Annotated in this window: 44 protein-coding genes (2 of these 44 only partly in view); 25 read left to right on the top strand and 19 right to left on the bottom strand. The window is 72.1% G+C overall.

Features of this window, described 5'->3' with window-relative positions; translation table 11 throughout:
* The 9 genes in view from ACFVFQ_RS13745 to ACFVFQ_RS13705 are tightly spaced (at most 3 nt apart) and all read left to right on the top strand, a layout consistent with a single transcriptional unit that may run on beyond the window.
* Window positions 1–808, top strand: the 3' portion of a protein-coding gene (locus ACFVFQ_RS13745) for a hypothetical protein (protein WP_383413968.1). 203 nt of this gene lie to the left of the window's left edge; 808 of the gene's 1,011 nt are visible here — the last part of the coding sequence; the start codon falls outside the window, past its left edge; the stop codon is at window positions 806–808.
* Entirely contained in the window at window positions 805–1,734 is a 930-nt protein-coding gene (locus ACFVFQ_RS13740) for an isocitrate lyase/phosphoenolpyruvate mutase family protein (RefSeq protein WP_383413966.1), read from the top strand. The genes ACFVFQ_RS13745 and ACFVFQ_RS13740 overlap by 4 nt, the downstream gene beginning before the upstream one ends.
* Window positions 1,731–2,843, top strand: a complete 1,113-nt coding sequence (locus tag ACFVFQ_RS13735) for a hypothetical protein (protein WP_383413963.1) — start codon at window positions 1,731–1,733, stop codon at window positions 2,841–2,843. The genes ACFVFQ_RS13740 and ACFVFQ_RS13735 overlap by 4 nt, the downstream gene beginning before the upstream one ends.
* Entirely contained in the window at window positions 2,840–3,268 is a 429-nt protein-coding gene (locus ACFVFQ_RS13730; protein WP_383413960.1) for a YjbQ family protein, read from the top strand. The genes ACFVFQ_RS13735 and ACFVFQ_RS13730 overlap by 4 nt, the downstream gene beginning before the upstream one ends.
* Window positions 3,265–4,416, top strand: coding sequence for a pyridoxal-phosphate-dependent aminotransferase family protein (locus tag ACFVFQ_RS13725; protein WP_383413957.1), 1,152 nt, complete (start codon window positions 3,265–3,267; stop codon window positions 4,414–4,416). Before ACFVFQ_RS13730 ends, ACFVFQ_RS13725 begins: the two co-directional genes overlap by 4 nt.
* The gene (locus tag ACFVFQ_RS13720) at window positions 4,416–4,706 is read left to right on the top strand and encodes a glutaredoxin domain-containing protein (RefSeq protein WP_383413954.1); all 291 of its coding nucleotides are present in this window, start codon (window positions 4,416–4,418) and stop codon (window positions 4,704–4,706) included. The genes ACFVFQ_RS13725 and ACFVFQ_RS13720 overlap by 1 nt, the downstream gene beginning before the upstream one ends.
* Before the next feature lie 3 nt (window positions 4,707–4,709).
* Window positions 4,710–5,360 carry a metallophosphoesterase family protein gene (locus ACFVFQ_RS13715; RefSeq protein ID WP_383413951.1) on the top strand — a complete coding sequence of 217 codons (651 nt, stop codon included), beginning with the start codon at window positions 4,710–4,712 and terminating at the stop codon, window positions 5,358–5,360.
* Window positions 5,357–6,514: an acetyl-CoA carboxylase biotin carboxylase subunit family protein gene (locus tag ACFVFQ_RS13710; protein WP_383413944.1), complete on the top strand. Its 1,158-nt coding sequence runs from the start codon at window positions 5,357–5,359 to the stop codon at window positions 6,512–6,514. The genes ACFVFQ_RS13715 and ACFVFQ_RS13710 overlap by 4 nt, the downstream gene beginning before the upstream one ends.
* The gene (locus tag ACFVFQ_RS13705; protein ID WP_383413941.1) at window positions 6,511–7,779 is read left to right on the top strand and encodes an MFS transporter; all 1,269 of its coding nucleotides are present in this window, start codon (window positions 6,511–6,513) and stop codon (window positions 7,777–7,779) included. The genes ACFVFQ_RS13710 and ACFVFQ_RS13705 overlap by 4 nt, the downstream gene beginning before the upstream one ends.
* Here ACFVFQ_RS13705 and ACFVFQ_RS13700 read toward each other — a convergent pair.
* Both ACFVFQ_RS13700 and ligD read right to left on the bottom strand, forming a co-directional pair.
* Window positions 7,757–8,395, bottom strand: a complete 639-nt coding sequence (locus ACFVFQ_RS13700; RefSeq protein ID WP_383413938.1) for an endonuclease — start codon at window positions 8,393–8,395, stop codon at window positions 7,757–7,759. The two genes, ACFVFQ_RS13705 and ACFVFQ_RS13700, sit on opposite strands and share 23 nt — an antisense overlap.
* A 72-nt stretch (window positions 8,396–8,467) precedes the next feature.
* Window positions 8,468–9,376 (bottom strand): non-homologous end-joining DNA ligase, encoded by a 909-nt coding sequence (gene ligD, locus ACFVFQ_RS13695; RefSeq protein WP_383413935.1) that lies wholly within the window; start codon window positions 9,374–9,376, stop codon window positions 8,468–8,470.
* A 398-nt stretch (window positions 9,377–9,774) separates the two neighbouring features.
* On the opposite strand from ligD, the gene ctaD reads away from it, so the two are divergent.
* The 4 genes from ctaD (at window position 9,775) to ACFVFQ_RS13675 (ending at window position 13,178) form a co-directional block, all read left to right on the top strand.
* Window positions 9,775–11,502, top strand: a complete 1,728-nt coding sequence (gene ctaD / locus ACFVFQ_RS13690) for a cytochrome c oxidase subunit I (protein WP_383413932.1) — start codon at window positions 9,775–9,777, stop codon at window positions 11,500–11,502.
* A complete protein-coding gene (locus tag ACFVFQ_RS13685) occupies window positions 11,499–11,888 on the top strand; it encodes a cytochrome c oxidase subunit 4 (RefSeq protein WP_383413929.1) in 390 nt (129 codons plus the stop codon). The genes ctaD and ACFVFQ_RS13685 overlap by 4 nt, the downstream gene beginning before the upstream one ends.
* Window positions 11,889–11,968: 80 nt before the next feature.
* Window positions 11,969–12,610 (top strand): TIGR03085 family metal-binding protein, encoded by a 642-nt coding sequence (locus ACFVFQ_RS13680; protein WP_383413926.1) that lies wholly within the window; start codon window positions 11,969–11,971, stop codon window positions 12,608–12,610.
* Between the two features lie 43 nt (window positions 12,611–12,653).
* Entirely contained in the window at window positions 12,654–13,178 is a 525-nt protein-coding gene (locus ACFVFQ_RS13675) for a MepB family protein (RefSeq protein ID WP_383413923.1), read from the top strand.
* A gap of 215 nt (window positions 13,179–13,393) precedes the next feature.
* Here ACFVFQ_RS13675 and ACFVFQ_RS13670 read toward each other — a convergent pair whose 3' ends face one another.
* The 7 genes from ACFVFQ_RS13670 to ACFVFQ_RS13640 all read right to left on the bottom strand — a co-directional run bounded on the left by ACFVFQ_RS13670 (window position 13,394) and on the right by ACFVFQ_RS13640 (window position 24,207).
* A complete protein-coding gene (locus tag ACFVFQ_RS13670) occupies window positions 13,394–15,037 on the bottom strand; it encodes a cytochrome bc complex cytochrome b subunit (RefSeq protein ID WP_383413920.1) in 1,644 nt (547 codons plus the stop codon).
* A gap of 126 nt (window positions 15,038–15,163) precedes the next feature.
* Window positions 15,164–15,940: a GNAT family N-acetyltransferase gene (locus tag ACFVFQ_RS13665; protein ID WP_383413917.1), complete on the bottom strand. Its 777-nt coding sequence runs from the start codon at window positions 15,938–15,940 to the stop codon at window positions 15,164–15,166.
* A gap of 384 nt (window positions 15,941–16,324) precedes the next feature.
* Window positions 16,325–17,701, bottom strand: coding sequence for an MFS transporter (locus ACFVFQ_RS13660; protein ID WP_383413914.1), 1,377 nt, complete (start codon window positions 17,699–17,701; stop codon window positions 16,325–16,327).
* Between the two features lie 122 nt (window positions 17,702–17,823).
* Window positions 17,824–18,222: a nitrite reductase small subunit NirD gene (gene nirD, locus ACFVFQ_RS13655; RefSeq protein WP_383413912.1), complete on the bottom strand. Its 399-nt coding sequence runs from the start codon at window positions 18,220–18,222 to the stop codon at window positions 17,824–17,826.
* On the bottom strand, window positions 18,219–20,837 hold the full coding sequence (gene nirB, locus ACFVFQ_RS13650; RefSeq protein ID WP_383413910.1) for a nitrite reductase large subunit NirB: 2,619 nt from the start codon (window positions 20,835–20,837) through the stop codon (window positions 18,219–18,221). Before nirB ends, nirD begins: the two co-directional genes overlap by 4 nt.
* Window positions 20,834–22,057: an NAD(P)/FAD-dependent oxidoreductase gene (locus ACFVFQ_RS13645; RefSeq protein ID WP_383413907.1), complete on the bottom strand. Its 1,224-nt coding sequence runs from the start codon at window positions 22,055–22,057 to the stop codon at window positions 20,834–20,836. Before ACFVFQ_RS13645 ends, nirB begins: the two co-directional genes overlap by 4 nt.
* Window positions 22,054–24,207, bottom strand: coding sequence for a molybdopterin oxidoreductase family protein (locus ACFVFQ_RS13640; protein WP_383413904.1), 2,154 nt, complete (start codon window positions 24,205–24,207; stop codon window positions 22,054–22,056). The genes ACFVFQ_RS13645 and ACFVFQ_RS13640 overlap by 4 nt, the downstream gene beginning before the upstream one ends.
* Window positions 24,208–24,396: 189 nt before the next feature.
* Between ACFVFQ_RS13640 and ACFVFQ_RS13635 the strand changes: the two genes are divergently transcribed.
* From ACFVFQ_RS13635 to ACFVFQ_RS13610, 6 genes are all read left to right on the top strand, one after another.
* Window positions 24,397–25,548, top strand: a complete 1,152-nt coding sequence (locus tag ACFVFQ_RS13635) for a uroporphyrinogen-III synthase (protein WP_383413900.1) — start codon at window positions 24,397–24,399, stop codon at window positions 25,546–25,548.
* Complete coding sequence (locus ACFVFQ_RS13630; RefSeq protein WP_383413898.1) at window positions 25,545–26,282, top strand: sirohydrochlorin chelatase; 738 nt, start codon at window positions 25,545–25,547, stop codon at window positions 26,280–26,282. Before ACFVFQ_RS13635 ends, ACFVFQ_RS13630 begins: the two co-directional genes overlap by 4 nt.
* A 936-nt stretch (window positions 26,283–27,218) precedes the next feature.
* Entirely contained in the window at window positions 27,219–30,386 is a 3,168-nt protein-coding gene (locus ACFVFQ_RS13625; RefSeq protein ID WP_383413895.1) for an amino acid adenylation domain-containing protein, read from the top strand.
* Between the two features lie 9 nt (window positions 30,387–30,395).
* Entirely contained in the window at window positions 30,396–37,727 is a 7,332-nt protein-coding gene (locus ACFVFQ_RS13620) for an amino acid adenylation domain-containing protein (RefSeq protein ID WP_383413893.1), read from the top strand.
* A gap of 2 nt (window positions 37,728–37,729) precedes the next feature.
* Window positions 37,730–38,923: a hypothetical protein gene (locus ACFVFQ_RS13615; protein WP_383413890.1), complete on the top strand. Its 1,194-nt coding sequence runs from the start codon at window positions 37,730–37,732 to the stop codon at window positions 38,921–38,923.
* A 14-nt stretch (window positions 38,924–38,937) separates the two neighbouring features.
* Complete coding sequence (locus tag ACFVFQ_RS13610) at window positions 38,938–39,276, top strand: nuclear transport factor 2 family protein (protein ID WP_383413887.1); 339 nt, start codon at window positions 38,938–38,940, stop codon at window positions 39,274–39,276.
* Between the two features lie 130 nt (window positions 39,277–39,406).
* On the opposite strand, the gene ACFVFQ_RS13605 is transcribed toward ACFVFQ_RS13610, so the two are convergent.
* On the bottom strand, window positions 39,407–40,015 hold the full coding sequence (locus tag ACFVFQ_RS13605; RefSeq protein WP_383413883.1) for a hypothetical protein: 609 nt from the start codon (window positions 40,013–40,015) through the stop codon (window positions 39,407–39,409).
* Window positions 40,016–40,264: 249 nt separating this feature from the next.
* Here ACFVFQ_RS13605 and ACFVFQ_RS13600 point away from each other — a divergent pair, with 249 nt between their 5' ends.
* Together ACFVFQ_RS13600 and ACFVFQ_RS13595 are read left to right on the top strand one after the other, a co-directional pair.
* A complete protein-coding gene (locus ACFVFQ_RS13600; protein WP_383413880.1) occupies window positions 40,265–41,731 on the top strand; it encodes a hypothetical protein in 1,467 nt (488 codons plus the stop codon).
* 145 nt (window positions 41,732–41,876) lie between these two features.
* Window positions 41,877–43,130, top strand: coding sequence for a cytochrome P450 (locus tag ACFVFQ_RS13595; RefSeq protein WP_383413877.1), 1,254 nt, complete (start codon window positions 41,877–41,879; stop codon window positions 43,128–43,130).
* Between the two features lie 171 nt (window positions 43,131–43,301).
* On the opposite strand, the gene ACFVFQ_RS13590 is transcribed toward ACFVFQ_RS13595, so the two are convergent.
* The 4 genes from ACFVFQ_RS13590 to ACFVFQ_RS13575 are packed head-to-tail and all read right to left on the bottom strand — an operon-like array spanning window position 43,302 to window position 47,609.
* Window positions 43,302–44,399, bottom strand: coding sequence for an acyl-CoA dehydrogenase family protein (locus ACFVFQ_RS13590; RefSeq protein WP_383413874.1), 1,098 nt, complete (start codon window positions 44,397–44,399; stop codon window positions 43,302–43,304).
* Window positions 44,396–45,559: an acyl-CoA dehydrogenase family protein gene (locus tag ACFVFQ_RS13585; RefSeq protein WP_383413871.1), complete on the bottom strand. Its 1,164-nt coding sequence runs from the start codon at window positions 45,557–45,559 to the stop codon at window positions 44,396–44,398. The genes ACFVFQ_RS13590 and ACFVFQ_RS13585 overlap by 4 nt, the downstream gene beginning before the upstream one ends.
* A 47-nt stretch (window positions 45,560–45,606) precedes the next feature.
* Window positions 45,607–46,398 carry an enoyl-CoA hydratase/isomerase family protein gene (locus ACFVFQ_RS13580; protein WP_383413868.1) on the bottom strand — a complete coding sequence of 264 codons (792 nt, stop codon included), beginning with the start codon at window positions 46,396–46,398 and terminating at the stop codon, window positions 45,607–45,609.
* Between the two features lie 29 nt (window positions 46,399–46,427).
* Window positions 46,428–47,609: a CaiB/BaiF CoA transferase family protein gene (locus tag ACFVFQ_RS13575; protein ID WP_383413865.1), complete on the bottom strand. Its 1,182-nt coding sequence runs from the start codon at window positions 47,607–47,609 to the stop codon at window positions 46,428–46,430.
* 202 nt (window positions 47,610–47,811) lie between these two features.
* Between ACFVFQ_RS13575 and ACFVFQ_RS13570 the strand changes: the two genes are divergently transcribed.
* Window positions 47,812–48,267 carry a MarR family winged helix-turn-helix transcriptional regulator gene (locus ACFVFQ_RS13570; protein ID WP_383413863.1) on the top strand — a complete coding sequence of 152 codons (456 nt, stop codon included), beginning with the start codon at window positions 47,812–47,814 and terminating at the stop codon, window positions 48,265–48,267.
* Window positions 48,268–48,405: 138 nt separating this feature from the next.
* On the opposite strand, the gene ACFVFQ_RS13565 is transcribed toward ACFVFQ_RS13570, so the two are convergent.
* Both ACFVFQ_RS13565 and ACFVFQ_RS13560 read right to left on the bottom strand, forming a co-directional pair.
* Window positions 48,406–49,887 (bottom strand): NADH-ubiquinone oxidoreductase-F iron-sulfur binding region domain-containing protein, encoded by a 1,482-nt coding sequence (locus tag ACFVFQ_RS13565; protein ID WP_383413860.1) that lies wholly within the window; start codon window positions 49,885–49,887, stop codon window positions 48,406–48,408.
* A complete protein-coding gene (locus ACFVFQ_RS13560; protein ID WP_383413857.1) occupies window positions 49,884–50,750 on the bottom strand; it encodes a hypothetical protein in 867 nt (288 codons plus the stop codon). Before ACFVFQ_RS13560 ends, ACFVFQ_RS13565 begins: the two co-directional genes overlap by 4 nt.
* 409 nt (window positions 50,751–51,159) lie before the next feature.
* Here ACFVFQ_RS13560 and ACFVFQ_RS13555 point away from each other — a divergent pair, with 409 nt between their 5' ends.
* Window positions 51,160–51,870 carry a nucleotidyltransferase domain-containing protein gene (locus tag ACFVFQ_RS13555; protein WP_383413854.1) on the top strand — a complete coding sequence of 237 codons (711 nt, stop codon included), beginning with the start codon at window positions 51,160–51,162 and terminating at the stop codon, window positions 51,868–51,870.
* 109 nt (window positions 51,871–51,979) lie between these two features.
* Here ACFVFQ_RS13555 and ACFVFQ_RS13550 read toward each other — a convergent pair whose 3' ends face one another.
* The 3 genes from ACFVFQ_RS13550 to abc-f all read right to left on the bottom strand — a co-directional run bounded on the left by ACFVFQ_RS13550 (window position 51,980) and on the right by abc-f (window position 55,803).
* Window positions 51,980–53,290 (bottom strand): erythromycin esterase family protein, encoded by a 1,311-nt coding sequence (locus ACFVFQ_RS13550; protein WP_383413848.1) that lies wholly within the window; start codon window positions 53,288–53,290, stop codon window positions 51,980–51,982.
* A 96-nt stretch (window positions 53,291–53,386) separates the two neighbouring features.
* The gene (locus ACFVFQ_RS13545) at window positions 53,387–54,034 is read right to left on the bottom strand and encodes a CatB-related O-acetyltransferase (RefSeq protein ID WP_383414376.1); all 648 of its coding nucleotides are present in this window, start codon (window positions 54,032–54,034) and stop codon (window positions 53,387–53,389) included.
* A gap of 101 nt (window positions 54,035–54,135) precedes the next feature.
* Window positions 54,136–55,803, bottom strand: coding sequence for a ribosomal protection-like ABC-F family protein (abc-f, locus tag ACFVFQ_RS13540; RefSeq protein ID WP_383413845.1), 1,668 nt, complete (start codon window positions 55,801–55,803; stop codon window positions 54,136–54,138).
* A 155-nt stretch (window positions 55,804–55,958) separates the two neighbouring features.
* On the opposite strand from abc-f, the gene ACFVFQ_RS13535 reads away from it, so the two are divergent.
* Both ACFVFQ_RS13535 and ACFVFQ_RS13530 read left to right on the top strand, forming a co-directional pair.
* Window positions 55,959–56,645: a TetR/AcrR family transcriptional regulator gene (locus ACFVFQ_RS13535; RefSeq protein WP_383413842.1), complete on the top strand. Its 687-nt coding sequence runs from the start codon at window positions 55,959–55,961 to the stop codon at window positions 56,643–56,645.
* A 215-nt stretch (window positions 56,646–56,860) separates the two neighbouring features.
* On the top strand, window positions 56,861–57,671 hold the beginning of the coding sequence (locus tag ACFVFQ_RS13530) for a GNAT family N-acetyltransferase (protein WP_383413840.1). It continues 1,892 nt past the right edge of the window; the window shows 811 of its 2,703 coding nt (coding positions 1–811); it begins with the start codon at window positions 56,861–56,863; its stop codon lies off the right edge, out of view.

The following is a 57,671-nucleotide window of genomic DNA, read 5'->3' as shown; positions in this document are numbered from 1 at the left end:
CCTCGCCGCGCTGCCCGAGGTCCGCCACGCCGAGCTGGCCGTCATGGTCGTACCGACCGTCTGCCCCGTGCAGGCCATGGACGACCTCCCCGACAGCCCCATCGGCATGGTCCGCATCGCCGCGTACCCCTGGAACATCGCCGGCGTACCCGAGTACGTCCGCGCCGCACGCGACCTCGGGCTGCGCACCGGCGTGAACCTGATGGCCGTCAGCTACGCCGAGCCCGCCGAACTCGCCGAAATCGCCCGCACGATACACACCGAAGAGCCCGACGTCTGCTACGTCGCCGACTCCTTCGGCGCTCTGACCCCGGACGACGTCCGCACCCGCGTCGCGGTGCTGCGCGAACACCTCGACTGCCCGATCGGCCTGCACGCCCACAACAACCTCGGTCTGGCCGCGGCCAACGCCCTCGCCGGCCTGGACGCCGGAGTGGACTGGCTGGACGCCTCGCTGTGTGCCATGGCCCGCGGCGCCGGCAACCTCGCCACCGAACAGGCCGCGGCATTCCTCACCGCCTGGCCCAAGTACGCCACCCACACCGACCTCGCCCGGGTCTGTGAGGCCGCCGAATACGTCGCCGAACAGGTCCTGCCGCGGCCGATGGTGGTGCGCCGCCAGGAGATCGCGGCCGGCATCAACGACCACCACTACTACTTCCAAGACCGCATCGACAAGATCAGCGCCCGCTACGGGCTGGACCCGTGGGAGGTCGGCCGCCGCATCGGCGCCACCCGACCCCGCAAGGTGCTCGACGACGTGGTGGCGGACGTCTGCCACGAGATGACCGGAGGACACACCGCATGACCGAGCAACACCGCACCACCGAGCGCGACACCCGCCCTAGCCCCGCCGAGGCGCTGCGCGCCGCCCTGCACGCCGAGCGCCCGGCCCGCGCCATGGGCGCCCACAGCCCGCTCAGCGCCCGGCTCGCCGAAGAGGCCGGCTTCGAGGTCATCTGGTCCAGCGGCCTGGAGATCTCCGCCACCGCCGGCGTACCGGACGCCAACATCCTCGCCATGCCCCAGTGCCTGGAGGCCGCCGCCGCCCTCGCCCAGGCGGTGTCCACCCCGGTCCTCGCCGACTGCGACTCCGGCTTCGGCAACGTCAACAACGTGATCCACATGGTGCGCGCCTACGAGGCCCGCGGCGTGGCCGGCGTCTGCATCGAGGACAAGCAGTTCCCCAAGCTCAACAGCTTCATCGAGGGCAACCAGGACCTCGCGCCCCTGGACGACTTCGCCGCCAAGATCAAGGCCGCCACCGAGGTCCGCCGCGACCTGGTCGTCGTCGCCCGCCTGGAGGCGCTGATCTCCGGCCAGGGCATGGCCGAGGCGCTCCGCCGGGCCGACGTCTACGAACGGGCCGGCGCCGACGCCCTGTTGATCCACTCCAAGATCTCCGACCCCGGCGAGGTGTTCGCCTTCCGCGAGGCATACACCGGCGACCTCCCCGTCATCGTGGTCCCCACCACCTACCACCAGGTGACCATCGAGGACCTCCAACAGCGCGGCTTCGCCATGGCCATCTACGCCAACCAGGCACTGCGCAGTTCGCTGCGCGCCATGCGGGAGACCCTCACCAAGATCATCCAGGACGGTTCGACGCACGGCATCGAGGACGGCATCGCACCGCTGAAGGAGGTCTTCGACCTCCAACACATGCCGCAGATGCTCGAACAGCAGGCCCACTACGAGGCGTTGGGCCGCGAGCTCGCGGAGGCCGGCCGATGACCTGCGCACCCCACGCCACCACCGCACTGCGGCTGTCCTTCCTCGGCACCTGCCTGGACGTCGAGCCGGCACCCGGCGCCGACCTCGACGAAGCCCTGCGCTTCCTCGACACCCACGTCGCCGTCGCCCCCCGACCCGCCGGCGCCGAACCGCCGTTGGCCACGCTCCGCACCGCCCCGGCACCCGACGCCCGCCACACGCCCCCGGACGGCAAGCACTGGGAGGACATCTACCTCCGCAAGAGCGCCAGCGAGTTCTTCACCGTCCCGGCCCGCCAGGCTCAGGCCGACGGCCGCACCTACGTCGAGTGCACCAAGACCGGCACCCGCTTCGCCTTCGACCGCGCCGCCCGCACCATCGACATCGCCCTGACCGCCACCGGCGCCATGGACCTCGTCGAGCTCGTCCGCGACCTGGTCCTCAAGGACCAGGAGAACCGCGGCGCCGCGGTGCTGCACGCCACCGCCGCCGTCAAGAACGGCACCGCCGTGCTCGTCACCGGCGCCAAGGGCGCGGGCAAGAGCACCATCCTGCTGGAACTGGTCGAGCACTTCGGCTACCAGATCATGAGCGGCGACAAGACCGTCGTGCACGAACAGCCCGACGGCACCGCCCTGGCCACCGGCTGGCCCGACTACCCCCACCTCGGCTACGGCACCATCGCCAAGTACCCGGGCCTGAAGGAAATCGCCGGCATCGCGGACGACTACCAACCCACGGCCGGCCAGGCGTTCTCGCCGATCGGCAAGTTCGCCGTGGACCCCCACGGCTTCCGCGAGCGCTTCCCCAGCGCCCCCCTCGGCCTCGCCGTCCCCGTCACCGGCATCATCCACCCCAACATCGGCCCCGGCGACCACACCGTCCTGGTGCCCTTCCCCTCCGACCACACCGAGCGCACCGAGGCACTGGCCGCCAACATCGAGTCCGCCTTCGACGGCGCCAACGCCGGCTGGCACCACTACCTCGACGACGGCCGGCTCCAGCACACCGAACGCCGCGCCCGCATCGCCGCCGAACTCGCCAAGGCACCGGCCTGGACGCTGACCGGCCCCGGCGACCTCACCCCCGACAACACCCCCGCACCACTGGCAGACGGGGGAGCGGCATGATCGAGCTCACCGTCGACAGCACCGGCCTGAACACCCACTACGACCTCACCGACGAGATCGCCGCACACCTGCGCGCATCCGACGCCGGCGACGGACTGGCCGGCGTCTTCGCCCACGGCAGCACCGTGGGCCTGACCATCATGCGCTACGAACAGGGCGCCGTCACCGACCTGTTGCGGACCCTGGAGCGCCTCGCGCCCGACGACGGCAACCGCTATCTGCACGAGCTCACCACCGGTGACCCCAACGGCTTCTCGCACCTCAAGTCCTCGCTGCTCGGCACCAGCGTGCTGGTCCCGTTCCGGGACGGCGAACCGGCCATGTCGCCGACCCACCGCGTGGTCCTCTTCGACTTCGACCTCAAGCCCGCCACCCGCCGGATCTTCCTCGACCCGCCCCGCCCGCACCGGAAGGACCCCGCATGAAGCTCCGTCTGGCCACCCCCGGCCCCACCGAGGTGCCACAACGTCTGCTGCTCGCCGGCGCCCGCGAGACCATCCACCACCGCTCGACGGAGATGGCCGGACTCCTCCACGAGATCAACGAGGGCCTGCCCCCGCTGTTCGGCACCGAACACCCCGTCTACACCATCGCCGCCTCCGGCACCGGCGCGATGGAGGCATCCGTCGCCAACTGCTTCTCGCCCGGCGATGAGGTCCTCGTCGTCTCCAACGGCTACTTCGGCGAGCGCTTCGAGGCGATCTGCACCAACTACGGACTGACCGTCCACACCGTGCGCAGCGACTGGGGCACCAGCGCCGACCCCGCCCAGGTGGCCGCGGCCTACGCCGAACACCCCGCGATCCGCGGCGTGTTCACCGTCTACAGCGAGACCTCCACCGGCGCCCTCAACGACGTCCAGGCCATCGCCCGGATCTTCCGGGACACCGACGTCATCGTGGTCGTCGACGCCATCAGCGGCCTGCTCGTCCACCCCCTCCTGATGGACGAATGGGGCCTGGACGTCGTCCTCGCCGCCTCCCACAAGGGCTTCATGCTCCCGCCCGGCCTGGCCTTCGTCGCCCTCTCCGACAAGGCATGGACGGCCGTCGAACGCAGCTCGGGACCCGCCTACTACTGGTCCTTCGAGCGGCTGCGCCACTTCTACCCGATGTCCTCCTCGTCCCCGGCCGTCTCCCTGCTGCTCGCCCTGCACGAGTCGCTGAAGATGCTCAACGAGGAGGGACTACCGGCCTTCCAACGCCGGCACGCCGCACTCGGCGAGGCCGCGGGCCGCGCCCTGACGGCCCTCGGCTTCCAGCCCTTCATCCAGGAACCGCACCGACGCAGCCACGTCATCACCTCCGCGCTCGCGCCCGAAGGCATCGACACCACCAAGCTGTTGAAGACCCTGTCCACCCGGCACGGCGTCACCATGACCGGCGGCCAGGCCCACCTCAAGGGCAAGCTCATCCGGGTCGGCCACGTCGGCGCCGCCGACCCCCTGGACCTGTGCGCCCTCTTCGGCGCCGTCGAGATGGCCCTGCTCGAACTCGGCCACCGCTTCACCCCCGGCACCGGCACCGGCGAAATCGTCCGCGCCCTCGCCGACTTCCCCCACGAGGAGAGCTGATGCTCGTTCTGTTCCAACGCGAGACCTGCCCCGACTGCAAGCCGGTCCGCGAACTCCTGACCCGCCTCCAGGTCTCCTACCTCAACATCAACGTGCCCAAGCCCCGCGACGAGCGGCATGAGTTGATCCGGGCCACCGGCAGCAAGTTCATCCCCGCGCTGATCGACGGCGACACCGTCATCCCGGGCAAACTGCGCGAGAACGCCGACCTGATCGCCTACCTGGAAAAGCGGTTCGGCGCACCGGACTCGGACGCCGACGCCCCCGCCGAGCCGGGAAGCGCCACCTGACCCTTGCGCTACGCCATCGTCACCGACCTCCACGGCGACCTCGCGGCCCTCCGCCGGGTCCTCGCCGACGTCGCCCGCGAACAGGTCGACCAAGTGCTGTGCCTGGGCGACGTCTTCGAGTGCCACATCAGCAAACGGGACCGCGCCGACTACGCGTTCGGGTCCGTCGCGGAGGTCTTCGACCAGGTCCCGGAGCTGGTCACGCTGCTCGACGGGGCCGTGGTCGTCCGCGGCAACCAAGAAGAGCGGATCGCCTCGCTCGTGCCCGACCACGCCCTGCCCGCCTGGTCCCGCCCCGTGCTCGGCGCCCCGCTGGAACACCGCACCCCGTTCGCCACCTACTGCCACGGCCATCCGTTGCCGTGGCAGCAGGTGGAACCGGGCAAGTGGTGCCCGCTGGACGCCGAGTTCGCCGGGCGCGCCCTCGTCCACGGGCACCACCACCGCAGCGCGGTGCACCGACTGCCCCGCGCCGGGCGCGCCTGGCGGGACGTGACCACCCTGCCGTTCCGCTTCGGCGAACCGGTGCCCCTCACGGCCGGCCACCGCTACCTGGTCAACGTCGGCCAGGTCCGGGGCGCCCACCCGAACTGGGCCGTCATCGACGAGCGGGCGGCGACCGTCACCTACCACCGACCCGAGGAGCGCACATGACGCGGCAGGTCCTCCTGCTCAACTCCGACAAGCCCGAGGCGCTACGGGCCCTCGCGCACCGCCCCGACCTGCGGGTCCGGGTGATCACCCGGGAAAGCTACGCACCGCTCTACGCCGGCCACGACACCGTCTGCATCGACAACTTCGAGGACCTCGCCCAGGTCGAGCGGGCCGCCTACGACCTCACCCGTGGCGCACCCGTCGACCACGTCATCGCCGCCACCGAGAAGAGCATCGTCCCGGCCGGCCTGATCCGCTCCCTGCTGGGCGTCCCGGGCCCCACCTTCGACGAGGCCCTGTGGTCGGCCCACAAGCGCGCGATGAAGCAACGACTGCGCACCGCCGGCCTGACCGTCACCGACTTCGCACAGGTCACCAGCGTCGACGAGATACCGACCGCGGCGCGCAGCACCGGCTGGCCGGTCGTCGCCAAACCGGTACTGGGATCGGGCACCCGCTGCACCCATCGCATCGACTCCGCCGAGGAGTTCGCCCTGCAACGCGCCGCCGGCGCCCTCGACGACCTGGCGGCCCGCGGGCTACCCGTCCAGGTGGAACGCCTGGTGGACGTCATCGGCGAATACCACTGCGACGGCATCGTGCGGGACGGCAAGGTGGCGTCCGCCGCGACCTCCCGCTACTTCGCTCCGCTGCTCACCGTCCGGGCACCACTGCGCGGCGGCCACCTCGTCGACCCCGACCACCCCCTCGCCCGCCAACTGCCCGGCCTCCTCCACGAGGTGGCGGGGGCCCTCCGCATCCGGGACGGCGTCCTCCACCTGGAGGTCTTCGAGACGCCCGACGGCCCGGTGATCGGCGAGGTGACCACCCGGCCGCCCGGTTCCGGCGTGCCCCGGATGTGGCAGGGCGCCCTCGGCATCGACCTGTGGGAGGAGTTCGTCCGCGCTGCCCTCGGCGAGGAGCCCTCCTGCACGGCGCCCCGGCACCCCGACCGGATCCACGCCTGGACCCACCTCCCCGACACCCCGGGACTCCTGGACCGGCTCACCCGAGTCGACGGCGTCCGCGCCGCACTGCCGCCCGCCGAGAACGGCTCCGCCCACATCGAGGTGCAGTTCACCGCGCCCGACGCGGAGCAGGCCGGGCTCCGCCAAGCCCGGCTGCACGCCCTCGCGGAGGCGGCCCGCACGTGAGCCGCCTCCTCGCCAACGCACTGCCCGCGCCCGGGACACCACGCCTGCTGGCCGCCTCCTGGCTCGTCAACACCATCGGCAGCGGCCTCTACCTCCCCACCAGTTCGCTGTACTTCACCCGGGTCGTCGGCCTCCCCGTCACCCAGGTCGGCATCGGCCTCACCGTCGCCGGCCTGGTCGCCCTCGCCGGCGCCGTGCCGATCGGCAACCTCGCCGACCGCCACGGCCCCCGACGGGTCTTCGCCTGCGTACTGGCGGTGCAGTGCGCGGCCATGCTCGCCTTCACCGTCGTCCGCTCCTTCCCCGCCTTCCTGGCCTGCGCGTTGGTGTTCACCCTCGCCGACCAGGGCAGCAACGCGGCCCGCGGCGCACTGGTCGCCGCGGCGGGCGAGGGCGCCGAACGCGTCCGCCTACGCGCCTACCTCCGCGTCGTCACCAACCTCGGCATGGGCGCGGGCGCGGGCCTGGCCGCGCTCGCCATCCAGGCCAACAGCCCCCTTTGGTACACCGTCCTGATCGCGGTGAACGCCGCCACCTTCCTCGGCGCCGCACTGCCCCTGCGCTGGCTCCCCCCGGACACCGGCCGCCACCCCACCACCGACGCACCGCACTCCCCACCCGTCTCCCGCTGGCAAGTCCTCCGCGACACCCGCTATGTGTGCACCACCGCCCTCTGCGGGGTGCTGAACCTCCAACTCCAGGTGATCTCGTTCGCCGTTCCGCTCTGGGTCGCCGACCACACCTCCGCCCCGAAGGCGATGGCCTCGGTGATCGTCGTGGTCAACGCCGTCATGGTGGTGCTCTTCCAGATGCGCGCGAGCAGGGGAGTCGAGGACGACGCCCGCGCCGCCGCCCTGTGCCGCCGCGCCGGCGTGGCACTGCTCGCCGCCTGCGCCGTGGTCGCCCTCACCCACGGCCACGGCCCGGTGCCGACCATCGGACTGCTCCTGGTCTTCGCGGTACTCCTCACCCTCGGCGAACTCTGGACCTCCGCGGGCGGCTTCGGCCTGAGCTTCAACCTCGCCCCCGAATCCGCCCACGGCCAGTACCAGGGCTTCTACTCACTCGGCAAGGGCTCATCCCAGGCAGTGGCCCCGTCCCTCCTGGCAGCCCTCTGCCTGGGCAGCCACACCACCGTCGGCTGGCTCGCCCTCGGCGCCCTCTTCGCCACCGCCGGCCTGCTCATGCCGGTGGTGGTCCATCGCGCACCCGCCGCCCGACCCTCCGGACGGCCCGACCCGCTCACGCCACCTGGAGCTCCCTGACCGCACCCTTCGACAAACCGACCCGCACCAACGCGGCGGCCAGCCTGGCGTCATCCTCCGGCCGCACCAACTCGCCCAGCCTGCGTGGCGTATGCGGCAATCCCAACTCCTCCGCGGTCGCGCAGCTCCGCTCGTCGAAGAACGGACGCAACCCCGGCCACACGGCCTGCACCTCCCGACAGAAGATGCCCGCGCCGACCGGCCCGATCCGGGGGACCTCCTGCACCAACTCCGCCAACTTCCCCCGGTCCCCGCCGGCTTCCTCGCGCATCCGCCGGAGATCGCCGTGCCAGCGGTCGAGCACGAACTCCGCCCCCTTGCCCAGGGCCGTCGCGGTGCTCTCGTCGTAGCGCACGTAATGGGCCCGGCCCAGCGCGTCCACCCGCTCCTGCCAACCGGAGTCCGCCATCGCCCGCGGCGTCCGCAAGCCCGCCGTGAAGAGTTCCCGGGCGGCGCCGGCGGCGATCTCCGCCTTGATCCGGATCGAGCACAACACCGTGAGCACCAGCAGCTGATACAGCGGCGCGGGCTTGTCCCGCAGCGTGATGCCGGCCTCCTCCGCGTACGTCCGGCCGTACGCGGACAGCAACTCGGACACGGTCTCCTCGGACTTCATCCTGCACCTCGCAATCGTCCGGCCTCCCGCACAAAGCTCAACCACTCATCGGCAACACCCCTCGTCTCCCTGTCACTTGCCCAGACCCGCCAGGCGCCGACGGGCGGGGGTGAGGGAACGGCCACGGAGGTTGCGCCCCCGCCAGGCATCCTCCTTGAGGAGCTGCTCCGCCGAGGCCAGCGTCCAACGCCCCGCGGTGAGCTCGGGATCGTCCACATCGGCCCAGCTCACCGGGGCGGCGACGGGCGCGCCGGGACGGGCCCGCACGGCATAGGGGGCGACTGCGGTCTGGGCGTAGGCATTGCGCTGGATGTCCAGATACAGGCGGCCGCGGCGGGCCGGTTTGCTCTGCTCGGTGGTGAGTTGGTCAAGATGGCGGGCCGCCAGGACCTCGGCGAGCTCGCGGGCGAAGGCACGGACGTCGTCGAAGGCGGCACGGCGGTCCAGCGGCACCAGGACGTGCAGGCCGCGGGAACCGGTGGTCATCACGGCGGACGGCAACCGCACCTCGTCGAGGAGGTCGCGCAGCCAACGGGCGGCGTCCCGAACCGGGGTGAAGTCCTCGCCCGGTGGATCGAGGTCGAAGACCAGCCGGTCCGGATGGTCGGGCCGGTCGGCGCGGGAGAGGAAGCGGTGCGGGGTGAGGCACGCCTGGTCGACGAGGTAGAGCAGGGTCGCGGTGTCGCCGCAGACGGCGTAGGTGACGGTGCCGTCCTCTTTGGGCAGCTCGACCCGGTCGATCCAGTCCGGGAAGTACTCGGGGACGTCCTTCTGCATAAAGCCGTGGTCGTCGATGCCGTCGGGGTGCCGCTCCAACATCAACGGCCGCCCGCGCAACTGCGGCACCATGCGACGGGCAACGGTGCGGTAGTACCCGGCCAGCTCGGCCTTGGTGATGCCGTCCTCGGGGAACAGCACCTTGTCCGGCCGACCGATCTCCACGGTCCTACCGCCGGCCCGCAGCTTCTCGACGGCGCTCATCGCTCCTCCCTGGGGCCCGGACCGTGCCCTTGGGCCGCGTCGGCTCGACGGAGCGGGAGGGGCCCCGGATTTCAGCGTAGGCGGTGCGCCCGCAGGCGGCCACGGCGCCAGCTCCGCACCCCGCGAAGCAGCCGCCGGCATCGCTGACCGCCCAACATCGCCGACTGCACAACGGAACGAACCGAACGCGCACCGTACTGGTGGGGTCGTGGTCGCCGAGCCAGCCCGACTCCCGCCGCACCCGCGCCGCCACCGATTGGCCGTAACCAATGGCCGTAAGGAAAGGGAGAAGGGGGTGATATCGGTGTGGCGTCGGGTCGGTGGCGACGGCGAGCCGCTACACACGAAACGCGCTGTCGCGCCGGAAGCAGTACCGGTCACCGTGCTCCGGAGGAGCCATGTCACAAGTGGGCCACACCCCTCATCGCGCGCCGCTGGATTCCCCCGGCAATCCACGCGTCCGCACGGGCGGCCGGATCAGGAAATACTTCACGACCACCGATCACAAGACGATCGGCAACATGTATCTGGCCACCGCCTTCGGCTTCTTCCTGTTCGCCGGGCTGCTGGCGATGATGATGCGCGCGGAACTGGCCCAGCCCGGAATGCAGTTCTTCAGCCACGAGCAGTACAACCAACTCTTCACCCTCCACGGCACGGTGATGATGCTGCTCTTCGCGACGCCCACGTTCGCCGGATTCGCCAACGCCGTCATGCCGTTGCAGATCGGCGCGCCCGATGTCGCCTTTCCCCGACTGAACGCGATGACGTACTGGTTCTTCCTCTTCGGCGGGCTGATGGTGGTCTCCGGCATCGTCGTCCCCGGCGGGGCGGCCTCGTTCGGCTGGTTCGCCTACGCCCCGCTGAACCGCGCCGACCACACGCCGGGCGCGGGCGGCGACCTGTGGGCGGCCGGGCTGGTCGTGGCCGGCCTCAGCACCGTGCTGGGCGCGGTCAATTTCATCGCCACCATCATCACGCTGCGGGCCCCCGGCATGACGATGTTCCGGATGCCGATCTTCACCTGGAACATCCTCTTCACCTCGATCCTCGCCCTGCTCGCCTTCCCGGTCCTGACCGCCGCACTGCTGGCCCTGCTCGCGGACCGGAAACTCGGTTCCCACGTCTATGACCCGGCGAACGGCGGGGCGTTGCTGTGGCAGCACCTCTTCTGGTTCTTCGGTCACCCGGAGGTCTATATCGTCGCGCTGCCGTTCTTCGGCGTGGTGAGCGAGATCATCCCGGTTTTCAGCCGCAAACCCGCCTTCGGGTACATGGGAATGGTCGGCGCGACGATCGCCATCACGATGTTGTCGGCGACGGTGTGGGCGCACCACATGTTCGCCACCGGCGGAGTGCTGCTGCCGTTCTTCTCCCTGATGTCCTTCCTCATCGCGGCGCCGACCGGAGTGAAGTTCTTCAACTGGATCGGCACGATGTGGAAGGGCAGCCTCTCCTTCGAGACGCCCATGCTCTGGTCGATCGGATTCATGGTGACGTTCCTTCTCGGCGGACTGAGCGGGGTGTTGATCGCCTCACCGCCACTGGACTTCCACGTCACCGACTCGTATTTCATCGTCGCGCATCTGCACTACGTCCTGTTCGGCACCATCGTCTTCGCCACCTTCGGCGGCTTCTACTTCTGGTGGCCGAAGTGGACCGGCAAGATGCTCGACGAACGGCTGGGAAAGGCGCACTTCTGGCTCCTGTTCGTGGGATTCCAGACGACCTTCCTCGTCCAACACTGGCTGGGAGTGAGCGGCATGCCGCGCCGCTACGCCGACTACCTCCCCGCCGACGGCTTCACGCTCCTCAACTCCGTCTCCTCCACCGGCGCGTTTCTGCTGGGCGTCTCCACGCTGCCGTTCCTCTACAACGTGTGGCGGACCGCCCGCTACGCGCCCAAGGTGGAGGTGGACGACCCCTGGGGATTCGGGCGCTCCCTGGAGTGGGCGACCTCCTGCCCGCCGCCCCGACACAACTTCGAGGCCCTGCCGCGGATCCGGTCCGATTCACCGGCGTTCGACCTGCACCACCCCGACGTGCGCATGCTGACCGAAGGCGAGCGCGACACCACCGAGCCCACCCCTGACACCACCGACACCCCCGGAGACCAGACCCCATGAAGACGGAGGCACTTCTCTTCGCCGGCGTGGCCGCCTTCTTCCTCGTCACCGACGCGCTCTACATCTGGCTGGCCCGCGAGCCCGCCGGCGGCGCCGCGCTCGCCGTCTCCTTCGGCATGGCCGCGGTCATCTCCTTCTTCTGCGCGATGAACTACCGCCGCAAGGGGACCCGACCCGAGGACCGGGAAGGCTCGGAGATCCAGGAGCGCGCCGGAGAGCTCGACTTCTTCCCACCCGAGAGCGGCTACCCGGCGGCGGTGGCCTTCGGCGTCTCCCTGCTGGCCCTCGGTCTGGTCTTCGGCCTGTGGGTCTTCCTGATCGGCGTGGGCGTCACCGGCGGCTCGCTCTTCGGGACGGTGTTCCAATTCGCCCGACGCGATCACTGAGGAGACGCAGCGCGGGTGCGAATCAGCGAACTGCCGCCCTGTGTATGCCAGTTGACCGGCTCTCGCTACACTCCCGCACCATGGCCGATCCGCTCTTCGACGCCGTCGAGCGAGCACAGCTCTGCGATCTGCTCGACGCACTCGGTCCCGAGGCACCGACCCTCCTGGGGCCGTGGACGACCCGCGACCTCGCCGCGCACCTCGTCCTGCGCGAGCGCGACTACCTGGCCGGCCCCGGTCTCGTCCTGCCCGGCACGTGGGCCCGCTTTGCCGAACACCGAAGAAGAGCGCTGGCACGGAGGGACTTTGACCGGCTCCTGGCGACGATCCGCTCGGGACCGCCGCCAGGCTTCTTCCGTATCGGATGGGTGCGCCGATTCCCGAACCTCAACGAGTTCTTCGTCCACCACGAGGACGTACGCCGAGCCAACGGCCGCGCCCCGCGAACCCACGCGTACGCCATGGACCAGGCCCTGTGGCGCAATGTCGGTCGCGCGCCCTGGTTCCTCGCGCGGCGACTGCGCGGCGCGGGTCTTGAGCTGCGGTGGGCAGGGACCGCCGAGACCGTGCGAGCACGGCGGGGTGAACCCACCGCCCGCCTCACCGGACCCCCGGGCGAGCTGCTGCTCTACCTCTTCGGTCGACGGGAGGCGGCGCACGTCGAGTTGAGCGGGCCCGCCGCGGCAGTCGAAGCCGTGCGAAGCGCGCGATGGGGCATGTAGCGGGGCCGACGGTGGCTGGTTGGCGTGCTGGCAGAATGTGCGGATGGCGACGGACCGGCCCTGGGCAGGGCTTCACAGCGACCTGCTGGCGGCGAAGACACTCGTGTACGACCCCGCTGGCTTCGCCTGCTCACAGCCGGTGCCCGAGCCGGAAAGCGCCGAGTACGCAGCGCACGGCTTCACGCTCGACGGGTTGTCGGTCAGGTTCCGCGTGGCCAAGACCACCCCGACGAAGGTCGGCCAGTTCGTCACCGTGTGGCAGCGATCCGCGGAAGGCCCGATCCGGCCCTTCGACGCCGAGGACGGGGTCGATCTCTTCGTCATCAGCAGCCGTGAAGGCGGCCACTTCGGGCAGTTCGTGTTCCCGCGCGAGGTGTTGTGCGAGCGCGGCATCGTGTCCCGGAACCGCTCCGGCGGGAAGCGAGGCTTCCGGGTCTATCCGCCCTGGGTGACCACGACCAGCCGGCAGGCAAGCAGCACTCAGGCATGGCAGATCACCTACTTCCTGCCTGTCGCGGAGCACGCGCCCCTCGACGCGGCGCGCGCCCGAGCCCTCTACCACCCGTAGGCGCACCCTTCCCCAGCTGCGCGGAGCGGGGCCGCGACTCCTCGGGCAGACCTAGGGCGCTTCTGACGGATCTCCGCGGCGTCGCGGCGTCTGGCACGCACGCTCGCGGCGTTGCCGAAATGCCCCCATAGCTCCGCTATGAAGCCATCCCGGCGCCTTGCGATCGCACGCACCAGACGCCGCTCCTTCCTCCACGGAGATCCGTCAGAAGCGCCCTAGTCGTTGCGCTCCTCGCCGGCGCTGACCTTCGGGCCGGCCACCGTCTCGGCGATCTGGCGTTGCTGTTCGGCGGTGACGGGGAGTTCCACGCGGTCGCGGAAGTACCAGGCGCTGAGCGTGGCACGCAGGCGGTCCAGGCGGGGGGCCCGGGCGCCGGGGTATGGCAGGGGTTTGGGGATGTCCCTGGCCAGCATGCGGTAGCGCTCGGTGGTCGGCACCGGCTCCTGGGTCTCGCGCAGGCCGCCGTAGACGCTCTGGAGCACATAGCCCGTTTCGCGGCCCTCCAGGAGGAGTTGGCGTTCGCGGTCCTGTAGGGCCAGGCAGATGCGCTTGGTGAGGAGGAAGGCGAGGACCGGGCCGAGGACGAACAGCACGCGGAAGATCCAGGTCAGGCTCTCGACCGAGACCCGGAAGAGGGTGGCGATGACGTCGTTGCCGCCCGCCGCCAGCAGCACGGCGTACCAGACGATGGCGGCGACGCCGAGCGCCGTGCGGGTGGGGGCGTTGCGCGGCCGGTCGCACAGATGGTGTTCCGTCAGGTCGCCGGTCACCCAGCGCTCGAAGAACGGGTAGGCGTAGAGCAGCATGAAGAGGACGCCCGGCAGGACGAGGGCGGGGAGCAGGACGTTCCACATCAGCGTGTGGCCCGCCACGTTGGTCTCCCAGGCCGGCATCAGCCGCAGTGCGCCTTCGAGGAAGCCCACGTACCAGTCGGGTTGGGCGTCGGTGGAGACGGTGTCGGTGAGGTAGGGGCCGTAGGCCCAGACGGGGTTGATCTGGGCGAGCCCGCCGAGCAGGGTCAGCACCGCGAAGACCATGAAGAACAGGCCGGAGGACTTGGCGGTGAACTGGGGGAACATCGGCTGCCCGACGGCGTTGCGGTTGGTGCGTCCGCGGGCCGGCCAGTGGGTGTGCTTGAGGTACACCACCAGGAGAAGGTGCAGGCCGATCAGGGCGAGCAGCAGGCCGGGGACGAGGAGGATGTGCACGGTGTAGAGCCGGGGAAGCAGAATGTGGCCGGGGTAGGAGCCGCCCCAGAGGAAGTAGCCGAGGTACGTCCCCACCAACGGGAGGGACAGCACGATGGTGTTGGCCGTGCGGAGGCCGGTGCCGGACAGCAGGTCGTCGGGGAGCGAGTAGCCGGCGAAGCCCTCCAACATGGCCAGCATGAACAGCGTCACGCCGACCATCCAGTTGCCCTCCCGCGGCCGACGGAACGCACCGGTGAAGAAGACCCGCAGCATGTGCACCGCCAGCGCGGAGACGAAGACCAGGGCCGCCCAGTGGTGGACCTGACGGATCAACAGGCCGCCCCGGACCTCGAAGCTGATGCGCAGCGTCGAGGAGTAGGCGCCCGACATCGACAGCCCCCGCAGCGGGCCGTACGCACCGTCGTAGGTGTGGTGGGCCATGCTCGGCTCGAAGAACAGCGTCAGATAGACGCCGGTCAGCACCAGGATCAGCAGGCTGTAGAGCGCGATCTCGCCGAGCAGGAAGGACCAGTGGTCCGGGAACGCCTTGCGCAACAGCGCCCGCCCGGCCTCCGAGGCGGGCAGGCGGCCGTCGACCGCGGTGAAGGCGGAGCGGCCGGCCCGACGGGCCCGCGCCACCGTCCCTTCCGTTGCGCTCCCGAACAGCATCTACGGCCCTCCTCGGTGCTGTGGTCCACGCGGCACCCGTGGTGCCCGCTCCACCGCACCCTGCCTGGCCGATCGCCGCCCGGCGCGCATTACGCAGATCGGGGGCACCGCCGGGCGGCCGGGACGTCACGCCACGACGCCGATGCCCTGCCGGACCGGTTGCCCGGTGAGGTAGTGGACGTACTCGTCGGCCAGCCGGAAGCCGGCGGTCCAGGCGAGCAGGCGACTGGCACGGTTGTCGCGGGAGCAGGTCCAACTCGGGGTGTGGCCCCGCGCGGCGATGTCCCGGCACAGGGCGGTGACGCAGGCGAGGGCCAGGCGCTGCCGGCGGTGTTCGGGGAGGGTCACGCAGGCGACGTCCTCGTACCCGGTGCCGCGGAAGTATGCACAGGCGACGGCGAGGACGCGGCCCGCGTGGAAGGCGCCCCAGCCGTGCCCGGAGGCGGCCAGACCCGCCGGGCCGCCCCAACTGGCGTGAATCCAGGCGGCGTCCGAGCCCAGCGCGCCCAACGCCTCGGCGTCCTGGGGCAGCAGGCGGCGCACCTTCACCCCGTGCGGCGGCCGCGGGGCGGCGGTGGACTGGCGGTGCAGGTACACCATGCGTTCCCAGGGGACCAGGAGGTCGAACGAGCTGCCCAACAGGGGCAGGAAGCGGGCGGGTGCCTGGGCGTAGTGCCCGGCGAAGCCGGCCAGGGAGAGCGGCGCCAGCGACGTGGGGTCGCCGCGGAAGAGCGTGTGGTTGGCGCAGGAGACGACCACCGCGCGGGGCGCGTCCGGGCGGTCGACCCACCACCGGCCGTTGCCGGAGATCAGCGCGTGCTGGGCGAGGGCTACCGTGCCGGGCGGACCATCGGCGAACCAGTAGGCGAGGTCCGGGAGTTGGTGCGGCGGGATTTCGATCACGGCGGTTCCTAGTGGCTGGGTACGCTGGGCCGGCCCTGCGCGGTGCGGGCCTACGGGGACGCGAAGAGGGGCGCCCGGTCGGATCACGGGCGCCCCGGGGGCAAAGACGTGTCAGCGGGCGGTGGACGTCTTCGGGCAGCGCGGCGCGTGACATCGGCCCGCCGTATGAGGCGGGTGGGCGAGCACGAGCCGGGCGCTGTTCACATCCCTATCGAATGCCACGGCGTACCCCGCCGCAAGCAGTGCCTGCGCCTCTTTACGGCCCTCTGATGAACGGGGGTTTCGCCGCTGACGGGGTGCTGACGGGGGGCTGACGCGGGCGTGGGCGCGGCCGGGCTCCGAAAGGTCCGAAAACCGCGTGCCGCGCCCACGCCCGCCGTCGGCTCACATGCCGGCCATCCGGCCGGCGCCGGGGCGGAGGTAGACGGCCCAGGTCACCAGCGAGCAGAGTGCGTAGACGGCCAGGAACGCCCAGTAGGCGGCGTTGCCGTTGCCGACCGCCAGGAACGACTGGCGGAAGGCGAAGTTGACCAGGACGCCGCCGAACGCCCCGATGGCACCCGCGAGTCCGATCAGCGCCGAGGCGCGGCGCCGCGCGTCCTGCTCCGCGACGGCCGGATCGGTGCCGCCGTCCACCGCCGCCCGCGCCCTGGCGTGGAAGACCGCGGGGATCATCTTGTACGTGGAGCCGTTGCCGAGGCCGCTCAGCGCGAAGAGGGCGACGAAGCCGGCCAGGAACAGCGGCAGCGAACCGGCGCCCGAGGCGACGAGCACGGTGGCCGTCCCGAGGGCCATCAGCAGGAACGTCAGCACGGTGATCCGCGCGCCGCCGAAGCGGTCCGCGAGCCGCCCGCCGACCGGCCGGGCCAGCGAGCCCAACAGGGGCCCGAGGAAGGTGAGGTACGCGGCCTTCACCGGGGTGTCGAACTGCTGCTGGAACTGGACCTGGAGGACCTGCCCGAAGGCGAAGCCGAAGCCGATGAAGCTGCCGAAGGTACCGATGTAGAGCAGCGAGATGACCCAGCTGTGCGGCTCCCGGACGACCTCGCGCAGCGCGCGCCCGTCATTGCGCAGCGAGGGGAGGTTGTCCATCCGCAGCGCGGCGCCGAGCGCCGCCAGCACGATCAGGGGCAGATAGACCAGCAGCACCAGGCGCGGATGGGCGGTGCCGGCGGTGGCCAGCACCGTCAGCCCGACCAACTGCACCACCGGGACACCGAGGTTGCCGCCGCCCGCGTTCATGCCCAGGGCCCAGCCCTTGAGGCGCTGCGGGTAAAAGGCGTTGATGTTCGCCATCGAGGAGGCGAAGTTGCCGCCGCCGACGCCCGCGACGCAGGCGACCGCGAGCAGCGTGCCGTAGGAGACGCCCGGCTCCAGCACCATCCCGGCCAGCACCGTGGGGACGAGCAGCAACGAAGCGCTGAAGACCGTCCAGTTGCGGCCGCCGAAGCGCGCCACGGCATAGGTGTAGGGCAGCCGCAGCGCCGCGCCGAGCGCGGTGGGCAGCGCGGTGAGGGTGAACTTGCCCGCGGGGTCGATGTGGTACTCCGGGCCGAGGAAGAGCACCAGCACCGACCACAGGCTCCACACCGAGAAGCCGATGTGCTCGGAGAGGACCGAGTAGACCAGGTTGCGGCGGGCCACTCTGGCGCCGGCCTCGGCCCAGAAGTCCTCGTCCTCCGGCCGCCAGTCGGTGAGGGTACGGGCCCGGACCGGGGCCGGTGCGGTGGTGGGTTCGCTGCCGACGGCAGTGCTCGTCATCAGGTGTCACCTGCTCGGTGAGAGGAGGGGGAATCCGGACGGTGGGGGGTGGTGAGGTGACGGTGGTGTGGGGCGCTGTGGGGGGTTACGGCTGGCGCACGTCGGTGTGGGCGGCCGGCGGGCTACGACGCGAGGCGCACCGGCCAGATGCGCAGGACCGCGGGCCGCCCGTCGGGGGTGGTCTCCTCGTCCAGGCAGCGGCCGTCGCGCAGGTCGAACACCTGCTTGTACATCGGGGAGGCCACCGTCGGCACGCCCGCGCGGCTGCCGAGGATGCCGCGGGACAGGACATAGGCGCCGCTGAACGGGTCGCGGTTGTCGACCGCGTACAGCTCGCCGGCGCGGTCCCGGAAGACCGCGACCTGTTGGCCGCTCGCACTGAGCACGGCCACGCCGCGACCGGGCGTCAGCTCGTCGTAGGAGCAGACCCGGGTCCAGCTCCGGCCGTCCAGGATCTCGACGGTTCCGGTCGCGGTGGACGTCTCGACCGCGGGGCGGGTTTCGAGGGTGGTGTCGGTCATGAGGTGCGCACCTCCAGTTGCGGGCCGGCGATCAGTGCCGGGGTGCCGTGCCCGTCCTCGTCGGGGCGGGCGGGACGGATCTGGCCGCGCTCGGGGACGAAGGTCACGGCCGGGTCGGGGGTTCCGGGGGCGTTGACGAAGGAGGTGAAGCGGCGCAGTCGTTCGGGGTCGGCGAGCACCGCGGCCCACTCGTCCTCGTAGCGGTCGATGTGGCGCTCCATCTGCAACTCCAGCTCGGCGCAGATGCCCAGCGAGTCGTCCAGGACGACCTCCCGGACGTGGTCCAGGCCGCCGTCGATGCGCTCCAGCCAGGTCGAGGTGCGCTCCAGCCGGTCGGCGGTGCGGATATAGAACATCAGGAACCGGTCGATCGTCCGGAGCAGGGCCTTCTTGTCCAGGTCGGCCGCGAGCAGGTCGGCGTGGCGGGGGGTCATGCCGCCGTTGCCGCCGATGTAGAGGTTCCAGCCGGCGGAGGTGGCGATGATGCCGAAGTCCTTGCCCTGGGCCTCGGCGCACTCGCGGGCGCAGCCGGAGACCGCCGCCTTGATCTTGTGCGGGGAGCGCAACCCCCGGTAGCGCAGCTCCAGTTCGATGGCCAGCCCGACCGAGTCCTGCACGCCGTAGCGGCACCAGGTCTCGCCCACACAGGACTTCACCGTGCGCAGCGACTTGCCGTAGGCGTGGCCGGACTCGAAGCCGGCGTCGACCAGGCGGCGCCAGATCTGGGGGAGTTGGTCGACGGTGGCGCCGAACAGGTCGATCCGCTGGCCACCGGTGACCTTGGTGTAGAGGCCGTAGTCGCGGGCGATCTCGCCGATGGTGATCAGGCCCTGCGGGGTGATCTCGCCGCCGGGGACCCGCGGCACGACCGAATAGGAGCCGTTGCGCTGCAAGTTGGCGAGGAAGTGGTCGTTGGTGTCCTGGAGCGCGCCCTGCTCCCCGTCGAGGACATGGCCGCCGGCCAGGCTGGCCAGGATCGAGGCGACGACCGGCTTGCAGACCTCGCAACCCTCACCGCCGCGCCCGTATCGGTCCAGCAGATCGCCGAAGGAGTCGATCCCGGCCACCTGGACGATCTCGTAGAGCTCGGCGCGGGTGTGCCCGAAGTGTTCGCACAGGCTCGTGTCGACGGTGACGCCGCCGGCCTCCAGCTCCTCGGCGACGATCGTGCCGAGCTGCTTCACACAACTCCCGCAGCCGGTACCGGCCTTGGTGCACTTCTTGACGTCGGGGACGGTGGTGCAGCCCTGCTCGGACACCGCGGTGCGGAGGGCGCCCTTGGTGACGTTGTGGCAGGAGCAGACGACCGCGTCGTCCGGCAGCGCCGTCGCCCCGGTGGCCGGCGCGAGCCCGGCGGGCAGCACCAGTTGCTCGGGCGCGGTCGTCAGTGGCTTGCCGCCGAGCGCGAGCGGGCGCAGCAGGCCGTAGGACTCGGTGTCGCCGACCAGCACGCCGCCCAGGAGTTGTCCCTCGCGGCCGACGACCAGCTTCTTGTAGACGCCGGCCCGGCTGTCGCTGTAGCGGACGTCGGCCGCGCCCTCGGTGGCGCCGTGCGCATCGCCGAAGCTGGCGACGTCGACGCCCAGCAGCTTGAGCTTGGTGGAGGTGTCGGCGCCGGTGAACAGGTGCTCTGCTGCCGGCAGTTGCCCGGACTGCTCGGCGGCCAGCGAGCGGGCGGCGGCCTCGGCCATCGCATAGCCGGGGGCCACCAGGCCGTAGACCCGGCCGTCGGCGGCCAGCGCGCACTCGCCGATGGCGTGGATGCGCGGGTCGGTGGTGCGGCAGCGCTCGTCGACGACGATGCCGCCGCGCTCGCCGACCGGCAGCCCGCAGTCCCGGGCCAGTTGGTCGCGCGGCCGCACACCGGCGGAGAACACCACCAGGTCGGCGGGGAGTTCGCGGCCGTCGGACAGGCCCATGGCGCGGACCCGGCCCTCGTCGTCGGTGACGATCTCCTGGGTGCCGGCCCCGGTGTGCACATGGACGCCGAGGTCCTCGATCTTGCGGCGCAGCAGATGGCCGCCGTCGTCGTCGACCTGAAGGGCCATCAGTCGCGGGGCGAACTCCACGACATGGGTCTGAAGGCCCAGGGCGGTGAGCGCGCCGGCGGCCTCCAGACCCAGCAGCCCGCCGCCGACCACCACACCGATCCGGGTGCGCTCCGCCTCGGCCTCGTCCCGTATCCCTTGCAGGTCCTCGATGGTGCGGTAGACGTGACAGCCGGCCGCCTCCCGGCCGGGGACCGGTGGCACGAACGGGACCGAGCCGGTGGCCAGCACCAGCGCGTCGTAGCGCAGCGTCGCGCCGGAGGCGCAGGTGACGGTCCCGGTGGCGCGGTCGATGGCGGTCGCCGGGTCGGACAGGCGCAGGTCGATGCCGTGCTCGGCGAGGAACCCGGCCGGGGTCAGGGAGAGTTCGTCCGTACTGGTGCCGGAGAACCACGAGGTCAGATGGACCCGGTCGTAGGCGGCGCGGGGTTCCTCGGCGAGTACGGTGATCCGCCACTGCGCGGCCTCCGGCTGCTCGACGAAGGTCTCCAGGAAACGCTGGCCGACCATGCCGTGGCCGACCAGGACCAGTTCCTTGAGCGGGCTGTTCGAGGGGCGCTGCGTCATGAGGAGGCTCCGAGGGTGGTGAGCAGGTGCAGGGGGTGGTCGGGCAGCGGCTCGTCGCGCTCCAGTGCGCGGGCGAGGTCACCGACGGTGGTCAGATCGCCGAGGAGGATCGCGCCGACCAGGCGGTCCCCGCGCAGCACCAGCTTCTTGTAGCTGCCGCGGGTGGTGTCGGTCAGCCGCACCACGGCCAGCCCCGGGTCGTCGCCCGGGTCGGCCTCGTCGAGGTGGACCTCGCCGAAGGCCGCGTACTCCAGCGGGCCGGCGCTGAGCCGGGCCAGTGGCCGGGAGCCGGTGTAGCGGGCATCTGGGGCGTTGCCGGAGAGTCGGGCGGCGAGCACGTCCGCCTGCTCCCACGCCGGGCCGGCCAACCCGTGGACGGTGCCGCGGTGTTGGGTGCAGTCGCCGATCGCGTGCACATGAGGGGCGGAGGCGGCCAGGGCGTCGTCGACGACGATCCCGGTGTCGACCCTCAGGCCTGCGGCGTGCGCCAGCGCGGTGCGCGGTCGCACGCCGCAGGCCAGCACGAGCAGATCGGTGCCCAGCCGGTAGCCGCTGGCCAACTCGACCTCGCCGTCCTCGGTCAGCGCCCGGGCGCGGTTGCCGAGGTAGCTCTCCACGCCCAGCGCGCGCAGGCCGCCGCGCAGCGCCGCCGAGGCGTCCGCATCGAGCTGGCGCTCTATCAAGTACGGCCCCTGGTGCACGATTTCGACCTGGATGCCGAGCGCGGCCAGGGCTCGCGCGGCGCTCACCCCGAGCACCCCGCCGCCGACCACGACGGCCCGCTTCGCGCCGGCCGCGTCCTGGGCGAGCCGGGCGCAGTCGGCCAACGTGCGCAGCGCGTGCACCCCGGCCCGCAGCCCTTGGCCGTCGGGGCGGCGCAGCCCGCGGACCGGCGGCAGTACCGGATTGGCGCCGGTGGCCAGCACGAGTTCGTCGTACTCCGCGCCCTCGCCGTCGGCGAGGGTGAGCGTGTGGGCCGCGGTGTCGACGGACACCACCTCGCAGCCGGGCCGCACCGCGGCGGCCCCGATCGGCAGCGCGATGGCCTCGGCGTCGAACCGGCCGGCCAACACCTCGGCGAGCAGGACGCGGTTGTAGGGGGCGCGCGGCTCGGCGCCGTAGAGGGTGACCCGCCCGGTGCCGCCCAGCGCGTGGTACCGCTCGGCGAACCGCGCCGCGGCCATACCCGCGCCGACCACCGCTATCCGACGCGCGTTCATCCCAGGTCCCCCGTCCCCGAGCCCCGCCCCAACTCCCCACTCGGGAGCTCCAACCGCACCGCGCACACCTTGAACTCCGGCATCTTCGACGTCGGGTCCAGCGCGGGATTGGTCAGCGTGTTGGCCCGGCCCGGGCCCGCCCAGTGGAACGGCATGAAGACCGTGTCCGGCCGGATGGCGTCGGTGATCCGGGCCGGGGCGAGCGCCCGACCGCGCCGCGAGACCACCGCGAGCGGCCCGCCCTCCACGACGCCGAGCCGGGCCGCCAGCCGCGGGTGCAGCGCCACGAACGGGCCCGGCGCGGCCCCGACGAGCTCGGCCACCCGGCGGGTCTGCGCGCCGCTTTGGTACTGCGCCAGCACCCGGCCGGTGGTCAGATACAGCGGGTACTCCGCGTCCGGCTCCTCCGCCGCCGGCCGGTGACTGACCGCGGCGAACCGCGCCCGACCGTCCGGGGTGGCGAACGCGTCGAGGAAGAGCCGCGGCGTGCCGGGGTGCTCCGCGTCCGGGCAGGGCCAGAAGACGCCGTCCTCGGCGCGGATCCGGTCGTAGCTGATGCCCGTGTAGTCCGCCTGCCCGCCCGCCGAGGCGCGGCGCAGCTCGGCGAAGACGGTCTGGGGGTCGTCGTCGAATCGGCCCGGTCGGGCATCCGGCGTCGCCGCCCCCAGTCTCTCGGCCAGCTCGCGCAGGATCCACAGGTCGCTGCGGACGCCGGGCGGGGGAGCGGTGGCCTGCTGACGCAGTATCACCCGCCCCTCCAGATTGGTCAGGGTGCCGGTCTCCTCCGCCCACTGGGTGCTCGGCAGCACCACGTCCGCGAGCTGCGCGGTCTCCGAGAGCACCACATCGGAGACGACCAACAGTCCCAACGCCCGCAGCCGCTCGGCGACATGGGCGGCGTGCGGCGCGGAGACCACCGGGTTGGAACCCATCACCAGCAGCGCGTGCACGCCCCCCGGGCCTGACCGGCCCAGGCTGTCCAGCAGCTCGTAGGCGGAGCGGCCGGCGCGCGGCAGTGCGCCCGGATCGACGCCCCAGACGGCGGCGACATGGGCCCGGGCGGCGGGGTCCTCGATGGAGCGGTAGCCGGGGAGCTGGTCGGCCTTCTGGCCGTGTTCGCGCCCGCCCTGGCCGTTGCCCTGGCCGGTCAGGCAGCCGTAGCCGGAGTACGGCCGGCCCGCCTTGCCCGCGGCCAGGCAGAGGTTGATCCAGGCGCCGACCGTGTCGGTGCCCTTGCTCTGCTGCTCGGGACCGCGGGCGGTGAGCACCATGCCGCTCGCGGCGCGCCCGAAGTACCGGGCGGCCTGCCGCAGTTGGGCCGCCGGAACGCCGGTGATCCGCTCCACCCGCTCCGGCCAGTGCGCCATCGCCGCGGCCCGGGCATCCCCGTACCCCTGGGTGCGGGCCGCGATGAAGTCCGCGTCGACCAGGCCGTCGGCGATCAGTACGTGCAGCAGGCCGAGCGCCAGCGCGAGGTCGGTGCCGGGCAGCGGTTGCAGATGCAGGTCGGCCTGCTCGGCGGTCCGCGTCCGGCGCGGGTCCACCACGATCAACGTGCCGCCGTTCTCCCGGAGTTCCCGGAAGTAGCGCAGCGCGGGCGGCATCGTCTCGGCCGGATTGCCGCCGACCAGGATCAGGCACCCGGTGTGCGCGATGTCGGCCAGCGGGAACGGCAGCCCGCGATCCAGCCCGAACGCCAGCCGGCTCGCGGCGGCGGCCGAGGACATGCAGAACCGGCCGTTGTAGTCGATCGAAGCGGTGCCCAGCGCCACCCGGGCGAACTTGCCGAGTTGGTAGACCTTCTCGTTGGTCAGCCCGCCACCACCGAAGACCCCCACCGCGTTTGCGCCGTGCTCCGCCCGTACCGCGGCCAGGCCGGCCGCCACCCGGTCCAGCGCCAGCGGCCAGCTCGTGGCCCGCAGTTCGCCCCGTTCGCGCACCAACGGCGTGGTCAGCCGCGCACCGGGCGCCAGCAGAACCGCGGCGCTCCGGCCCTTGCCGCACAGCGCACCACGGTTGACCGGGAAGTCGGCGCGCTCCTGCACCTCCGGGGTCGCCCCGGCGGTCAGCCGCATGCCGCACTGCAACGAGCAGTACGGACAGTGCGTCGCCGTGGTGGCGAGGGCGGTGGTGGTGACGGTGTCGGCCATGACCCGACCCTGACCGCAGCGCGTTACATCTCCTCACCCGGTGTATTGCGCGCCTGATACGCCTCGCGCACACCACCATGGCCACACGGTGCGGCTAGCGACATATGCCGTAACACAACGAACGGTTCGCTAACACCGGTGTGATCGCCAGGCAACCTACGGGTAACTCGCGCCCCCGACTCTGCCGACATGGGAACTGCCGCCTCCGCCCACCCCACCGGCCCCGCCGGTGGCGCACACCTTCCGCTGACCGGCTTCACCGTCGGCGTCACCGCCGCACGCCGCCGCGAGGAACTCGTCGCGCTGCTGACCAGGCGCGGCGCCCGGGTGGTCGAGGCGCCCGCGCTGCGCATCCTCCCGCTGGAGGACGACCTCGCGCTGCGCCGCGCCACCCAACAGTGCCTGGCCAAACCACTGGACTACGTGGTGGCGACCACCGGCGTCGGATGGCGCGGCTGGATGAGCGCCGCCGACGGCTGGGGCCGGGGCGCCGAACTCGCCGCCGTCTGCCGGGACGCGGTCGTCCTCACCCGCGGCCCCAAGGCGACCGGCGCGGTGCGGGCCAGCGGAGTGGACGAGAGCTGGTCCCCGGACACCGAGGCCACCGACGAACTCCTCACCTGGCTCCTGGCCCGACCCCTCGACGGCCGCCGGATCGCCGTCCAGGAACACGGCCTGCCGCTGGACCACTTCGCCGCCGCACTGCGCGAACGCGGAGCCGAGGTGATCTCGGTCCCCGTCTACCGCTGGGCCCCGCCCGAAGACCCCGGCCCGGTACGACGACTGGTCGAGCAGACCGCCCGCCGGGAGATCCACGCACTCACCTTCACCAGCGCCCCCGCGATCGCCGCCTTCCTGGCCACCGCCACCGCCGACGGCCTGCACGAGCAGGTGGTGGCGGCGCTGCGCACCGATGTGCTCGCCATCTGCGTCGGCCCCGTCTGCGCCCGCCCGCTCCTGGACGCCGGCCTTCCGGTCGTCTGGCCCGACCGCGGCCGCCTCGGTGCCCTGGTCCGCACCGTCACCGAGGAACTCCCGCCCCGCAGCCGCCGGACGCTTCGCGTGGACGGCCGCGAGCTGGTGCTCCAGGGCAACGCCCTCCTGGTCGACGACGAGAGCTACTGGCTCTCACCCAAGAGCGCCACCGTGCTGCGCGCCCTCGCCGAACACCCCGGCTGGGTACTCAGTCGCGCCGAACTGCTGCGCCGCGCCTGGGCCGGCTCCGACGCCGACGAACACGCCGTCGAGGCCGCGGTCGGCCGACTGCGGTCCTCGCTCGGCAGGCACGGCGACCTGATCCGTACCGTCCCCAAGCGCGGCTACCGACTGGCGGCGGGATGACCGGCGCCCCCACCCTGCTGGCCGTCGCCCACGGCACCCGCGACCCCCAGGGCGCCGCCGCCACCGAGGCCCTGATCGCCCGCACCCGCGCACTCCACCCCGAACTCCCCATCCAACACTGCTACTTGGACCTGCTCACCCCCTCGCTCCCCGAGGCCCTGGCCGGCCTGACCGGCGACGTGATCGTGGTCCCCCTGCTCCTCGGCGCCGGCTACCACCTCCGCGTCGACATCCCCGCCGCCCTCGCCGGCGCCCCCCACCTACACACCCGGATCGCCCGCGCCCTCGGCCCCGACCCCCTCCTCGCCGACGTCCTGACGGACCGCCTGCGCCAGGCCGGCTGGCACCCCGACGACCATGCGGACGGCGGCGCCCTCGTCCTGGCCGCCGCCGGCTCCACCGACCCGCGCGCCAACGCCGACACCGCCGCCATGGCCGAACTGCTGCGCGCCCGACTCCCACAGGGCGGCCGCGTGCTGCCCGCCTACCTCTGCGCCGCCGGCCCCACCCCCGCCGAGGCCGTCGCCACCCTCCGCGCGGCCGGCCACCCCCGCATCGCCCTCGCCGAATACCTCCTGGGCCCCGGCCTCTTCGCCCGCCGCGCGGCCCGCTCCGGCGCCTGCCTCGCCACCGCCCCCCTGGGCGCCCACGACGCGGTCGCCCACCTCATCGCGCTCCGCTACGAGGAGGCGGTGGGGGAGTTGGCGGCTGTCGTCCCCGCCCGGAATCCGTAAGGGAGGGCGCGGAGTTGCGCTCCCGACGCAAGGTCGCCGCATAGCTGACACGCGCCGGCAAAGTGGGGTGGGTTGACGGACGTATTACGGCCGTCGTCACCCGCCACGTCTTGTGAAGGGAGTGGCGCGACAACTGGACTGATTTCGCGTCGATGTGATGGCGCATCAGTTTGCTCAGTTCGTGGCACCCCCTTTCCCTCCTCCCTTGCCGGAGTGTGTTTTTTGGGTTTCCGGGACGTGGCGAGACGAGGGCGCGGAGGCGACGGGAATCGGGCGCCGGGGAAGGGTTTTTCGGGAGGGTGCGGGAGTCGCGCCGTGACGAGTTCCGGTGAATTCCCGTGTGTGGCACGCGATATGGGCGAGTAAAGGATGCGTCAGGGCGGCGTTGGGGCCCGGAGTCGCTGCTCAGGGCGGTGAGAGAGAGTGATGAGCCTACTCGGTGGTAATTTCCGGCGGGCGGGGGTTGATTGGGGCAGAGAAAGTGCCCGGGGGCGTTTTCCGGCGGTTCGTGGCGCGTAATACGTGTGAACAGGGTCACGTTGCATCGGGCTGTGTGGCTGCTGCTACGTTGAGTGCGTTGCAGGGCGACCGAGGGGGCGCACGACCATTTGCCACGTCACTATTGTTGCGGGATCAGGTTCCTGTCGGTGTGGTGAATCCGCCATAGGGAGAGACCGGAAAGCCGGACGGTGAGCCGGCGGCAACGACGGGCCGTGTCGCGTCAGTTGCCGTGGGGTCGGGCCTGGTCTGCATGACCGCCCCTCGCCGATGCCCGCTATCCCGGCACCACGGCGCCCCTTACGTCAATTCGTATCGCTTCTTCGCCTCAGCATCACCTCAATACCGTTCCACCGCGACGGCGCTCGGGAGACCCCCGCTGCCCGTCGGTTCGTATGCGTGCCCGACCGGCGCGCGACGGGAAAGGTCCATTCGTTGATGAACACGGCGCCTGTGCCAGGCACCAGTCAGCAGCCATTACTCGAAGAGCTCTTCCGGGAACAGGTCGCGTGCCGCCCCGACGCACCGGCCGTGGTCGACGGCGAGACCACGCTGTCGTACCGCGAACTCCACGACCGTGCGGGCCGGGTGGCGGCCGGGCTGATCGCGCTCGGCGTGCGGCGGGAGACGCCGGTGGCCATGGCCTTCCCGCGTTCGGCCGACGCGATCGTCTGCACCATGGCCATCGTGCTGGCCGGCGGCGCCTACCTGCCGGTCAACCCCGACTTCCCCGGCGAGCGCCTGGCGCACATGCTGGGCGACAGCGGAGCCGAACTGCTGGTCTGTGCACCAGGGTTGGCCGGAACGCTGGCCCCCGCGTTACCGCAGACGACCCGGGCCATGACGCTCGGGGCGCTGATCGCCGAAGGGGAGCGCGCCGGGATCTCCCCGCCGACCGAGGCCGTGCCCAGTGCGGAAGAGCGGTCCCCGCTGGCCTACGTGATGTTCACCTCCGGGTCCACCGGTCGACCCAAGGGCGTGCTCGTGGAGCAGGCCGGCATCGTCCGACTGGTCAGGGACAACGGCTTCTTCCGCTTCTCCGCGGACGAGCGGCTGCTGTTGACCGGCGCCCTGGAGTTCGACGCGGCGACCTTCGAGATCTGGGGGTGCCTGCTCAACGGCGCGACGCTGTATGTGACCGGCAAGGAAACGCTGCTGGTCCCCGCCGCCCTGAAGACCTTCCTGCATCGCCACGCCATCACCGTGATGTGGATGACCGCCCCGCTGTTCGGCCAGACCGCGGACGCCGACCCCGCGGTCTTCGCCCGGCTGGGCGCGGTTGTCGTGGGCGGCGACGTGCTCCCGGCCCGCCAGGCACAGGCGCTGCGGACCGCGTACCCCGGGTTGCGGATCATCAACGGCTACGGCCCGACCGAGAACACCACCTTCACCACCACCCACGAGGTGCGGGACGCGGAGCCGGGCCCGGTGCCCATCGGGCGGCCGCTGAACGGCACGACCGTGCGGGTGTTGGACGAGGAACGACGACCGGTGCCCACGGGGACGCCCGGTGAGCTGTACACCGGCGGGAGTGGACTGGCCCGCGGCTACCTGGGCCGGCCGGACCTGACCGCGGAGCGCTTCGTCCTGATCGACGGCGAGCGCTGCTACCGCACCGGTGACCGCGTGACGCTGGACGCGGACGGCCTGTTGCACTTCCACGGCAGGATCGACGACCAGGTCAAGATCCGTGGGCACCGGGTGGAGGTCAAGGAGGTCGAGGCGGTTCTGTCGGGCTGCCCCGGCGTTCTGGACGGCTGCGTGATCGTCGCCGCGGACGAGGGCGGCAAGCACCTCGTCGGCTACGCGGTCCTCGACGGGGACACGGACGCCGAACGGATACGGGCGGCACTGGCGGCACGGCTGCCCGACTATCTGCGGCCGGACGACCTGGTGGTGCTGGACCGCCTCCCGTTGAATGCCAACGGCAAGGTCGACAAGGCCGCACTTCCCCCGGTGGCAAAGGGCATTGCCTGCCCGTCAGATGCCGCGGACGCATACGCCGGGTTGTCCGACGCGCAGCGGCGGCTCGCCGAGGTGTGGGACGTGGTACTGCGGCTGAACGGCCGTGCCGTGCGGCCCGAGGACGACTTCTTCACGCTGGGCGGCAACTCCCTCGCCGCCGGGGCGCTCATCGGGCGACTGGCCGTGCGGGACGGGGTGGCCCTCTCGTACCGGGAGGTCTTCGAGAGCCGCACCCTGGCGCGGATGGCGGAGGCCATGGAGCGCGCCGGGCAGACCCCGTCGGCCGGTCTCCCGCCGGTCACGCCGGCGCCGACCGGCGTCCCCACCGCCCTCCACCCGCAGCAGTACGGGCTGCACACCCACGCCCAGGTGGCGCCGGCCTCGCTCGCCTACCACATTCCGCTCCGCATCGACCTCGACGGGCCGGTGACGAGCTCGGCGGTGAGGTCCGCGCTGAGTGAACTGGTGCGCCGGCACGATGCGTTGCGGACCAGATTCGTCGTCACCGGCGGGGGAGTGCGACAACTGGCCGATCCCCACGCCGTGGTGGAGCTGGTGGGGCCGCCCGACTCCGACGTGTGCGCCGATGAGGACGACCGGTCGTTGCTGGCCTCCTTCGTTCGGCCCTTCGACCTGGAGAGCGGGCCGCTGCTGCGGGCGCTGCTGATCCGGTTGGACGACACCGGCCACCGGCTCTACCTCGACGTCCACCATGCGGTGTTCGACGGGGTGTCGTTGCGGATCGTCGCGGAGGAGCTCACCGAGCTGCTCTCCGGCGGCGCCCTGCCGGAGCCCAAGTGGGGCTACGCCGACGCCGCGCAGTGGTACGCCGAGCGGCTGGCCGAGGGCGCGTTCGCCGCCGACGAGCGGTACTGGACGGAGGTCCTGGCCGATCCGCCGCGGCTGGAGCTGCCCACGGACCACCCGCGCCCACCCGTGCGAGCGGAGAGCGGAGCGGTGGTGCGGCTGGCGCTGACGTCCGAGCGCGACGCGGCGGTCCGGCGGATCGCCGAACGGACCGGCAGCACGCCGTTCGCCGTGCTGCTCAGCGCCTACGGCGCGGCGCTGATGCAACTGTCCGGACAGCGCGACGTGGTGGTCGGCAGCCCGATGAGCGGGCGGATCCACCCCGACTTCGAGCCCGTGGTGGGGATGTTCGTCAACACCGCCCCGCTGCGCCTCACCGTCGGCGAAACCGCCACCCTCACCGACCTGTTGGACGCCGCCCACCAACGGCACCAGGAAGCCCTGGAACACCAGGCATACCCCTTCGACCGGATCGTCGGACAGTTGGGGCTGCCCCGGGACGCCACCCGGCTCCCCCTCCTGGACGCCTTCTTCGCCTGGCAGAACATCGACTTCCACGGCTTCGCCCGCGACGGGCTGAAAGTGGACGTCACCCTGCTGCACCCGGACTCCTGCCGCTTCGACCTGAACCTCCAGGCGTACCAGCGGCCCGACGGCACGGTGCTCGAATTGGAGTACAGCACCGCGCTGTTCACCGCGTCCTCGGCGGAATACCTCCTCCACCGCGTGGCCGAGCTGATCGACGACCTCGACGCCGCCCCGCACACCTCCCTGTTCGACTCCTCGGCGTCCACGAGCGCGGCCACCCCCGCCTACGCCGATTTCTCTTTCTAGAAGGACCCCATGACCAGCGCACTCCAGGTCCAGCAGGCCCTCCGCAACCACCCCGACCAGCAGGAGTTCTGGGAGACCCGCAGCCAGGGCTGGACCGAACCGGTCCAGGTCATCCGCGACCACCTGCGCCCCGGTGCCGGCGAACACCGCACCGCCGACGCCCGGTTGGACCCGGCCACCGCGACCGCCCTGACCCGGATCACCTCGGGCGACGCGGTGCTGCTGCGCACCGTCGCCGCCACCGCGCTGGCGCTGCTCGCCGCGCGGACCACCGACCGCGACGACATCGTCGTCCACCTGCCCGTGCCGCCGCAGCACTTCGACGCCCCCAACCGCGCCGTCCCGCTCGATGTGCGCATACCAGCGCAGACCGCGGCCAAGCAGCTCCTCGGGGCCGTCCGCACCGGATACCTCGAAGCGGCGGCCCATCTGGACGTGCCCGTACGGCACTTGCTGGAGCGCGCCGGCAGCCGCCCGACCGACTTCATGATCGCGGTCGACGGCGACCTCGGCCCGCAGGACGCCGACCAGGCCGGCGCCCCGCTGCTGTTCACCCTGACCACCGGCGCCGACCCGCGGCTGGCCCTGCGCTACGACCCGACGCTGTTCACCGAGGCCACCGCGGACCGCCTGCTGGACGGCTACCGCACCCTGCTGCACACCCTCACCACCGCACCCGACACCACCACCGACGCCCTCCGCGCCCCCTCCGAAGACGAACTCGCGCTGCTTCAAGGCGAGTTCAATGAAACGGACGCCGACTTCCCGAGCGGACGGCTGCTGCACAGCTTCCTGGAGGAACGGGCCCGCGAGCACGGTGACCGGATCGCCGTCGCCGACGGCAGCGGAACCACCTACGCCCGGCTCAACGCGGACGCCAACCGCCTGGCCCGCACCCTGCGCGCCCGCGGTGTGCGTGCCGGCAGCATCGTCGGCGTCTGCATCCCCCGCTCCGCCGCGATGCTCACCGCCCTCTACGCCGTACTCAAGGCGGGCGGCGCCTACCTGCCGATCGACCCCACGCTGCCCGACAACCGCATCGCCTACCTGCTGGAGCACAGCGGTACCGAACTGGTGCTCACCACCGGCGACACCGCCCACGTCCTCGGCACCCACCCCACCCTCGACCTCGACGACCCGGCCAACTGGGCGGCCGAGGACGGCGACCTCGACCCGGTCACCGGGCCCGATGACGCCTGCTACGTCATCTACACCTCCGGCTCCACCGGCCGTCCCAAGGGCGTCGTCGTCGAGCACCGCGCCATCGTCAACCGGCTGTGGTGGATGCAGCGCCAGTACCCGCTCGGCGCCGACGACGTCATCCTGCACAAGACGCCGTTCACCTTCGACGTGTCGGTGTGGGAGATCTTCTGGTGGACGCTGGCCGGCGCCTCGGTCGCCACCCTGCCCAACGGCGCGGAGAAGGACCCCGAGCGGATCGCCGCGCGGGTCGCTGAGAGCGGGGCGACCACCCTGCACTTCGTGCCCAGCATGCTGCACGCCTTCCTCACCTTCACGCGCGCCGCCGGCACCACCTCCGCCCTCCGCACGCTGCGGCAGGTCTTCGCCAGCGGCGAGGCGCTCGCCGCGGCCCATGTCGAGCTGTTCCGCCAGGCGTTGCCCGACGCCCGGCTGAGCAACCTCTACGGCCCGACCGAGGCCGCCGTCGACGTCAGCTACTTCGACTGCGACACCGTCGACACCACCCGCTCGGTGCCCATCGGCCGCCCCATCGACAACATCAAGCTGCTGGTGCGCACCCGCAGCGGCGACCTCGCCCCGATCGGAGTGCCCGGCGAACTGTGCATCGCCGGCGTCGGCCTGGCCCGCGGCTACCTGCACGCACCGGAGCTCACCGCGGAGCGCTTCGTCGCCGGCCCGGACGGCTTCGGCCGCCTCTACCGCACCGGCGACCTGGCCCGCTGGCTGCCCACCGGAATCCTGGAGTACCTCGGCCGGCTCGACACCCAGGTCAAGATCCGCGGCTACCGCATCGAACTGGGCGAGATCGAGCACCTGGCGAGCGGGGTGGCCGGAGTCGTCGAGTGCGCCGTTGCGGCCGTCGAGGGCGACCGCGGTGAGAAGGCGCTGTGCGCCTACGTCGTCGCCGGACCCGGCTTCGAGGAGACGGCGCTGCGCACCGCGCTCGCCGCCGAACTGCCCTCCTACATGGTCCCGCAGTTCCTCGTCACCGTCCCCGCCATCCCCACCAACCACAACGGCAAGCGTGACCTGGCCGCCCTGCCACGCCCGGCCCAACAGAACGTCGAAGAACAGCACATCGAGCCGACCACCGACACCGAGCGCCTGATCGCCGCGGTGTGGGCGGACGTCCTGGGCACCGAACGCATCGGCGCACAGGACAGCTTCTTCGCCCTCGGCGGCGACTCCATCCTCGGCATCCGCGTGGTGGCCGCGCTCCGACAGGCCGGCTACGAGGTCACCGTCGGCGAGGTCTTCGCCCACCAGCGACTCACCGACCTCGCCACCGTGGTACGCCCGGCCCAGCAGGCGGCCCAGCCCGAGCCCACGACCGGGGACACCGGCTCCTGGCCGGCCTCCGCGCTCCAGCAGGGCATGATCTACCACAGCAGCGTGGACACCGAAGTACCCGTCTACCACGACATCTTCCGCTACCACGTGGACGTCCCCCGCGTCGACGCCGACGCCCTGGTGACCGCCTGGCGCCGACTGACCCAGCGTCACCCCGTGCTGCGGGCCCGCTTCGACCTGGAGACCTTCGACCGGCCCCACATGGTCGTCGAGGACGCCCCGGCGCTGCCGGTGGAGGTCGTCGACCTGCGCACCGCCGCGGACCCGGCCGCCGACGTCACCGCCTGGGCCGAACAGGAGAAGCGCAACCCCATCGACCCGGGCACCGCCCCCGTCTACCGCGTCCGGATCTTCGTCACCGCCCCCGACCGCATCACCCTCGGCCTCAGCTTCCACCACGCCCTCCTGGACGGCTGGAGCGTCGCCTCCCTGGTGGAGGAGTGGGTCCGCGGCTACGGCGATCTCCTCCAGGGCCGGGGCCAGCCCCCCGCCCCCGCCGTGACCCTGCAATCCCACTACGCCGTCCTGGAACGGCAGGCCGAAGAGGACCCCTCCCAACGGGACTTCTGGGCCGCCGAACTCGACGGCGCCGACATCACCGAGGTGCCGCGGCTCGGCACCGACCGCGGCCACGGCGTCACCTCCGAAGTCGTCATCGCCGCCCGCCCGCTGGACCCGGAGTTGCTTCAGACGCTGCGCCGCCGCGCCCAGGAATGGTCCGTCCCGCTCAAGAGCGTCTTCCTGGCCGCACACCTGCGGGTGCAGGCGTTCGTCGCCAACCGACACCAGGTGACCACCGGACTCGTCGCCAACGGCCGGCCCGAGGTCGACGGCGCCGAGACCGCGCTCGGCATGTTCCTCAACACCCTGCCGTTCCGGCTCGACCTCGACACCGACCACACCTGGCGCGAACTGGCCGAACGCTGCTTCGCGTTGGAACAGCGCCTGCAACCCCACCGCTGGTACCCGCTGCCGGCCATCCAGAAGCTGCACGGCGGCCCGGCCTTCGACGTGCTGTTCAACTTCACCAACTTCCACGTCCACCAGCAGGACGCACCGGCCGACGGACCCGCCGTCCGCGCCGTCGACTACTTCGAGCAGACCAACGCCCCCCTCGTCGTCTACGTCGGCGCCAACGCCTACGAGGGCGGCTGGGAATACCGCATCGGCTACGACCCCGGACAGTTCACCGCCGAGCAGATCGACCGCTACCTCGGCTACTACGGCAACTGCTTCCAGGCACTGGCCACCGCCGGCGAACGCCCCTGGGCCGACACCGTCCCGCTCACCGCCGACGAACGCGCCGTACTGCTGCCCGCCGTCGCCCACCCCACCGTCCCCGAACTCGACGGCAGCGCCACCCTCGTCGACCGCTTCGCGGCCATGGCCGACAAGCACGGCGACGCCACCGCGGTCTCCTGCGACGGACGCCGGCTGACCTACCGCGAACTCGACCGCCGCGCCAACGCGTTGGCCCACCACCTGGCCGCCCGCGGCGTCCGCCCCGGCGACCTCGTCGCCCTGGCGCTGGAGCGCGACGTCGAGATGGTCGTCAGCATCCTGGCCACCCTCAAGGCCGGCGCGGTGTACGTACCGATCGACCCCGGCTACCCCGAGGACCGCATCCGCACCACCGTCGAGGACGCCGGCGTCCGCCTGGTCCTGGCCACCGCCGAGGTGTGCGCGCTCTTCCCGGACCGCGCCACCCTCACCGGCACCGCGGACGCCCTGGGCACCCTCGTCGGCGCGGGCGCCGACCACGGCCCGGAGCACGGCCTGACCGCCGACTCCCCGGCCTACGTCATCTACACCTCCGGTTCCACCGGCCGCCCCAAGGGCGTCCTGGTGACCCACGGGAACGTCCTGCGCCTGTTCTCCCGCACCGAGCACTGGTACGGCTTCTCCGAGGACGACACCTGGGCCCTGTTCCACTCCTTCGCCTTCGACTTCTCCGTATGGGAGTTGTGGGGCGCCCTGCTGTACGGCGGCCACCTCGTGGTCGTTCCCTACTGGGTCAGCCGGTCCGTCGAGGACTTCGCCGACCTCGTCGTCACCGAGGGCGTCACCGTCCTCAACCAGACCCCCTCCGTCTTCGGACAGGTCAAGCAGGCCCTGATGGACCGGGTCGGCCCCGACGACGTCCGCCTGCGGCACGTCGTCTTCGGCGGCGAGGCGCTGGACTTCGCCGGACTGGCCGACTGGTTCGACCACTTCGGCGACGCCCGCCCCGAGTTGGTCAACATGTACGGCATCACCGAGACCACCGTGCACGTCACCTACCGTCCGGTGCGCGCCGCCGACACCCGCGCCCCCGGCAGCATGATCGGCGAGCCCCTCCCCGACCTCGGCCTCTACCTCGTCGACGCCCTGGGCCGCCCGGTGCCCCTGGGCACCCCCGGCGAGATCGCCGTCACCGGCGGCGGCGTCGCTCTCGGCTACCTCAACCGGCCCGAGGAGAACGCCAAGCGGTTCGTCGCACTCGACCTCGGCCACGGCCCGACCCGCGCCTACCGCTCCGGCGACCTGGCCCGCCGACTGCCCGGCGGCGACGTCGAATACCTCGGCCGCGGCGACGCCCAGGTCAAGATCCAGGGCTACCGCATCGAGACCGGCGACATCGAGTCCGCACTGGTCGCCCACCCCCGCATCGACTCGGCCCTGGTCATCGCCTTCACCCGCCGCACCGGCGGCAAGGCCCTGGCCGGCTACTACGTCCCGCTACCCGGCGAGGCCATCGACCGCCAGGAGTTGCGCGCCCACCTCACCGACCGGCTGCCCGGCTACATGGTGCCCAGCTTCCTGGTCGAGGTCGAGCGCTGGCCCCTGACCATCAACGGCAAGACCGACCGACGCGCACTGCCGCACCCCGAGGACCACTCCGGCGGCACCGACCGCGCCCACACCGCGCCACGCAACGCCACCGAGGCTCGCCTGACCGCCGTCTGGCAGGACGTCCTCGGCCTGGAACGGGTCGGCATCGACGACGCCTACTACGACCTGGGCGGCGACTCCCTCCAGGGCATCCGCCTCATCGGCGCCCTCCGCCGCGCCGGCTACGAGGTGCCGCTGCACGAGCTGTTCCGCCTCCAGACCATCCGCGCCCTGACCGACCACGGCATGATCACCGGCACCGGCGACCCGTCGGCCCAGCCCGCCGAGACCCGGCCCTTCGACCTGCTCGACACCGAGGACCGGGACCGCCTCCCGGCGGACATCGTCGACGCCTACCCCGCCACCCAGCTCCAGCTCGGCATGATCTTCCACACCGACCTCGAACCGGCCCAGGCGGTCTTCCACGACCTGATCCGCTACCGCATCGACCTCCCCTTCGACCAGGAGACCCTGACCGGCCTGTTGACCGCCATGGTCGACGCCGAAGGCCACGAGATCCTCCGCACCTCCTTCGCCCTGGACGGCCACCGCCGCCCGCTCCAACTGGTGCACCCCCACGGCCGGGTGGAACTCACCGTGCACGACCTCACCCACCTCGACGACGCCCAGCGCACCGCGCACGTCGACGCCTGGTTCGAGGCCGAGAAGAGCACCGGATTCGACTGGCACCTGCCGACCCAGATGCGGTTCTTCGCACACCGCGCGACCGACGACTCCTTCTACCTCTCGGTCAGCTTCCACCACGCGATCATCGACGGCTGGAGCTTCTCCGGCCTGATGGCCCGACTGCTGGACGACTACCGCAACGCGCTAGCCGGCCGCGCCCCGACCCCGCACCGCCCGGCGCCGCTGGCCTACCGCGACTACGTCGCCCTGGACCAGGTCGCCCAACAGGACACCGCGGCCCGGGACTACTGGACCGACCTGCTGACCGGCGCCCCCGACACCACACTGCCCCGCCTACCCGAGCCCGGACGCCGCTGGTCGGAGGCCGAACTCCGGCTGGACGAGGGGCAGTACGACCGCCTGGCCGCGCTCGCCGCCCGGCACGGCGTCTCCGTCAAGCACCTGTGCCTGGCCGCCCACTTCCGCGCCCTGTCACTGATCACCCGCACCACCGACGTGACCACCGGCGTCTTCGGACACGGCCGCCCCGAACACCTGGAAGCCGACCGCATGGTGGGCCTCTTCCTCAACATCGTGCCGCTGCGCACGGCCACCGACGGCTCGTGGGACGAACTGATCGCCGCGGTCAACCGCGTCGGCCACGAACACCTCCCGCACCGCCGCTACGCCTACGCCGGCATCCAGCAGGCCATGGGCGGGCGCCGCCTGGTCGAGACCGCCTTCAACTTCGTCAACTTCACCGCCTACGCGGACCAGTTGGGCGAGGACGGCGGGCAGGTCATCGGCGACCTCAAGTGGTTCGAACACGCCGACTTCGCCCTGCTGGTGACCTTCAGCGCCGACCTGTTCACCCGCCAGATGCGGGTCCACTTCAACGCCGCGGCACACGTCCTCGGCACCGAGGCGGTGCACACCCTCGCCGCCGTCTACCGCACCGTCCTCGCCGACCTGCTCGACGAGCCGGCGGCGGGGCCGGACCTCACCGCCCTCCTGGCCCAACTCCCGCCACCCGCCGACGGCGCGCGCCACCCCTACGACCGCCCCGCACCCACCGCGCACCCCGCCGGCCTCGACGCCCTCGATCCGGCAGCCCTCCGCGCCCTGCTCACCGAACTCCTCGGCGACACCGCCCCCGACGGCACCGTCCCCGCCCTGGACTCCCTGACCACCCTCCGTCTCGCCCACGCCCTCAAGCGCCGCCACGGCATCGACATCCCACTGCCGGAGCTGCTCGACGGCACCGCCCTGGCCCACGCCCTGGGACGGTGACCATGAAGGCGACGTTCTCCACCATCCTCCTCAGCTCACTGGGCTCCACCGTCCTGTGGCTGCTCCTGGTGCCGAACTTCCAGGCACAGACCCACTCCGACGCACTGGTCGGCCTGCTCGGCATGGAACGCCAGGTACTCGGCGTGGTCGGCGCGCTGCTGGTCGGCGTCTGGGCCGACCGGGGCCGGATCGGCCGGAAGTTCGCCCTGCTCCAGGGCATGCAACTGGCCCTCGCGGTGGCCTTCCTGCTGCTGACCTGGCTCGGCACCGCAGGACCGGACTTCGTCCTGGTATGGACCGCGCTGCGGTTCACCCTGGTCGGCGCGAGCTCAGTCCTCGCCTACCGGCTGCTCGCCGACGCCTCCGGCTCCAGCGCCCAGGGCGCGGTGCTCCAGATGGTGACCTCCCCACAGGGCGCCATGGTCTTCGCCGCCGTCATCTGCGCGGCGGTACCCGCCTGGACCGCACACACCCTGGTCACCGCGCTGGTCTTCGACATCGTCTCCTCGCTCCTGGTGATCTGGCTGCTGCTGGCCCGCCCGGAGGTCGGCGAGGGCGAGTTCGGCTTCGAGTGGCGCCATGTGCTGCGGCGCGGCGCCGCAGCCGTGCGCAGCTACTGGTTGCCCGAACTGTGGCCGTGGAACCTGCTCCAACTGGGCTTCCTGGTCAGCCTCTCCGGCATGATGGTCTACGCCAGCGTGATCGCCGAGGCCCAGACACTGGTCCCCACCGGCATCGCCTTCTCCGGCGGCTGGTTCTTCTACGGACTGGCCTTCTGGCTGACCGCCCCCCTGCTGCGCAACCCCGAACGGGCCCGCCGCTGGGCCCTGGCCTTCGCCGGCGTCCTGATCGCCTGCGGCGTGGCCGGCACCCTGATCGGCCGCTCCGCCTTCCCCGTCCACATGGTCCTCTACGTGGCGCTGACCTTCGTCAACGCCTACTGGATCCACTTCACCAACGCCCGCATCCTCGAACCGGCCCCCGCCACCCACCTCGGCCAGATCCGTGCGAGCATGATCTTCTACCTCGGACTGGTCTTCGGCATCGGCGAACAAGTCGTCGGCCTGTTGCTGGAGTTGAAGACCGGACTGCTGCTGCTCGGCCTGGCCCACGTGGTGGGCGGCCTCGCCCTGGCCGGCGCGCTGCTCGCCATCCGTACCCGCACCCGCCGCCGCGCCCTCGTGCCGGTGGCCTGACCCAAGGAGCTCCCATGACCCCCGAAGAGATCGTCGACGGCCAGCTCGCCGCCTACAACGCCCGCGACCTCGACGCCTTCCTCGGCTACTACGTCGAGGACGTCCCGGTGTACGCCTTCCCCTCCGGTGAGGTGCTCGCCGACCGCTCGGGCCCGGCCTTCCGCGAGCGCTACCGCGCCCTCTTCGACGGCAGCCCCAACCTGCACGCCGAACTCGTCTCCCGGGTCACCCACGGCCGCATCGTCATCGACCAGGAGCGGGTCTCCGGCTTCCAGGGCGACGAGGTCCGTGCCGCCGTCGCCCTCTACGAGGTCGGCGAGGAGCGCATCGAACGCGTCTGGTTCGCGGTGTGATGACCCGGCCCGACGAGGCGTGACCCACCCTGCATGACCACCTCCCGCGGACGCCCATGCACGGCGTCCGCGGGAGAGGCGTTTGGTGGGCCAGCCGCCGGCCGGGGCGTGCCGTCCCCGGCGGCCGCCGTCACATCGTCGGGATGGTGGCGCGGAATTTCTTCGTCAGATCGGCACCGCGGATCACGCCACCCTTGTGGTACTTCAGCCCCCAGGCATCGATCACCGAACCGTCCGCGAACATGCAGGCGGACATGGCCTTCGACGGGTCCTTGAGGTTCTTGGGGCCCCAACCGCCGCCGTCCGTCGGCCGGTTGCCGAACATGGCGGTCCCGTTGATGCCCTGGCAGTAGGCGATGGAGGGGTTGCCGGGGCTGCTCGGGCCGTTGGGCTTGCGGACGTAGGCGAGCGCGGCGAGGGTCGGCTTGTCCGCGGCCAACGTGTCCGCACCGATCATGATCTGACTGCCGTCGCCGGCGGTGAACAGACACATCTCCCGCTCACCACCCAGCGGCGTGATCTTGTTGCCGGTGCTCGTGAAGTAGGGGACCCGGGTCTCGGCCTTGCCGCCCTGCTGCGCACACCAGGCCGCATCCGCGGACACCGAGTGCCGCACCGGACCGGCGGCCGGGCCGCCGCGCGACGTTCCGGCATCGGGCGCGGTGGCCGCGTTGGCCACCACGGCCGTACCGGAGAGCAGGGCGAGCACGGACACGGCAAGGACATGGGAGCGCTTCACGCTTCCTCCTGAAGATGCTGGGCGGGAAGTGGCTGCCGGCCGGCTGGGTGCACGCGCCCATCCTCAGCAACCCCCGTCGCACCGTCAACGCACGTCACCCGGCCTTCCGGCGGGCCCACGGACATTGACGCGATCGCGCGGGTGCGCCCTCGACGACGTGCCCGGACCGGCGATCAGATCCGGCCAGTAACGGAGGCGTAATTCCCGCGTCTATGAGGCGTGTTGCGAAACGGCTAGAGTCTTCGGGCCATGAACGCCCCACTGCTGCGCATCCGGCTGCTCGGCGGCTTCCGCCTCGCCCGCGAGGACGGCGCACCGCTCGCGGCGCGCTGGGCCCGCCCCGGCGCACGCACCCTGGTCAAGCTGCTGGCCCTCGCCCCGGACCACGCGCTGCACCGCGAGCAGATCATGGCCGTGTGCTGGCCGCACGCCGAACTCCGGCCCGCACTGGGCAGCTTGCGGGTGGCCCTGCACACCGCCCGGCACGCGCTGGAGCCCGAACTGCCGCCGCGCGGCACCTCCGCCTATCTCGTCGGCGACGGCGAACTGCTGCGACTGGCACCCGACACGGTACGCGTCGATGTCGACGAGGCCCAGGCGCGCGCGGCGCGGGCCCTGCGCGGGGGCGGGCGGCGCGAACTGGCCGACGCACTGGAGGCGTTGGGCGGCGAGCTGCTGCCCGAGGACCGTTATGCGCCCTGGGCCGAACCGGCCCGCGAGCGACTGGTGCACCGGCGGGCCGAGCTGCGCGACGCACTCGCCGAACGGCGCAGACCCGCGCGTCAGCAAGCGACGCGGCCCGAGGTGGACGCGGCGCGGGTACGGCTGGACTGGGCCCTGCACCTGGACCGCTCGGGGCGGTACGACGAGGCCGTGCGCGTGGCGCGCGAGGCGCTGCACGCGTACCAACGCCAAGGGCTGCGCGACGCCTGTGCCTTGGCCGCGGCCCGGCTCGCGGAGGTGCTCAGCCGCGGCCGGGGCGCGCAGCAGGCGCTGTTGGTCCTGGACGCCCATCCGCCCGACCCCGGTGCCCCCGACGCCATCCGGGCCGCGCATCACATGGCGCGTTCGGCGGTGCTGTCGTACCGCGGCCGGTACGCGGACGGACTGGCGGCCGCGCGGGCGGCCGAGCGCTGCGCCGGGGCCGCGCGCGGGGCCGACGCGGCGGTGCTGCTGGCCCGTTCGCTGGCCCAACAGACCGTCTGCCTGGGCCTGTCCGGCCGCGCCGACCAGGCCGCCGGGCCCGCCGCGGCGGCCCTGGCACCGGCCGAGGAGTCCGGCGACCGGGCACTGCTGGCCACCGTGCTCTCCGTGCTGCGGGAGACCGAGCGCCGCGCCGGCCGGCTCGGCGACGCGCTGGCCCACGGACACCGCGCCCTCGCCCTGGCCGAACAGGCCGGCCGCCCCACCGCCACCGCCTTCGAACGCGCCAACCTCGCCGAACTCCATCTCCTGCGGGGCGAACGGGCGGACGCCGAGCGACTGGCCCGGGCCTCGGTCGAACTGGCCGAGCCGTTCGGCGGCACGGCACTGGCCTTCGCGCTGACCGCACTGGCCCGCGTGCGGGGCGGGGCCGCGCCGCGGGAGGCCGAGCGGCTGCTGACGCGGGCCGGGCGCTGCGCGGTGGACGGCGGGCACCTTCAGGCCATCGAGGAGGTGCGACTGGCCCGCTCCGAAATGGTCGGGGGCGGTGCGGCGCGGCAAGCGTCACGGTGATCCCATCGGCCGGCCGCACCGGGGCAGTTCGGGCTTCGCCACGTACCTCGCCCGTGCCCTGGAAGGTCGCCCGAGCGCGGGCGTAGCCTGCCGGCTGACGCGACCACGCCGGCTCGGCGAGGGCCGGCCAGCGGAAGGAGCCGCCTTGGAAGGCAGCACGCCGTCAACGCCGTCCGCAACCCCGCACCGACTCGACGCCACGGGAGCCGGCGGGCACGCGGAGGCGGACCTCCTACGAGAGCGCGGGCCGGCCGCTTCGGTACTGCTGCCGGGCGGGGTGCCGGCCGTCGCGGTCACCCGCCACGAGGAGCTGCGGAACTTCCTCGCCCACCCCGACGTCGCCAAGGACCCCCGCCACTTCGCGGCCCTCCAACAGGGCGCCGTCCCGGACGACTGGCCGCTGACCGTCTTCGCCACCGTCAGCGGCATGGTCACCGCTGACGGGACCGACCACCGCCGCCTGCGCGGTCTGGTCACCCGCGCCTTCACCGCCCGCCGCGTCGAGGCCCTCCGACCGCGCGTCGAGCAGCTGACCGCCGACCTCCTGGACCGACTCCCCGAACTGGCGGACCCCGACGGCACCGTGGACCTCCGCACCCACTTCGCCTACCCGCTCCCCATGGAGGTCATCGGCGAACTCCTCGGCGTCGACGGCGAGCTGCGGGACACCCTCCACCGCTGCTCGCAGACGATCGTCAGCACCTGCGCCACCCCGGAGGAGACCCGTGCCGCCCATCAGGAGACGGCGGCCACCCTCGAACGCGTCGTCGCGGCCCGCCGCGCCACGCCCGGCGACGACCTCACCAGCGCCCTCCTCGCCGCCCAGGCGGAGGACGGTGACCGGCTCACCGCGGGCGAACTGGTCGGCACGCTCCTGCTGTTGATCGTCGCGGGCCACGAGACCACGCTCAACCTCCTCACCAACGCCGTGCGGGCACTGTGCAGCCACCCCGCCCAACTGGCCCTGGTCCGCGCCGGCCGGGCCAGTTGGGCGGACGTCGTCGAGGAGACGCTGCGCCACGACAGCCCGGTCGGTCACTTCCCCTTCCGCTACCCCACCCGGGACCTGACGATCGGCGACACCCTCGTCCCGCGGGGCACCGCGGTGCTCGCCTCCTACACCTCCGCCGGCCGCGACCAGCGCGCCTACGGCCCGGACGCCGCCCGCTTCGACGTGACCCGCCGCCCCGAGCACCGCCACCTCTCCTTCGGCCACGGCCCCCACCACTGCCTGGGGGCGCCCCTGGCTCGGATGGAGGCGACGATCGCCCTCCGCGCGCTCTTCACCCGCCACCCCGGGCTCACCCTCGCCGTCCCCGACGCCGAACTGCCCCGACACCGCAGCTTCGTCGGCAACAGCACGGACATCCTTCCGGTCCGCCTCGGAACCGCGCGGTGAGCGCCGCTCGGGACCCCTCCGGCGCGCGGTCCGCCACGTGACGCACAGGCCCGCGCGCGACCGCAGCCGCCGCGGTGTACTGCCGGATCCGGGTCGGATCGCGTCGTCATCGCGGCGGCCGAAGTCGCGCAGCGGGTCAACCGGAAGGTCAACCGGAGGGTCGATTGCGGGTCAACTGCCGGTCACCAGGGGCCACAACCGGTCGCTGCCGGCCGCCACCACCCGCCGCCCGATCCGCCGCTGCCAGGCGTGCTCGCCGCCGTCCTCGTCGCGCCAGGACCACATCCGGGTGGTGGCCAGATGCAGCGGGCTGAGCTCGGTGAAACCGATCGCGCCGTGCAGTTGGTGGGCGATGCGGGCGATCTCGGCCACCGAGGCGGAAGCCTGCGCCGCCGCGATCCACGCGGGGAACTCCGCCGAGCCGGGCTCGGCCAGGGCCGCGGCAGCTGCGCCCACCGCCGCACCGATCAGCGCCGCCTCCTCGACCAGCTTGGCCTCCTCCTGCTTGACCGCCTGGAAGTGGCTCAACGGGCGCCCGAACTGCACCCGGGACGAGGTGTGGGCCACGGTCAGTTCGACGCAGCGGCCCGCCGCCCCGGCGATCAGCGCGGCCCGCGCCAGACCGGCCCGCCACCGCGCCTCCTCGACCAGCGCCGCCGGAATCCGGCGCACCCGCTCGGCGGGCACCGCCACATCGATCAGCACGAGCTCGTCCCGGGGCTCGCCGGCCAGATTGGTGCCCGCGACCCGTTGGCACTGGCCGGCGTCCAACAGCAGCAGCACCGGCCCGCTGGACGGCCCCTCGGTCAGTACCACCACCGCGTCCGCGCCGCGGGCCCACGGCACCCGGCTCAGCGTGCCGCTGACCCGCACGGCGTCATCGGTGCCGCCGGCGCCCAACGGGCCGACCCGGCTGCCGGTGTCCACGTGCGCGAACCGCACGTCGAGCGGGCCGGAGGCGACGGTGAGCGGGCCGTCGGGGACGGGCAGTTGGGCCGCGGCCAGCAGCGGTCGGGCGACGAGCAGCGTCTCGGCGAGCGGCGCCGGGGTGCCGCGGCGGCCGGCCTCGCAGGCCAGGTCCACCAGGACGGCCGGGTCGGCGTCGAGCGGCGGCAGGGCCCCGGCGGCGCGCAGTGCCTGCCACAGCGCGTGGGCGGACTCGGCGGGGCGCTCCAGGGCGTCGGTCCCGTTAGTCCCGTTGACCTCGTCGGTCCCGTCCGCTGCGCCGAGGACGGCGGCGGCGCGCTCGAAGAGAGATTGCGTGCTCATGAGTTCAGCTCCAGACCTCGGGTGATGATGCCGCGCAGGATCTCGTTGGTGCCACCGCGCAGGGTGTAGCCGGGGGAGTGCAGGATCGCGGTGGCGAGCAGTTCGGGGAAGGTGCCGCGAGTGGCGTCGAAGCGGGCGGCGACCGGGAGGATCTCCCGGACCTCGGCCACGAGTTCGCCCTCGAAGCGGGTGCCGAGGTCCTTGACCAGCGCGGCCTGCACATCGGCCGGGCGCCCGGCCTCCAGGGCGGCGGCCACCCCCAGCGAGAGCTGCCGGATCGAGGCCAGGCGCGCGGTCAGCCGGCCCACCCGGCCGTGCTGCTCGGGGTTGCACGCGGACCGTTCCAGCTGATCGACGAGCGCGATCAGCAGCGGCAGCGTGGACAGGAAGCGCTCGGGTCCGCTGCGCTCCAGGGCCAGTTCGCCGGTGACCTGTTGCCAGCCGTCACCCGGACGACCGAGCAGCGCGTCCTCGCCGACCTCGACGCCCTCCAGATGGAAGTAGTTGAAGGTGTGCTCGCCGGTGAGCAGGCGGATCGGCTCGACCCGGATGTGCGGAGCGCGCAGGTCGACGATGAACTGGCTCAGCCCGGCGTGCCGGTCCTCGCAGTCCTCGGTCCGGGCGAGCACGATCGCGTAGTCGTTGATGTGCGCGCCACCGGTCCACATCTTGGTGCCGGTCAACCGCCAGCCGCCGGCGGTCCGTTCGGCCCGGGTCTGCACGGAGGCCAGGTCCGAGCCGCTGTTCTGCTCGCTCATGCCGATCGAGAAGAAGCACTCACCGGCGGCGATCCGGGGCAGATAGCACTTCCGCTGCTGCTCGGTGCCGTGCCGCAGGATGGAGGGCCCGGCCTGCCGGTCGGCGACCCAGTGGGCCGAGACCGGGGCGCCGGCGGCCAGCAACTCCTCGATGACGACATAGCGTTCGAGGTTGCCGCGCCCGCCACCGCCGTACTCCTGCGGCAGGGCCATGCCGACCCAACCACGCTCGGCCAGGCGGCGGGTGAACGCGGGGTCCCAACCGGTCAGCCAGGAGTCGGGCCGGCCCAGGATGGTGCCGGCGGCGCGCTCCTCGGTGAGGAAGTCGCGCACCTCCTGACGCAGTTTCCGGGCCTCGGGGGGAAGTTGCACGGCCCCGGTGCTGAGGGCAGAGAGAACCATTCGGATACTCCTCACGGGTAGGGATGGACGGGTGGTCGACCGAGCGGTCAGGCGCCCGTGAAGTGCGGGCGGCGGTGCTCGCGCTGGGCCCGGACGCCCTCGCGGAAGTCGTCCGTGGTGGTCGTCACCGGCTGGGCGAGCGCCTCCCAGGCCAGGGCCTGCTCGACGGTGGGCTGCCCCTGGGCCAGCCCGCTCTTGGTCAAGCGGACCGCCAACGGGGCCGCCGCGGCGATCTCCTCGGCCACGCTGAGCGCGGTGTCGAGCACCTGGTCGGCGGGGACCGCGGCCTGCACCATCCCCATGGCCGCGGCCTGCGCGCCGCTCACCAGCCGCCCGGTCAGCAGCAGTTCACGGGCCCGCGGCAGCCCGACCGCCTCGGCGAGCGTCGCGGTGGTGGCCATGCCCGCGTGCAACCCGAGCCGGACGAACGGCGCGCCCAGCTTCGCGTCCTCGGCGGCGTAGCGCAGGTCGCAGGCGAGCGCCAGCGCCAGTCCGGCGCCCACCGCATGGCCGTTGACGGCCGCGATGGTGGGAACGGGCAGGTCGCGGACGGCCAACCAGGTTCGGTAGAAGTCCGACAGATGGGACCGGGCGCCGGCGAGGCCCTGGTCGTGCTGGTCGGCGAGTTCGCCGAGGTCGGCGCCCGAGCAGAACGCGGGGCTGGTGCCGGTGACCACGACGGCGCGCAGGTCGGGCGACTGGCGCAGGGACCGGAGGGCGCGCCGCCACTCCTCGGTCAGCCGACCGGTCATCGGGTTGCGCCTGGCGGGATTGTCGAAGGTGAGCACGGTGATGCCGTGCGGGCGGCGCTCGATGCGCAGCGGTTCCTGCTCGCTCATGAGGGGCCTCGCTTCCGGGAGTTGGGGTCTCAGGCGGCCGGGTTGCGGCCGATCTCGGCGAACACTTCCTCGGTGTGCTCACCGAGCGCCGGGCAGTGCCGGTGCAGTCCGGCCGGGGTGGCCCAGTACCGCACGGGCTGCCCGATGAGGTGGTAGCTGCCCTCGGTGGGGTGTTCGACGCTCTTCAGCAGTTCGCCCTCGACGGCGTAGTCGCTGTGGGCGGCCTCGTCCAGGCTCAACACCGGGGCCGCCGGAATGCTGGCGGAATCACAGAACGCCTGCCACTCGGCGTTGCTACGCCGGACGGTCAACTCGCCGACCAGGGCGTAGAGTTCGTCGACGTTGCGGGCGCGCTCGGGCAGGGAGGCGAAGCGCGGCTCGTCGGCCAGTTCCGGGCGGCCGACGAAGGCGAAGAAGTCCCGCCAGTTGCGGTCGCTGTAGGGCAGGATGCACATCCAGCCGTCCGCGGTGCGGGAGGCGGTGCGCTGCGAACTGAGCGCCCGCGCATAGCCGATGGGCCCCTCGGGCGGGTCCAGGGTCGCCGCCGCCAGATGCTCGACCAGGTTGAAGGCCATCATGGTGTCGGCCATCGGAACCTCGACGTGCTGCCCCTGCCCGGTACGGTCGCGGTGGTGCAGCGCGGCGAGCGCCGACTGGGCGATCACCAGCCCGCAGATCTTGTCCGCGAGGACCGTGGGCACGAAGTACGGGACCCCGCTGACCTGTTCGTTCAGCCACACCAGGCCGGAGGCCGCCTGGACGATGTCGTCGTAGGCCGCGTGACCGCCGAGCGCGGAGTCGCTGCGAAAGCCCTGTGCGTTGAGGTAGACCAGCCCGGAGTTGACGGCCGCCACCTCCTCGTAACCCAGGCCGAGCCGGGCCAGCGCCTGCGGGCGGACGTTGGTGAGGAACACATCCGCGGTCGCGAGCAGGTCGAGCAGCGCCTCGCGGCCACCCGGTGCCTTGAGGTCGATCACCACACTGCGCTTGTTGCGGTTGAGGTTGAGCGCCAGCGCACCCATCCCGGGGTTACGGGTCGGCGGGTAGGAGCGGGTCATGTCCCCGGCCGGCGGCTCGACCTTGATCACATCCGCCCCGAGGTCCCCGAGCTGCTGCGCCGCGTACGGTGCCATGATCACGCTGGCCAACTCGACCACCCGCACCCCGCTCAACGGCCCCACGCCACCGGCCTCTTGCTGCCCTGCCGCCATGCCATGCCTCCGATCCGGCTCGGAACCGGCTCTGGCTGCCGGCCCGTTGAGACCAGTCAAAGCCCGGGCAACCCATATCGTCCAATACTTCCTACTGCCACCTCTCATATGCCCAGCCATATGAATCGGGAAGGGTGCATCCGGCTCGCCCCCTGCTCGTTCTCCGCGGATGGCCGAAGTACGCCCTGGGTAAGGTGCCTCCATGTCCCAGCCGAACGCCACGGATTCCCGCCTGCTCACCGAGGCCGTCACCCGCCTGCGACGCTCCCTGCGCGCCTCGATCCGCACCGACTATCCGTGGGAGACGCTGCCCATGGCCCAGGTCGAACTGCTCCAGGTCCTCGCCGAGCATTCGCCCGCCCGGGTCGGCGATCTGGCGGCCCGTCAGCGGCTGGCCGTCAGCACGGTCAGCGGGCTCATCGGACAGATGATCAACGCCGGCCTGGTCGCCCGGGCCGTCGACCCCGCGGACCGCCGCGCCTCGGTCGTCACCCTCACCGAACAGGGCAGCGAGCAACTGGCCGCCTGGACCCGCGCCCACGAGAGGCGGTTGGAGTCCGCGTTGGGATCGCTGGACGAGCCCGACCGGGCCGCCGTACGAGCCGCATTGCCGGCACTCTTCCGGGTTGCGGAGTTCCTGGAGGAGCGGGGGGAGTGACTGGCGGGGCCGCGCGTTGCGCAACAGATGCCCGTTGGCGCAGAGTTGACAAACAGTCAGCCAGCGGTCCGACCCGTTTGAGAAGCCCCCGACGGCAGGATGGCGCCGCCCCAGACAGGGAACCCGCCAAACGTCACGTCACCCGCCGTGCCGGAGTCGCAGTGCCAGGGCCGGGCACTGGTTGACCGCACGACGGGCGCCGTGCTCCTGCCAGGAGGCGACCGGAATGGCGGTGGAGGTGGGATAGCCGTGCGGGCCGAGGCGGACGAGGCCGGGGGCCAGTACGGCGCACAGGCCGTGGCCGGCGCAGCGGGACCAATCCACCTCCAACCGGGCTCCGTTGGCGCGCGGCAGCGGCAGTACGCCGCGCACCGGGCGGCCGCAACCGGGACCGGCAAGGTGCGCGTCGACGTCCTCGGCAAAGACGTCCAGCGCGGTGAGCACGAAGCGGGCGGTGCCGTCGGGGTGCGAACAGGCGCCCCCGCCCTGGGCGGCCCCGAGCGCGGACCGGGCCTCTTCCAGCACCGAGGGCTCGGCGGCGCCGGCGGCCAGCAGGGCCAGGGCCTCGGCGGCCGCGGGGAGGCCGCGCTTGCACGGCCCGCACTGGCCGGCCGACTCGGCCGCCAGCCAGGCGGCGACCTGGGCGACCTCGCCGAGCGGGCAGGTGCTGTCCGGGAGCGCGACGATCGCGCCCGCGCCGAGCGTGCCGCCGCGGTCGGTCAGTCCGGCTCGGGAGAGCGGCGCCTCGACGGCGTCCGCCGATGGCAGCCAGGCACCGTGGTAGCCCCCCACCAGCACCCCGGCACCCGGCCGCAGCCCGCAGGCATCCAACACCGAGCCCAGTCGGACGCCGGCCGGAACCTCGACCACCAGCGGACCGGCATCCGGTCGGTTGACGGTGAGCAGGATCGTGCCGGCTTCGGTGACGGTGCCGACGGACGCATAGGCGTCGGGGCCGAGGCGGGCCGCAACGGCGAGCTGCGCCCAGGTCTCGGCGTTGGAGAGCAGCGTCGGACGGCGGCGCACCCCGCCCGTTCCGCCGTCGGCCGCGCGGGACTTCAACGGCGCGGGCACCACCGGCAGACCGTTGACGCCCCGGATCAGGGCCCCCGACTCACCGGAGACGAAGCGCTCGGGCAGACACAACGTCCTGGCCTGGCAGGGGAGTTCGCGCTCGGCGACGGCGGCCGGGACCGATATCTCGCCGGGGCTGCCCGCGGTGACGCCGATCACGATCTCCTCCGCGCCGAACGCCGCCGCGGCCAGGCAGGCACCGTCCAACACCAGATGCGGAACGCGGGTGAGCAGCATCTTGTCCTTGGCGCTGGCCGGTTCGCCCTCGGCGCCGTTGACCACGATGACGGGCGGCGCACCGGTGCGGTCGGCGGCAACGAGCGCGGCCCGGGCCTTGCGGGCGAACGGGAAACCGGCACCGCCGCGACCGGGCAGCGCAACCGCGTCAGCCAGCGCGAGCAGACCCTCCCGGTCCAGCTGGTGCAGCGGCTGATGGGCACGGGTGTGCGCGGCGAGATCCAGGCGCTGGTGGCGATCCAGTCCGGCGGTGAGCCGGGCCGAACCCATCCAGCCGACCTCGGGCAGCTCCAGCGGGGTGTCCTTCACTCGGTGCTCCTCGGTCGGGCCCGCCGAAACGGCCGGTGCCGCGAGCCAGCGGCGTGCCGGGGCTGCCCGGCCGGGCCGGCGCTTCGCGCGGACCGCGGACGGGGCACCGCCGACGTCGCGGACTCGGCCGCCCAGGCAACCGGACGGGCTCCGGTCACGGGCCGGGCGGACGGCGTGGACAAGGCAGCCAACGCGGCCGGGCGGGCGGAAGCGGGCCGGTACGCCTTGGCGCCCCGCCGCCGTCGGCTCAGGGACCGACGATGCCCCAGGTAGGAAAGCCCGCGGACCAACAGCGCCAGCGCCACCAGCGCGGCACACAGGCCGTACCCCCACAGCACCCACACATGCGCCTTGCGCCCCGCCGTCAGCCCGTGCACCAACGCGATCGGCCAGCAGGCATACGCCGTCGAATGCAGCACCCGCCACAGCCACGGGCGACGACAACCGGCGAACCGCCCCCGGAACACACCGGTCGCCGCGATCAAGACGAGCAGATCGGTGGCGAGGGTGCCCAGGCTCACCGCGAGGGCGACGCGACCGGTGAACGGGACCACCGCGTTCTGCGCGGCGGTATGCCGCTCGATGACCTTGACCGCGATATGGGTGCCCAGGAAGCCGAGCGCCGCGACGGCGCTCGCCCGATGCATGGACTGCACCGCCACCCGGAGCCGGGGGCTGAGCACCAGCCGGTCGGTGGCGACCAGCCCGCACACCACCACGGCGGTCAGCGAGACCAGGGTGAAGACGCCGGCGAAGTAATCCAGGAAGGCCATCGTCCGGCCGGTCAGTGCGGCCGTCGCGGCGCCCGCCGAGGACTGGGCGAGCAGGGCGACGCTGGAAATGGGACACCTTCTTCCGTGCACTCGTGCCCCGCAGCCAAGACCGCGGCGGGGCCGGACCGAGATCCCCCGCATGCTCATGTCGAGGAGAACACCGGCGGGTGTGGCGCAGCCGTCCTGCACGACATCGCACATTCTTAGCGCGTCCCCGGCCGGTGACAACGAACCCCACTACGACCCACGACCGTATTGAGAGCCGACGGCGGCATGGGTTTCTCGGAGGTTCTTCGGAGGCCGGCTACGAGTTGGGCGCTACTATCGCGCATAGGAGAACTGAGCGTGATGTGACCGGTCTCACCTGCGCGGGGTCGGGTCCGGGCCATGGACCGCGACGCATTACCTCTTCGCTTCCCCCTCTGCGGTGGCCCGACCATGACAAGCTCGGGCAGGGGAGAAGGCAGTAGAGAACCAGTGAACTAACAGGGGGACCGGAATGGAGATCACGCGAAGGGACCCCGTCGAGGCCGCTCGCGGGCTTGCCCGGCACCTCTTCGACGATGCGCTCACCGTGGTCGTGGGCGGCAGCGTGCTCACCGAACGCCGCACACCGACCTCCGACTTGGACATGGTCGTGGTGACCGGCCCGCGCGAGAACCCCTACCGCCACTCGTTGACGTGGGAAGGGTGGCCGGTGGAGATACTGGTCCACGACGAGCGGACGTTGGCCGCCTACTGCGCCGACAACCTGGCCCGCCGCTGGCCCGGCATCCCCCGACTGATCGCCGAGGGCACGCTGGTGAGCGACCCCGTCGGGCTGGGGAAACGGCTCCAGACGGAGATGCGCCGCCGCCTGGCCGAAGGACCGACCGCCGCGACCCAGGCCGAACTGGACGCCCATCGCTACCAACTCACCGACCAGCTCGACGACTTGACCGGCGCCGATGACCCCGCCGAGATCGCCTTCATCGCCTGCAAGGTCCTGACCAAGACGGCACAGCTTGCCCTGCTGTCCGGCCGGCGCTGGCAGGGCACCGGAAAATGGCTGCTGCGCGAACTGCGCGACCATGACCCGGTTTTGGCCGACCGCCTGGCCCACTCCCTCGCCGCTCCCGCCCGACTTGCCGAGGTCGCCCGGGGCGTGCTCGATGACGCGGGCGGCCCGTTGCGGGCGGGCTACCGAGTAGCCGATCCACGCGTCCCGTGACGCGACGGCGACGCGACGGCGACGATGCGCGCCACGTCCGTCAGCGTGCCAGACCGCCCGCTGATCAGCAGACGTCAACCCCCCTTCCCGACTTGCAAGTTGCCCCCGCCTACATGCCTGCGAGGTTGTCGGACACGGTGGAGGTCCGGGTGTTGAGGATGGCGTCGAACGAGTCGAGGACGGGGGTGTGCAGGTAGGCGCTCTGCAGTCGGATGCGGTCGGGGCCCGGGGCGAGGCCGGCGTTGGCCTGGGACCGTGCGCCGGGGCGTGCCTGGCGGAGATCGGCGATGCTGAGGCCGAGTTCGGCGTCGGCGAAGGCGGCTTCGATGCTTCCCGGCTCGGGCGCCTCCAGCGCGGTGGCGTCGACGGTGAAGCCGAAGCGGGCGTTCTCGTCTCGGGGCATGTCTGCGGTGTGTCCGGTGGTGCTCGTCAGGCCGACGGCGACATAGCTGTCGCCGAGCGCGTTCCGCAGGAACTGTCCCATCGGGAGCCCCGTGAGGTGGCCGTCGAAGGAGATCGGGGAGGTCTGGATGTGGGCGTTGTGGGCCATCAGCACGATGCGGGCCCCGGGGTCGAGGCGCTCCAGGTGCCACAGCACCGAGCCGGCCATGAAGTGGTCCCGGGCCGAGGTGTCGGCGGCCAGGCCCTTTCCGGCGAAGAGGTCGGACATGGCGCGGAAGGTGTAGTCGGCATGGCAGGCGCCTTCGAGGCAGCGCAGGGCAACGTCGTAGCCGTGTTGGCCGCCGCGGGAGACGTAGAACGGTTCGACGGAGCGGAACCGGGTGAGCAGGCGCATCAACGACGCGCTGAGGGCGTCCTGTTCGGCGGTGGCCAGGCGTCCCCACGCGGGTGCGGCGTCGGCCGCGGAGCCGCCGGCGAACGATGCGGCGATCCGCATCACCGTCTCGACCATCGGCAGGGTTTCGGGATCGGTTCGGCGTAGGTAGTCGGCGACCGGGGCGAGTGCCGGCAGCAGGGACCCGCCGGCCGCGGGGATGTCGATGCCGGCGAAACGCACCGGTGGCGAGGCCGCGTTGGTGCGGTTGTGTTGGCGTATCCAGCGCAGCGGTTCATCGACCCCCACGGGAATCGTTGCGGCGAGGTGGGCCGACAGGTCGGCGTCGGCGCCCTCCCCACGGGCCCAGGCATCGAGAGGAAAACCCTCGCTGAAGCCGTACTCGAAGGCCAGGGCGGTGAAGCCGCAGCGCTCGACGAGGAAGCGCAGGATGCGCTCGCGCATGACGGCGAACTCGTTGATGAAGTGGGAGTTCTCGCCGATCGCGACGACCCGGGCGGCGCCGACGAGGGTGCGCAGTGGCTCCAAGTCATCGAGCGGCGCCTCGGGGTCGAGATGGGCGAGCGGGACGGCATGGGCGCGGAGCCAGTCGGTGAACGGGTTGCGGGCGGGTGCGGCAGACATGCTGAGGGCGGCTCGATTCTGAGCGGGGAGGGGCGGGTTGGGGGAGTGGGGCGATGGACCTCGCGCTCGGACCGTGACGGCCGTCCGGCCGTCCGGCTATTCCGTCTCTTCCGCCACTTCCCTCTCCTCCCTCTCCTCCGTGAGTTCGGCCGCCGCCGCCTCCAAGTCATCGATGCTGCCGGACATGAGAGTGCGGACGTGCGCGGTGAGGTGGGGGAGCGGCCAGTCCCACCAGGCGAGGGCCAGCAGCCGTTCGATGTCTGGGTCGCTGTAGCGGCGACGGATGACGCGGGCGGGGTTGCCGCCGACGATGCCGTAGTCGGGGACGTCGTCGACGACCACGGCGCCGGAGGCGATGATCGCCCCGTGGCCGATACGGACGCCGGGCATCACCATGGACCGGTAACCGAACCAGACGTCGTGCCCCACCACGGTGTCGCCCCGTCCTTCCAGGCCGGTGATCAGGTCGAAGTGCTCGGCCCAGGAACCGCCCATGATGGGGAACGGGAACGTCGAGGGGCCGTCCATACGGTGGTTGGCGCCGTTCATGATGAACCGCACGCCCTCGCCCAGCGCGCAGAACTTCCCGATGACCAACTTCTCCGGCCCGTAGTGGTACAGCACGTTGCGGGTCTCGAAGGCGGTCGGGTCGTGGGGATCGTCGTAGTAGGAGAAGTCACCGACCTCGATCAGTGGGGAGGTGACGAGGGGCTTGAGCAGCACCACGCGCGGCTGGTCGGGCATCGGGTGCACCACGGTGGGGTCGGCGGGAACAGGCGGCATCAAGGATGGCTTCCTTTCTGAGGTGGTGTCTGGCATGAGGGGTTTCTGCGGGTCCGGAGGACTCAGCACTCGGCCGCGGACGCCCCGGTCGCCGGTATGTCCAGGCGGTTGCCCCGCCAGCGCCGTCGCAGCCGCCGATCGTGGCTGACGATGACGAGGGCGCCGTCGTACCCGTCCAGTGCGGTTTCCAGGTCCTCGACGAGGGCGGGTGACAGATGGTTGGTGGGTTCGTCGAGCAACAGGACCTCCGACGGCTCGCTCAGCAGGCGCGCCAGGGCCAGGCGTTGCAACTGCCCGGTGGACAACCTGCCGACGGGAACGGTGAGTTGCTCGCGGTCGAAGAGGCCCAAAGACATCAGCCGCACCGCGTGCCCATCGATCTCCCCACCCCCACCCTCACTCCCATCCCCATCCCCATCCCCGCCCCCGAATCCGGCCCGGCCACGGGCGAAGGCGGCCAGTACGGTCTCCTCCGGTTTTCCGGGGCGCGGCTCCTGGGGGAGGTAGCCGATCCTGCCGCGGCGGATGACGCTCCCGCCGTCGGGTGCGATCTCCCCGGCCAGGACGCGGAGCAGGGTGCTCTTGCCCGCCCCGTTCGGGCCCGTGATCAGCAGGCGTTCGTCCGCCTTGACGGTGAGGCTCGTGCGGTCGAGCCGTCCCGTGACGGCGACGTCGGTGGCGTCGAGTACGACGCCCTCCAGGCGGCGGGCCCGCAGTACGGGAGTGAAGCGCAGCGGTTCCGGTGGGGGCGGCACGGGGTCGGCGAGCAGACGGCGCAACCGTTCCTCGGCATTGCGCACCCGTCTGGCCAGCGACTGCTGCACCCGGCCGCCCGCCCGGTCGTAGGCCATCTTGTTGCCGTCCTTCATGGGACGGCCGGGGGCCACTTGGCGGGCGGTGGTCGCCGCGATCTCGCGGAGCCTGGCGAGGTCGGTTCGCCACCGGTCGTGTGCCTGGGCCCAACGCTGCCGGGCCGCCGCCTTCTCGGCGAGGTAGCCCGCGTAGCCGTTGCCGTACCGGACGACGCGGCGCCGATCGGCGTCCACCTCCAACAGGCTGGTGGCGACCCGCTCCAGGAAGACCCGGTCATGAGAGACCGTCACCGTGGTGCCGCGCCGGGCGCGGAGATGGTCTTCCAACCAGTTCAGGGCGGAGTCGTCGAGGTGGTTGGTCGGTTCGTCCAGCAGCAGCACCTCCGGAGCGGCCGCCAGGACGGCCGCGAGCCGCAACCTGACGCGTTCGCCGCCGGACAGGCCGCCCACGGTCCGGTCGCGGCCCACCAGCCCCAGGCCGAGACCGTGCAGGGCGCGCTCCACGCGGGCGTCGGCGTCGTAACCGCCGCGCAGTTCGAAGACGGTCACCAACTCGCCGTACTCGGCCAGGACCGACTCGTCGCCGTCGGCCATCGCGCCCTCCAGGCGGCGCATGCGCTCCTCGACGGCGCGCAGATCGCTCAACGCCCGGTCGATGACCTGCTGGACGGTCGCCTGCGGCGCCATCCGTGCGTCCTGGGCGAGATAGCCGACGCCGCCGGTGGCCTGGACGACGACCTCGCCCTGATCGGGCCGTTCACGCCCGGCGAGCAGGCGCAGCAGGGTGGTCTTGCCCGAGCCGTTCTCGCCGATGATCCCGGTCCGTTCGCCCGCGGCGAGCGAGCAGGTCACCGAGTCAAGAACGACCCTGCCATGGAAGGACTTGCTGACGGCGAGCGCGGTGATCTGGGTAGGCATACGAGGGCTCCAAAGCATTCGAGAACGAGGCGGTCATCAAGGGCCGCGTGGCCGGGCGAACGCTTTGGAAGAACATCGGTCACTCTCCTAGTGCGACAACTGCTACTTTAAGATGTTGGCACAGCACCGCCCCCTGAGCAATCGGATATCCAGTGATGACTCCCACAGGCAATGAACCAACTCCAGGGCCACCCCAAGAACCAACCCCAACCCCGGAATCAGAAGGCGCCCAGACGCCGCCCCGGCGGCGTCCCGGCGGCCGCACCGCTCGCATCCGCAGGCAGGTGCTCGACGCGGTCCTCGCCGAACTCGGCGAACACGGCTATGACGCCCTCACCACGGACACCGTCGCCGCCCGCGCCGGCGTGCACCGCACCACGGTCTACCGGCGCTGGGGAGACGTCGGCGGCCTGCTCGCCGACGTCCTCGACGCGGCGGGCGACGACGACTGGCAGCCAGCGGACACCGGTTCACTGGAGGGCGACCTGACCGCGCTGAACGAGGAGATCCAGACGGCCCTCACGGCCCAACCACCGGTCGTGACCGCCCTGATCGCCGCCTCGTTCCGCTCCGAGAAGGCCGCCGAAGCCCAGCAGCGGCTCTGGGAGGACCGATACGCCCGCTGCGAGATCGTCGTCGCCCGTGCCGTCCAACGCGGCGAACTCCCACCCGACACCGACGCCAGGCAACTCCTCCTCGCCGCCACCGCCCCGCCCTACCACCAACTGCTCCTCCTCCGCACGGCCCCCGACCCGCAACTCCCCGCCCGCGCAGCCAAAACCGCCGCCCTCGCCGCGGCGGCCGGCGCCTTCGCCAAGCCGCGGTCAACGGACGGAGAATGAGCGGAAGTTGAGCGGCGCGGGGCCTCTGCGCGTGCACGCTCGCGCTCACGTTCACGCGGATGCGCGGATACGCGCGCTGACGGCGGAAGCCCCCGGCCGGCCGGCGGGTGTTTGGGGTCGGACGGCCCCTGTCGCGGGCCGGGTTGGGGCCCGCACGCTGAAGATGTCGCAGCCCGTGGCGACGGAACAGTGGGGCGCAGGGAGGAGAAGGTGCCATGACGGACACGGCCACCGCCGTCCGCACCGTGAGCGCGGCGGTCTGTGCGCTGCTCGCCGACGGAAGTACGGTCCGGCTGCGGCCGGCGGACCCGACGGACCGCGAGCAAGTGCTGCGCCTCTACGGCGAGATGTCCGCGGACAGCCTGCGGAACCGGTTCTTCATGGTCAGCCGGCGCTCCGGCGAACGGGCCGCCGACCGGCTGTGCACCCCCGGCGGCCCCGGACACCGCACCCTCGTCGCGCTGCACGCCGACCGGCTGGTCGGCGTCGCCGAGTACGAGACCGACGACGACCCGAGCACCGCCGAGATCGCTCTGGCCGTCGCCGACGACTTCCACCGCCGGGGTGTGGGCACCCTGCTGTTGGAACACCTCGTGCACACCGCCCGGGAGAACGGTGTCACCGCCTTCACCGTCGACGTGCTCGCGGACAACCACCCCGTCCACCGCATCCTGGCCGACCTCGGTCTGCGTGTCACCCGGCGGTACGACGGCACCACCGTGCACGGCGTGATCAGCCTCGAACCCGACGAGCAGTACCGCTTGGCCGTGGACTTGAGGTGGCGCACCGCCGGCACCGCGAGCCTGCGGCCGCTGCTGCGGCCCCGTTCGGTCGCCGTCATCGGTGCCGGAACCAAGCCCGGTTCGGTAGGACGGGCCCTCCTGCACAACCTGCGCGAGGGCCACTTCCGTGGACTCCTCCACCCGGTCAATCCGCACGCCCACGCCGTCCTGCACCTCCCGGCGTTCGCGTCCGTCGGCGACCTGCCGCACCCGCCGGACCTCGCCGTCCTGGCGGTGCCGGCCG

Source organism: Streptomyces sp. NPDC057743, assembly GCF_042798755.1.
Lineage (GTDB): Bacteria > Actinomycetota > Actinomycetes > Streptomycetales > Streptomycetaceae > Streptomyces.
This window is presented reverse-complemented; position numbering and strand designations above follow the sequence as displayed.

Excerpts from the sequence above, each read along its gene's own strand:
- ACFVFQ_RS13585 (WP_383413871.1), bottom strand. The coding sequence starts at position 45,559 with ATGGTTCTCTCTGCCCTCAGCACCGGGGCCGTGCAACTTCCCCCCGAG.
- ACFVFQ_RS13550 (WP_383413848.1), bottom strand. The coding sequence starts at position 53,290 with ATGTCTGCCGCACCCGCCCGCAACCCGTTCACCGACTGGCTCCGCGCC.
- ACFVFQ_RS13730 (WP_383413960.1), top strand. The coding sequence starts at position 2,840 with ATGATCGAGCTCACCGTCGACAGCACCGGCCTGAACACCCACTACGAC.
- ACFVFQ_RS13570 (WP_383413863.1), top strand. The coding sequence starts at position 47,812 with ATGTCCCAGCCGAACGCCACGGATTCCCGCCTGCTCACCGAGGCCGTC.
- ACFVFQ_RS13630 (WP_383413898.1), top strand. The coding sequence starts at position 25,545 with ATGACCGGCGCCCCCACCCTGCTGGCCGTCGCCCACGGCACCCGCGAC.
- nirB (WP_383413910.1), bottom strand. The coding sequence starts at position 20,837 with ATGACGCAGCGCCCCTCGAACAGCCCGCTCAAGGAACTGGTCCTGGTC.
- ligD (WP_383413935.1), bottom strand. The coding sequence starts at position 9,376 with ATGAGCGCCGTCGAGAAGCTGCGGGCCGGCGGTAGGACCGTGGAGATC.
- ACFVFQ_RS13735 (WP_383413963.1), top strand. The coding sequence starts at position 1,731 with ATGACCTGCGCACCCCACGCCACCACCGCACTGCGGCTGTCCTTCCTC.
- ACFVFQ_RS13670 (WP_383413920.1), bottom strand. The coding sequence starts at position 15,037 with ATGCTGTTCGGGAGCGCAACGGAAGGGACGGTGGCGCGGGCCCGTCGG.
- ACFVFQ_RS13590 (WP_383413874.1), bottom strand. The coding sequence starts at position 44,399 with ATGAGCACGCAATCTCTCTTCGAGCGCGCCGCCGCCGTCCTCGGCGCA.
- ACFVFQ_RS13615 (WP_383413890.1), top strand. The coding sequence starts at position 37,730 with ATGAAGGCGACGTTCTCCACCATCCTCCTCAGCTCACTGGGCTCCACC.
- ACFVFQ_RS13635 (WP_383413900.1), top strand. The coding sequence starts at position 24,397 with ATGGGAACTGCCGCCTCCGCCCACCCCACCGGCCCCGCCGGTGGCGCA.
- ACFVFQ_RS13720 (WP_383413954.1), top strand. The coding sequence starts at position 4,416 with ATGCTCGTTCTGTTCCAACGCGAGACCTGCCCCGACTGCAAGCCGGTC.
- ACFVFQ_RS13710 (WP_383413944.1), top strand. The coding sequence starts at position 5,357 with ATGACGCGGCAGGTCCTCCTGCTCAACTCCGACAAGCCCGAGGCGCTA.
- ctaD (WP_383413932.1), top strand. The coding sequence starts at position 9,775 with ATGTCACAAGTGGGCCACACCCCTCATCGCGCGCCGCTGGATTCCCCC.
- ACFVFQ_RS13675 (WP_383413923.1), top strand. The coding sequence starts at position 12,654 with ATGGCGACGGACCGGCCCTGGGCAGGGCTTCACAGCGACCTGCTGGCG.
- ACFVFQ_RS13645 (WP_383413907.1), bottom strand. The coding sequence starts at position 22,057 with ATGAACGCGCGTCGGATAGCGGTGGTCGGCGCGGGTATGGCCGCGGCG.
- nirD (WP_383413912.1), bottom strand. The coding sequence starts at position 18,222 with ATGACCGACACCACCCTCGAAACCCGCCCCGCGGTCGAGACGTCCACC.
- ACFVFQ_RS13620 (WP_383413893.1), top strand. The coding sequence starts at position 30,396 with ATGACCAGCGCACTCCAGGTCCAGCAGGCCCTCCGCAACCACCCCGAC.
- ACFVFQ_RS13580 (WP_383413868.1), bottom strand. The coding sequence starts at position 46,398 with ATGAGCGAGCAGGAACCGCTGCGCATCGAGCGCCGCCCGCACGGCATC.
- ACFVFQ_RS13555 (WP_383413854.1), top strand. The coding sequence starts at position 51,160 with ATGGAGATCACGCGAAGGGACCCCGTCGAGGCCGCTCGCGGGCTTGCC.
- ACFVFQ_RS13700 (WP_383413938.1), bottom strand. The coding sequence starts at position 8,395 with ATGAAGTCCGAGGAGACCGTGTCCGAGTTGCTGTCCGCGTACGGCCGG.
- ACFVFQ_RS13680 (WP_383413926.1), top strand. The coding sequence starts at position 11,969 with ATGGCCGATCCGCTCTTCGACGCCGTCGAGCGAGCACAGCTCTGCGAT.
- ACFVFQ_RS13685 (WP_383413929.1), top strand. The coding sequence starts at position 11,499 with ATGAAGACGGAGGCACTTCTCTTCGCCGGCGTGGCCGCCTTCTTCCTC.
- ACFVFQ_RS13610 (WP_383413887.1), top strand. The coding sequence starts at position 38,938 with ATGACCCCCGAAGAGATCGTCGACGGCCAGCTCGCCGCCTACAACGCC.
- ACFVFQ_RS13625 (WP_383413895.1), top strand. The coding sequence starts at position 27,219 with ATGAACACGGCGCCTGTGCCAGGCACCAGTCAGCAGCCATTACTCGAA.
- ACFVFQ_RS13740 (WP_383413966.1), top strand. The coding sequence starts at position 805 with ATGACCGAGCAACACCGCACCACCGAGCGCGACACCCGCCCTAGCCCC.
- ACFVFQ_RS13600 (WP_383413880.1), top strand. The coding sequence starts at position 40,265 with ATGAACGCCCCACTGCTGCGCATCCGGCTGCTCGGCGGCTTCCGCCTC.
- ACFVFQ_RS13575 (WP_383413865.1), bottom strand. The coding sequence starts at position 47,609 with ATGGCGGCAGGGCAGCAAGAGGCCGGTGGCGTGGGGCCGTTGAGCGGG.
- ACFVFQ_RS13725 (WP_383413957.1), top strand. The coding sequence starts at position 3,265 with ATGAAGCTCCGTCTGGCCACCCCCGGCCCCACCGAGGTGCCACAACGT.
- abc-f (WP_383413845.1), bottom strand. The coding sequence starts at position 55,803 with ATGCCTACCCAGATCACCGCGCTCGCCGTCAGCAAGTCCTTCCATGGC.
- ACFVFQ_RS13660 (WP_383413914.1), bottom strand. The coding sequence starts at position 17,701 with ATGACGAGCACTGCCGTCGGCAGCGAACCCACCACCGCACCGGCCCCG.
- ACFVFQ_RS13535 (WP_383413842.1), top strand. The coding sequence starts at position 55,959 with ATGACTCCCACAGGCAATGAACCAACTCCAGGGCCACCCCAAGAACCA.
- ACFVFQ_RS13640 (WP_383413904.1), bottom strand. The coding sequence starts at position 24,207 with ATGGCCGACACCGTCACCACCACCGCCCTCGCCACCACGGCGACGCAC.
- ACFVFQ_RS13545 (WP_383414376.1), bottom strand. The coding sequence starts at position 54,034 with ATGCCCGACCAGCCGCGCGTGGTGCTGCTCAAGCCCCTCGTCACCTCC.